Origin of the sequence: Nocardioides massiliensis (assembly GCF_030811215.1) — a bacterium.
In the GTDB taxonomy this organism is placed as follows: Bacteria; Actinomycetota; Actinomycetes; order Propionibacteriales; family Nocardioidaceae; genus Nocardioides_A; species Nocardioides_A massiliensis.
This window is the reverse complement of the sequence record NZ_JAUSQM010000001.1, coordinates 3,910,182-3,967,164: the sequence shown is the minus strand read 5'-3', so window position 1 is coordinate 3,967,164 and position 56,983 is coordinate 3,910,182. Positions and strand designations below refer to the sequence as shown.

The 56,983-nt window shown below is 69.0% G+C and carries 53 protein-coding genes, 1 tRNA gene, 6 pseudogenes, 1 riboswitch and 2 other annotated features (2 of these 63 only partly in view); of the genes and pseudogenes, 38 read left to right on the top strand and 22 right to left on the bottom strand.

What is annotated here, in order from left to right:
* Together J2S59_RS19550 and J2S59_RS19545 are read left to right on the top strand one after the other, a co-directional pair.
* Positions 1–428 carry the 3' portion of a maleylpyruvate isomerase family mycothiol-dependent enzyme gene (locus J2S59_RS19550; RefSeq protein ID WP_068120887.1) on the top strand. It extends 217 nt beyond the left edge of the window, so only the last 428 of its 645 coding nucleotides appear in the window; its start codon lies beyond the left edge, outside the window; it ends in the stop codon at positions 426–428.
* A 152-nt stretch (positions 429–580) separates the two neighbouring features.
* A complete protein-coding gene (locus J2S59_RS19545) occupies positions 581–748 on the top strand; it encodes a hypothetical protein (protein ID WP_306825419.1) in 168 nt (55 codons plus the stop codon).
* Between the two features lie 11 nt (positions 749–759).
* On the opposite strand, the gene J2S59_RS19540 is transcribed toward J2S59_RS19545, so the two are convergent.
* From J2S59_RS19540 to J2S59_RS19530, 3 genes are all read right to left on the bottom strand, one after another.
* A complete protein-coding gene (locus J2S59_RS19540; RefSeq protein WP_068119765.1) occupies positions 760–2,094 on the bottom strand; it encodes an ABC1 kinase family protein in 1,335 nt (444 codons plus the stop codon).
* A complete protein-coding gene (locus tag J2S59_RS19535; RefSeq protein WP_306825418.1) occupies positions 2,091–3,002 on the bottom strand; it encodes a hypothetical protein in 912 nt (303 codons plus the stop codon). The genes J2S59_RS19540 and J2S59_RS19535 overlap by 4 nt, the downstream gene beginning before the upstream one ends.
* Before the next feature lie 156 nt (positions 3,003–3,158).
* The gene (locus J2S59_RS19530) at positions 3,159–3,317 is read right to left on the bottom strand and encodes a DUF5679 domain-containing protein (protein WP_167288890.1); all 159 of its coding nucleotides are present in this window, start codon (positions 3,315–3,317) and stop codon (positions 3,159–3,161) included.
* A gap of 223 nt (positions 3,318–3,540) precedes the next feature.
* Here J2S59_RS19530 and J2S59_RS19525 point away from each other — a divergent pair, with 223 nt between their 5' ends.
* The 3 genes from J2S59_RS19525 to J2S59_RS19515 all read left to right on the top strand — a co-directional run bounded on the left by J2S59_RS19525 (position 3,541) and on the right by J2S59_RS19515 (position 6,321).
* Positions 3,541–4,359: an enoyl-CoA hydratase/isomerase family protein gene (locus tag J2S59_RS19525; RefSeq protein ID WP_068121160.1), complete on the top strand. Its 819-nt coding sequence runs from the start codon at positions 3,541–3,543 to the stop codon at positions 4,357–4,359.
* 339 nt (positions 4,360–4,698) lie between these two features.
* Complete coding sequence (locus J2S59_RS19520; RefSeq protein ID WP_068121163.1) at positions 4,699–5,784, top strand: PHP domain-containing protein; 1,086 nt, start codon at positions 4,699–4,701, stop codon at positions 5,782–5,784.
* A 9-nt stretch (positions 5,785–5,793) separates the two neighbouring features.
* On the top strand, positions 5,794–6,321 hold the full coding sequence (locus tag J2S59_RS19515) for a M48 metallopeptidase family protein (RefSeq protein ID WP_068121167.1): 528 nt from the start codon (positions 5,794–5,796) through the stop codon (positions 6,319–6,321).
* A gap of 98 nt (positions 6,322–6,419) precedes the next feature.
* Here J2S59_RS19515 and J2S59_RS19510 read toward each other — a convergent pair whose 3' ends face one another.
* Together J2S59_RS19510 and J2S59_RS19505 are read right to left on the bottom strand one after the other, a co-directional pair.
* Positions 6,420–6,869 (bottom strand): NUDIX hydrolase, encoded by a 450-nt coding sequence (locus J2S59_RS19510; RefSeq protein ID WP_246360340.1) that lies wholly within the window; start codon positions 6,867–6,869, stop codon positions 6,420–6,422.
* Positions 6,870–6,979: 110 nt separating this feature from the next.
* Positions 6,980–8,308, bottom strand: coding sequence for a zinc-dependent metalloprotease (locus J2S59_RS19505; RefSeq protein WP_306825417.1), 1,329 nt, complete (start codon positions 8,306–8,308; stop codon positions 6,980–6,982).
* A gap of 111 nt (positions 8,309–8,419) precedes the next feature.
* Here J2S59_RS19505 and J2S59_RS19500 point away from each other — a divergent pair, with 111 nt between their 5' ends.
* From J2S59_RS19500 to J2S59_RS19480, 5 genes are all read left to right on the top strand, one after another.
* Positions 8,420–8,689: a hypothetical protein gene (locus J2S59_RS19500; RefSeq protein ID WP_068120895.1), complete on the top strand. Its 270-nt coding sequence runs from the start codon at positions 8,420–8,422 to the stop codon at positions 8,687–8,689.
* Positions 8,690–8,731: 42 nt separating this feature from the next.
* Positions 8,732–9,790 (top strand): YlbL family protein, encoded by a 1,059-nt coding sequence (locus tag J2S59_RS19495; RefSeq protein ID WP_068120893.1) that lies wholly within the window; start codon positions 8,732–8,734, stop codon positions 9,788–9,790.
* Between the two features lie 4 nt (positions 9,791–9,794).
* Positions 9,795–10,337 (top strand): PPA1309 family protein, encoded by a 543-nt coding sequence (locus tag J2S59_RS19490; RefSeq protein WP_068120891.1) that lies wholly within the window; start codon positions 9,795–9,797, stop codon positions 10,335–10,337.
* Between the two features lie 69 nt (positions 10,338–10,406).
* Positions 10,407–13,382 carry a UPF0182 family membrane protein gene (locus J2S59_RS19485; protein WP_306825416.1) on the top strand — a complete coding sequence of 992 codons (2,976 nt, stop codon included), beginning with the start codon at positions 10,407–10,409 and terminating at the stop codon, positions 13,380–13,382.
* Between the two features lie 63 nt (positions 13,383–13,445).
* Positions 13,446–13,522, top strand: a tRNA-Met gene (locus J2S59_RS19480).
* 66 nt (positions 13,523–13,588) lie between these two features.
* Here the strand turns inward: J2S59_RS19480 and J2S59_RS19475 are convergent.
* The 6 genes and pseudogenes from J2S59_RS19475 to J2S59_RS19450 form a co-directional block, all read right to left on the bottom strand.
* Complete coding sequence (locus J2S59_RS19475; protein WP_306825415.1) at positions 13,589–13,717, bottom strand: hypothetical protein; 129 nt, start codon at positions 13,715–13,717, stop codon at positions 13,589–13,591.
* A gap of 95 nt (positions 13,718–13,812) precedes the next feature.
* Positions 13,813–14,130, bottom strand: a pseudogene (locus tag J2S59_RS19470) (transposase); the annotation flags it as partial.
* A 1-nt stretch (position 14,131) separates the two neighbouring features.
* Positions 14,132–15,481 carry an IS30 family transposase gene (locus tag J2S59_RS19465; RefSeq protein WP_438361595.1) on the bottom strand — a complete coding sequence of 450 codons (1,350 nt, stop codon included), beginning with the start codon at positions 15,479–15,481 and terminating at the stop codon, positions 14,132–14,134.
* A 134-nt stretch (positions 15,482–15,615) separates the two neighbouring features.
* Positions 15,616–16,592: pseudogene (locus tag J2S59_RS19460) on the bottom strand (IS3 family transposase); the annotation flags it as partial.
* Positions 16,189–16,323: a sequence feature (AL1L pseudoknot), on the bottom strand. (Overlaps the previous pseudogene by 135 nt.)
* A gap of 552 nt (positions 16,593–17,144) precedes the next feature.
* The gene (locus tag J2S59_RS19455) at positions 17,145–18,026 is read right to left on the bottom strand and encodes a DUF6671 family protein (protein ID WP_068120371.1); all 882 of its coding nucleotides are present in this window, start codon (positions 18,024–18,026) and stop codon (positions 17,145–17,147) included.
* The gene (locus J2S59_RS19450; protein ID WP_181641888.1) at positions 18,016–22,275 is read right to left on the bottom strand and encodes a putative inorganic carbon transporter subunit DabA; all 4,260 of its coding nucleotides are present in this window, start codon (positions 22,273–22,275) and stop codon (positions 18,016–18,018) included. The genes J2S59_RS19455 and J2S59_RS19450 overlap by 11 nt, the downstream gene beginning before the upstream one ends.
* A 77-nt stretch (positions 22,276–22,352) precedes the next feature.
* Between J2S59_RS19450 and J2S59_RS19445 the strand changes: the two genes are divergently transcribed.
* A complete protein-coding gene (locus J2S59_RS19445; protein ID WP_068120375.1) occupies positions 22,353–22,637 on the top strand; it encodes a helix-turn-helix transcriptional regulator in 285 nt (94 codons plus the stop codon).
* Between the two features lie 91 nt (positions 22,638–22,728).
* On the opposite strand, the gene J2S59_RS19440 is transcribed toward J2S59_RS19445, so the two are convergent.
* Positions 22,729–23,967 carry a TerC family protein gene (locus tag J2S59_RS19440; protein WP_068120376.1) on the bottom strand — a complete coding sequence of 413 codons (1,239 nt, stop codon included), beginning with the start codon at positions 23,965–23,967 and terminating at the stop codon, positions 22,729–22,731.
* A gap of 686 nt (positions 23,968–24,653) precedes the next feature.
* Here J2S59_RS19440 and J2S59_RS19435 point away from each other — a divergent pair.
* Entirely contained in the window at positions 24,654–25,682 is a 1,029-nt protein-coding gene (locus tag J2S59_RS19435) for a TerC family protein (protein WP_306825414.1), read from the top strand.
* 71 nt (positions 25,683–25,753) lie between these two features.
* Entirely contained in the window at positions 25,754–26,218 is a 465-nt protein-coding gene (locus J2S59_RS19430) for a hypothetical protein (RefSeq protein WP_306825413.1), read from the top strand.
* Between the two features lie 117 nt (positions 26,219–26,335).
* Here the strand turns inward: J2S59_RS19430 and J2S59_RS19425 are convergent, their stop codons facing one another.
* Positions 26,336–27,784, bottom strand: a complete 1,449-nt coding sequence (locus J2S59_RS19425) for an IS1380 family transposase (protein WP_306824762.1) — start codon at positions 27,782–27,784, stop codon at positions 26,336–26,338.
* A 109-nt stretch (positions 27,785–27,893) separates the two neighbouring features.
* On the opposite strand from J2S59_RS19425, the gene J2S59_RS19420 reads away from it, so the two are divergent.
* On the top strand, positions 27,894–28,556 hold the full coding sequence (locus J2S59_RS19420) for a baeRF3 domain-containing protein (RefSeq protein ID WP_068124219.1): 663 nt from the start codon (positions 27,894–27,896) through the stop codon (positions 28,554–28,556).
* A gap of 436 nt (positions 28,557–28,992) precedes the next feature.
* Here the strand turns inward: J2S59_RS19420 and J2S59_RS19415 are convergent, their stop codons facing one another.
* Positions 28,993–30,483: a putative type IV secretion/conjugal transfer ATPase gene (locus J2S59_RS19415; protein ID WP_306825412.1), complete on the bottom strand. Its 1,491-nt coding sequence runs from the start codon at positions 30,481–30,483 to the stop codon at positions 28,993–28,995.
* Positions 30,480–30,884, bottom strand: a complete 405-nt coding sequence (locus J2S59_RS19410) for a hypothetical protein (protein ID WP_068116323.1) — start codon at positions 30,882–30,884, stop codon at positions 30,480–30,482. Before J2S59_RS19410 ends, J2S59_RS19415 begins: the two co-directional genes overlap by 4 nt.
* A 207-nt stretch (positions 30,885–31,091) precedes the next feature.
* On the opposite strand from J2S59_RS19410, the gene J2S59_RS19405 reads away from it, so the two are divergent.
* On the top strand, positions 31,092–32,471 hold the full coding sequence (locus tag J2S59_RS19405; RefSeq protein WP_370871479.1) for an IS1380 family transposase: 1,380 nt from the start codon (positions 31,092–31,094) through the stop codon (positions 32,469–32,471).
* A 232-nt stretch (positions 32,472–32,703) separates the two neighbouring features.
* On the opposite strand, the gene J2S59_RS19400 is transcribed toward J2S59_RS19405, so the two are convergent.
* Positions 32,704–32,979, bottom strand: coding sequence for a heavy-metal-associated domain-containing protein (locus tag J2S59_RS19400; RefSeq protein ID WP_181642430.1), 276 nt, complete (start codon positions 32,977–32,979; stop codon positions 32,704–32,706).
* A gap of 32 nt (positions 32,980–33,011) precedes the next feature.
* A complete protein-coding gene (locus J2S59_RS19395; protein ID WP_246360520.1) occupies positions 33,012–34,925 on the bottom strand; it encodes a heavy metal translocating P-type ATPase in 1,914 nt (637 codons plus the stop codon).
* A 69-nt stretch (positions 34,926–34,994) separates the two neighbouring features.
* Between J2S59_RS19395 and J2S59_RS19390 the strand changes: the two genes are divergently transcribed.
* The 7 genes and pseudogenes from J2S59_RS19390 (at position 34,995) to J2S59_RS19365 (ending at position 38,786) form a co-directional block, all read left to right on the top strand.
* Positions 34,995–35,471 (top strand): hypothetical protein, encoded by a 477-nt coding sequence (locus J2S59_RS19390; RefSeq protein WP_220138558.1) that lies wholly within the window; start codon positions 34,995–34,997, stop codon positions 35,469–35,471.
* A 32-nt stretch (positions 35,472–35,503) separates the two neighbouring features.
* Positions 35,504–35,647: pseudogene (locus J2S59_RS20425) on the top strand (theronine dehydrogenase); the annotation flags it as partial.
* A gap of 119 nt (positions 35,648–35,766) precedes the next feature.
* Positions 35,767–35,946 carry a hypothetical protein gene (locus tag J2S59_RS19385; RefSeq protein WP_220138557.1) on the top strand — a complete coding sequence of 60 codons (180 nt, stop codon included), beginning with the start codon at positions 35,767–35,769 and terminating at the stop codon, positions 35,944–35,946.
* Positions 35,947–35,955: 9 nt separating this feature from the next.
* Positions 35,956–36,708 (top strand): ZIP family metal transporter, encoded by a 753-nt coding sequence (locus J2S59_RS19380; protein ID WP_068123343.1) that lies wholly within the window; start codon positions 35,956–35,958, stop codon positions 36,706–36,708.
* Between the two features lie 296 nt (positions 36,709–37,004).
* Positions 37,005–37,967: a site-specific integrase gene (locus J2S59_RS19375; protein ID WP_306825411.1), complete on the top strand. Its 963-nt coding sequence runs from the start codon at positions 37,005–37,007 to the stop codon at positions 37,965–37,967.
* Positions 37,968–38,103: 136 nt separating this feature from the next.
* Positions 38,104–38,433, top strand: a complete 330-nt coding sequence (locus J2S59_RS19370) for a DUF433 domain-containing protein (RefSeq protein ID WP_068118592.1) — start codon at positions 38,104–38,106, stop codon at positions 38,431–38,433.
* The gene (locus J2S59_RS19365) at positions 38,430–38,786 is read left to right on the top strand and encodes a DUF5615 family PIN-like protein (protein WP_068118594.1); all 357 of its coding nucleotides are present in this window, start codon (positions 38,430–38,432) and stop codon (positions 38,784–38,786) included. Before J2S59_RS19370 ends, J2S59_RS19365 begins: the two co-directional genes overlap by 4 nt.
* 133 nt (positions 38,787–38,919) lie before the next feature.
* Here J2S59_RS19365 and J2S59_RS19360 read toward each other — a convergent pair whose 3' ends face one another.
* The 4 genes and pseudogenes from J2S59_RS19360 to J2S59_RS19345 all read right to left on the bottom strand — a co-directional run bounded on the left by J2S59_RS19360 (position 38,920) and on the right by J2S59_RS19345 (position 41,574).
* On the bottom strand, positions 38,920–39,561 hold the full coding sequence (locus tag J2S59_RS19360) for a hypothetical protein (RefSeq protein ID WP_068118598.1): 642 nt from the start codon (positions 39,559–39,561) through the stop codon (positions 38,920–38,922).
* Between the two features lie 3 nt (positions 39,562–39,564).
* Entirely contained in the window at positions 39,565–39,882 is a 318-nt protein-coding gene (locus J2S59_RS19355; protein WP_068118601.1) for a hypothetical protein, read from the bottom strand.
* 21 nt (positions 39,883–39,903) lie between these two features.
* Entirely contained in the window at positions 39,904–40,356 is a 453-nt protein-coding gene (locus J2S59_RS19350; protein ID WP_181641660.1) for a hypothetical protein, read from the bottom strand.
* A 329-nt stretch (positions 40,357–40,685) separates the two neighbouring features.
* Positions 40,686–41,574, bottom strand: a pseudogene (locus J2S59_RS19345) (IS5 family transposase).
* A gap of 225 nt (positions 41,575–41,799) precedes the next feature.
* On the opposite strand from J2S59_RS19345, the gene J2S59_RS19340 reads away from it, so the two are divergent.
* The 9 genes and pseudogenes from J2S59_RS19340 to J2S59_RS20420 all read left to right on the top strand — a co-directional run bounded on the left by J2S59_RS19340 (position 41,800) and on the right by J2S59_RS20420 (position 50,862).
* A complete protein-coding gene (locus J2S59_RS19340) occupies positions 41,800–42,402 on the top strand; it encodes a Pycsar system effector family protein (protein ID WP_181642640.1) in 603 nt (200 codons plus the stop codon).
* Positions 42,395–43,123 carry an adenylate/guanylate cyclase domain-containing protein gene (locus J2S59_RS19335; RefSeq protein WP_068124923.1) on the top strand — a complete coding sequence of 243 codons (729 nt, stop codon included), beginning with the start codon at positions 42,395–42,397 and terminating at the stop codon, positions 43,121–43,123. The genes J2S59_RS19340 and J2S59_RS19335 overlap by 8 nt, the downstream gene beginning before the upstream one ends.
* Before the next feature lie 189 nt (positions 43,124–43,312).
* Positions 43,313–44,860 carry an IS21 family transposase gene (gene istA, locus J2S59_RS19330; RefSeq protein ID WP_181642641.1) on the top strand — a complete coding sequence of 516 codons (1,548 nt, stop codon included), beginning with the start codon at positions 43,313–43,315 and terminating at the stop codon, positions 44,858–44,860.
* Entirely contained in the window at positions 44,857–45,636 is a 780-nt protein-coding gene (istB, locus tag J2S59_RS19325; RefSeq protein ID WP_068124920.1) for an IS21-like element helper ATPase IstB, read from the top strand. The genes istA and istB overlap by 4 nt, the downstream gene beginning before the upstream one ends.
* 382 nt (positions 45,637–46,018) lie before the next feature.
* Positions 46,019–46,288: a hypothetical protein gene (locus J2S59_RS19320; protein WP_181642639.1), complete on the top strand. Its 270-nt coding sequence runs from the start codon at positions 46,019–46,021 to the stop codon at positions 46,286–46,288.
* A 504-nt stretch (positions 46,289–46,792) separates the two neighbouring features.
* Positions 46,793–47,869, top strand: a pseudogene (locus tag J2S59_RS19315) (IS1380 family transposase); the annotation flags it as partial.
* A 53-nt stretch (positions 47,870–47,922) separates the two neighbouring features.
* Positions 47,923–49,202 (top strand): IS3 family transposase gene (locus J2S59_RS19310; RefSeq protein WP_306825410.1). Its coding sequence is split into 2 segments (ribosomal slippage): positions 47,923–48,196 and positions 48,196–49,202, totalling 1,281 coding nucleotides; the frame shifts between segments, so codons are not numbered across the junction.
* Positions 48,192–48,326 (top strand) — a sequence feature (AL1L pseudoknot). It overlaps the preceding gene by 135 nt.
* A 612-nt stretch (positions 49,203–49,814) precedes the next feature.
* Positions 49,815–50,408 (top strand): helix-turn-helix domain-containing protein, encoded by a 594-nt coding sequence (locus J2S59_RS19305; protein ID WP_068121915.1) that lies wholly within the window; start codon positions 49,815–49,817, stop codon positions 50,406–50,408.
* Positions 50,409–50,520: 112 nt separating this feature from the next.
* On the top strand, positions 50,521–50,862 hold the full coding sequence (locus tag J2S59_RS20420) for a HEPN domain-containing protein (RefSeq protein WP_368668677.1): 342 nt from the start codon (positions 50,521–50,523) through the stop codon (positions 50,860–50,862).
* A 27-nt stretch (positions 50,863–50,889) separates the two neighbouring features.
* Here the strand turns inward: J2S59_RS20420 and J2S59_RS20415 are convergent.
* Positions 50,890–51,102: pseudogene (locus J2S59_RS20415) on the bottom strand (antitoxin VbhA family protein); the annotation flags it as partial.
* A gap of 535 nt (positions 51,103–51,637) precedes the next feature.
* Positions 51,638–51,747: riboswitch (TPP riboswitch) on the top strand.
* Here J2S59_RS20415 and thiE point away from each other — a divergent pair.
* From thiE to thiC, 7 genes are all read left to right on the top strand, one after another.
* Complete coding sequence (gene thiE / locus J2S59_RS19295; protein WP_068121911.1) at positions 51,743–52,354, top strand: thiamine phosphate synthase; 612 nt, start codon at positions 51,743–51,745, stop codon at positions 52,352–52,354. Its footprint overlaps the riboswitch before it by 5 nt.
* Positions 52,351–53,466 carry a glycine oxidase ThiO gene (gene thiO / locus J2S59_RS19290; RefSeq protein ID WP_181642115.1) on the top strand — a complete coding sequence of 372 codons (1,116 nt, stop codon included), beginning with the start codon at positions 52,351–52,353 and terminating at the stop codon, positions 53,464–53,466. The genes thiE and thiO overlap by 4 nt, the downstream gene beginning before the upstream one ends.
* The gene (gene thiS, locus J2S59_RS19285; protein WP_068121907.1) at positions 53,463–53,651 is read left to right on the top strand and encodes a sulfur carrier protein ThiS; all 189 of its coding nucleotides are present in this window, start codon (positions 53,463–53,465) and stop codon (positions 53,649–53,651) included. The genes thiO and thiS overlap by 4 nt, the downstream gene beginning before the upstream one ends.
* Positions 53,652–53,656: 5 nt before the next feature.
* Complete coding sequence (locus J2S59_RS19280) at positions 53,657–54,415, top strand: thiazole synthase (RefSeq protein WP_068121917.1); 759 nt, start codon at positions 53,657–53,659, stop codon at positions 54,413–54,415.
* Positions 54,412–55,005 (top strand): thiamine phosphate synthase, encoded by a 594-nt coding sequence (locus J2S59_RS19275; protein WP_306825409.1) that lies wholly within the window; start codon positions 54,412–54,414, stop codon positions 55,003–55,005. Before J2S59_RS19280 ends, J2S59_RS19275 begins: the two co-directional genes overlap by 4 nt.
* Entirely contained in the window at positions 55,002–55,796 is a 795-nt protein-coding gene (gene thiD, locus J2S59_RS19270) for a bifunctional hydroxymethylpyrimidine kinase/phosphomethylpyrimidine kinase (protein ID WP_068121418.1), read from the top strand. Before J2S59_RS19275 ends, thiD begins: the two co-directional genes overlap by 4 nt.
* Positions 55,796–56,983 carry the 5' portion of a phosphomethylpyrimidine synthase ThiC gene (thiC, locus tag J2S59_RS19265; RefSeq protein ID WP_068121416.1) on the top strand. Its footprint extends 498 nt past the window's final position, so only the first 1,188 of its 1,686 coding nucleotides appear in the window; the start codon lies at positions 55,796–55,798; its stop codon lies off the right edge, out of view. The genes thiD and thiC overlap by 1 nt, the downstream gene beginning before the upstream one ends.

The window sequence follows — 56,983 nt, the reverse complement described above, 5'->3', positions numbered from 1 at the left end:
GCCCCGCGGTGCACAACGAGCGGCGCCTGCGCGAGCACCTCGGCGCGACCCCGGCCGAGACCCTGCGCCGCTTCGAGGCGGTCGTCCACTCCACCGTGGCACCGACCCGCGACACCGCGGCGTACCTCGGCGAGGTGCTCGTGCACGGGGAGGACATCCGTCACCCGCTGGGCATCGAGGCGGAGCCCGATCTCAATGCGCTGACTGCGGTCGCGCGCTTCTACGCCGCCCGGGACTTCACCGTCTCGAGCCGATCGGCGACCAAGGGGCTCCGGCTGCGCGCGACCGACGGCCCCTTCGCTACCGGTGAGGGACCCGAGGTCGCCGGGACGACGCTCGCACTGGTGATGGCGATGGCGGGGCGACGCGCCTATGTCGAGCAGCTCGAGGGCCCGGGCGTGGCCACGTTGGCCGACCGGATCGGGTGAGGCCGGTGGCGAGGCCGGTGGGGCGTCCGATGGCGGGAGAGGTCTGGGGCCACGGTCGTGAGGTCGCCGCGCGCGGGATCGACTTGCTCCTGGGCGTCAGCGGTCGACCCGTCCACCCCGATCCACTGGCGACTCCGGGCTAGCCTGAAGCGATGGCGAGTTCCACCACCTGCGACTTCTGCGGGACGACGGTGCCCGGTGACCCGCCGCTGACGTGGACCGCCGCCGTCGAGGGCGATCGGCTGCGCCGGTTCTGCGACAGCTGCTCGCGCGAGCACCTGCGCGCGATGGAGGCCAAGCTCGACTCCGACTTCTGGTGAGCCGCGCCGCGCTACTCCTCGGCGAAGCCCGGCAGGTGCGTCTCGAGCAGCTCGCGGAAGGCCAGCGTCGCCTCGAGCTGTGAGAGCACCCCGACCGCGCCGAGCACGGTGCGGTGGATCAGCAGGTACGCCGGGGGCAGGTTGAGCTTGAGCTGCAGGGTGTAGCCGGCCTCGCGCGGGTCGGTGACGCGGTCGAACTGGCTGCGCAGCCAGTCACGGCTGAAGGTGAACTCCTCGTACTTGGTCGGCTCGACGAACGGCGCGAGGTAGTCCTGCAGCGCCTGTGGATCGACCTTGATCGACGGCTTCACGAAGCCCTCGGTGCGCAGCTCGGCGAGAAGTTGGTCGTAGTCGTCGTGGGCGGCGATCCGCAGGAGCTTGCCCATCGCCGGGGGCAGCCCGCCCTCGGGCAGGCGGGCGACCGCGCCGAAGTCGACGATGCCCAGCCCGCCGGGCGTACCGTCCTCGGTCGGGAGGATGCGGAAGTTGCCGGGGTGCGGGTCGGCGTGCAGCATCCCGCTGCGCGCAGGGCCGACGAAGAGGAACCGGGCGTAGAGCTCGCCGTAGTGGTCGCGCGTGGCCTCATCAGCGGTGTCGATCAGCTGCGCCAGCGAGCCGGTCGACTCCATCCACGTGGTGACCAGCACCCGATCGGAGTAGGCCACGACCTCGGGCACGGTGTAGTCGGGGTCGTCGCGAAACGCTTCCGCGAACGCCTGCTGCGCCTCGGCCTCGAGCCGGTAGTCGAGCTCCTCCTCGGCGCGCAGCAGCAGCTCGTCGACGAGCGCCTTCACGTCGAGGCCCGGCACCAGGGTGCCGAAGGTGCGCCCCAGACGGGCCACCTGGCGCAGGTCGGAGGTGAAGGCTTTGTCGGCGCCGGGGTACTGGATCTTGACCGCAACCTCGCGGCCGTCATGCCAGCGCCCGCGGTGGACCTGCCCCAGCGACGCGGACGCCGACGGCGTCTCCTCGAGCTCGACCAGCTGGTCGCGCCAGTCGCCGCCCAGCTCGCGGGTGAGCACGACGTGGACGGCCGCCAGCGACATCGGGGGAGCGGAGTCCTGCAGCTTGGTGAGCTGGGCCCGGTAGGGCCCGACCAGCTCCTCGGGCAGAGCCGCCTCCATCACCGACAGCGCCTGGCCGAACTTCATCGCGCCGCCCTTGAGCTCACCCAGGGTGCGGAAGAGCTGCTCGGCGGTGCGCTGCTGGACCTCGGTCAGGACGGCCTCCGCGGGCGCGCCGCCCAGGCGCCGTCCGAGTCCGACGGCGGTGCGGCCGGCGTACCCCAGGGGCAGACCGGCGAGTCGGGCCGTGCGGACCACTGCCTTGCGCGGGAGGTCACTCACCCTGTCATTGTTGCCGACAGGTCCCAGCCGCAGCCGCAACCGGGATGCCGGGCCCACGCACGGGTGCGCAGGTCGGGGTGCTCAGGCCCCAGCCGCACGGTCGCCGACCAGGTCGAGGGACGCAGTCCGGCGGTCCAGGCGAGCACGTCGCGCACGGCCCAGCCGGCGGCGATCGCGGCCAGCGCCGGGTCGACCGGTTCGGGTACGCCGTCGGGCCGGTCGCACCCGTCGAGGCGGGCGCGCTGCTCGACCAGCAGCGGCCAGCGCGGGTCCTCGTCGCCGTGGTGGGCGTCGACGCAGCGCAGGCAGGCGGTGCGGCCCGGCTCCACGAACGGTCCGACGGTGGCCACCCCCTCGTCCAGGCGTACGGCGAGGTGGGGCACCCCCGCACGTGCCCACGGGTCCAGGCGGGTGCGGGTCGGCTGCCCGACGCCGGCGAGCACGATCAGCCCGGGCGCGGCGTCCTTGCCCTCCTTGCCCTGCTTGCCCTCCTGATCCGTCTGCGGCGGGCAGCCGGCGTCGGTGAGCAGCGCGGTCAACCGTGCGGCCAGGCGGGCGCCCGGCTCGCTGCCGAACGACTCGACCACGATCGGCGGAACCCCACCGGTGCTCGCCTCGCCAGTCAGCAACCGGGCCGCGGCGGCGTACCGATCCCCGCGGGCGAAGGGCGCGTCGGGCAGGGTCACGACCAGCCCGGCCTCCGTCAGTCGACTGCCCAGCGGGTGGGTGGCGAGCAGCTCGCGCAGATCGCCGCGGTTCCAGGCGGTCAGCAGCGCGCGGTGCTCGGGGGTGTCGGGCACGACGACGGCGTGGTCGGGGTCGAGGCCGAGCTGGAGGTGGCCGGCGTCGCGGCGCAGCAGCCGCGCGCCGGGACGCAGCAGCGGCGTACCGGAGACGTGCGTGGCCATGGCGGCAGGCTCGCAGAACGCGGCCGAGTCCGGCGGCGGTCATCCACAGGGCCGTCTGACTGGTCAGCAGGGAAAGCACGAAGACCCCGGAGGAAGCCCGGGGCCTTCGCCTGTTCGTGGTGGTGCTGGGTGATGCGGTGGTGCGGGTGCTGAGGATCAGGCCTTGCCGAGGATCCGGTTGAGGTTGGTGCTGCAGACGGGGCAGACGGCCTTGGCCATCTTGGTGCCCTTGTCGTTGACGCGGACCTCGCCCTCGGCCTCGCGCTTCTCCTTGCACTTCACGCAATAGAACTCGCCGCTCCAGGTCTCCGCCATGACGGCCCTCCTTCTGTTGTGCACCCCGCCGTGGTTGGAGGGGAACTGGTCGTCGCGGCGGGGGCCTTCGGGGAAGCCCCGCCGGGGCCGACCGCACGGCGGCCGACCGATTGGCACACTACGCCAACGATCGCCGTCTGGGTCGTTCTCGCGCGAGATGCGGTTTCGTGTCGAAATCCGCGTCGCGCCGCGGTTTCCGACCCACGCACTAGCCTCACCGACCATGAGTACCCCGACTCCTGCGCACCCGACCGACCTGCCCCACCTGCGCGTCGAGCGCCACGACGACGGGGTCGTCGTCCTCACCCTCGACGACCCCGATCGGCGCAACGCGATGACCACGGCGATGACCGAGTCGTGGGTCGCGGCGGTCGAGTCGCTCGCGGGCGATGCGAGCGTGCGGGTCGCGGTGGTGACCGGCGCGGGCAGTGCCTTCACCTCCGGGGGTGACACCGCGTGGCTGGCCAGCGAGCCGGACGCGACGGTCGACGAGCTGCGCACGCGGATGCTCGGCTTCTATCGCGCGTGGCTGTCGATCACGAAGCTGGAGGTCCCGACCATCGCGGCGGTCAACGGCGCCGCGATCGGCGCCGGGCTCTGCCTGGCCCTGGCCTGCGACATCCGGTACGCCGCTCCGGGCGCCAAGGTGGGGGCGCCGTTCGTGAAGCTCGGCCTGCACCCGGGCATGGCCGGCACCTTCCTACTGCCCGACGCCGTGGGTGCGGCGCAGGCGCGCGAGCTGCTGATCACCGGCCGGGTCGTCGACGCCGACGAGGCCCTGCGCCTGGGCCTGGTCTCGCGGGTGCTCGGCGGCGAGAGCTTCCTCGACGAGGTCCTCGCCATCGCCCGCGATATCGCCGCGACCGCCCCGATCGCGCAGCGGCTCACGACGCTGGCGCTGCGCGGCGGCGGGCACGCCGACCTGGAGACCGCGCTGCAGTGGGAGGCGCTCGCGCAGCCGGTGACGATGGCGACCGACGACCTGCAGGAGGGGATCCGGGCCGTGCGCGAGAAGCGCGCGCCGCGCTTCACCGGGCGCTGACCAGGCGGGAGAAGAAGGAGAGGCCCCCTGCCTGTGACCGGCGCTGGCCTTCCCCTTGCCTACGCCGACCACCGTGACCGGGGGCCTCTTCTGTGCGTGAACGCTAGGGGGAACCGCCGCCGCGGTCAACGCGATCTCACGAACTCATCCGCAGCCTGTGGACAACTGTGTGGACAACTGGGGACGGGGTGTTGAGAACGTGTTCTCGGCCGGGGACGACGCGCCGTACGGGTGTGTACGGTGCTGAGGAAGCCCGCACCGCCGTACCCCCGGTGATGGGGCGCTGACCTGCAGGAACGGTCCACCGCGCGGTGCGGCCCGGGTGTGGAGGAAGAAAAGTTGGCGCGCGAATCCGACAAGTCGCCCGAGCCGGGCACCGGGATCGAGTCGGGCGCGCCGCTCGGGCCGGTCGCCGCGCTGCGCCGGATCGCGTTCCTCCTCGAGCGTCGGCTGGCGGAGACCTACAAGGTCAAGGCGTTCCGCTCGGCGGCCGCGACCCTGCTGCCGCTGGGCGAGGAGGAGGTACGCCGCCGCGCCGAGGCCGGCACGCTGCAGGAGCTGCCCGGCATCGGAGCCTCGACCGCGGGCGTCATCACCGACGCAGTCGCCGGGAAGGTGCCGGCCTACCTCGCCAAGCTCGAGCAAGAGGCCGGCCCGCTCGCCCCGGGCGGGGAGGAGCTGCGCGCGCAGCTGCGCGGCGACCTGCACACCCACTCCGACTGGTCCGACGGCGGCTCGCCGATCGAGGAGATGACGTTCACCGCCGTCGAGCTCGGTCATGAGTACGTCGTCCTCACCGACCACTCGCCGCGGCTCAAGGTCGCCAACGGCCTGTCCGCGGAGCGGCTGACCCGCCAGCTCGAGGTCATCGACGGGATCAACGCCCACCTCGGCGACAGCTTCCGGCTGCTCAAGGGGATCGAGGTCGACATCCTCGACGACGGCGGACTCGACCAGAGCGACGAGATGCTCGCCCGGCTCGACCTGCGGGTCGCCTCGGTGCACTCGAAGCTGCGGATGGAGTCGGCCGCGATGACCCGGCGGATGCTCGCTGCGATCGCCAACCCGTTCACCAACGTGCTGGGCCACTGCACCGGCCGGATGGTCACCGGGCGTCAGGGCCAGCGCAAGACGGGGCGCCCGGAGTCGGAGTTCGACGCCGAGGCCGTCTTCGCCGCCTGCGTCGAGCACGACGTCGCCGTCGAGATCAACTCCCGGCCCGAGCGGCGCGACCCGCCGACCCGGCTGATCGAGCAGGCGCTCGAGGCAGGGTGCCTGTTCTCCATCGACTCCGACGCCCACGCGCCGGGCCAGCTCGACTTCCTCGACCACGGCTGCGCGCGCGCCGCGGAGCTCGGGATCCCGGCCGAACGCATCGTCAACACCTGGCCGATTGACGACCTGCTGGCCTGGGCATCGCGGTAACGTCCCGTCATGGCCCAGCCCGTGGTGGAGGTACGTCGCTCGCGGCGCCGTCGTCGCACCGTGGGCGCCTACCGCGAGGACGGCAAGGTCATCGTGATGATCCCGGCCCGGTTCACCCAGGCCGAGGAGCGCGAGTGGGTGGCCACGATGCTCCAGCGCCTCGAGCGCTCCGAGAAGCGCCGGCGCCCCTCCGACGAGTCGCTCAAGCGGCGCGCGCTCGAGCTCAACACCCGCTACCTCGGCGGGCTCGCCGTCCCCGACACCGTCCGCTGGGCCGACAACCAGAACTCCCGCTGGGGCTCGTGCACCCCCGCCGACCGCTCGATCCGGCTGTCGTCACGGCTCAAGGGGATGCCGGGCTGGGTCGTCGACTACGTGCTGGTCCACGAGCTCGCCCACCTGCTCGAGCCCAACCACACCAGCGAGTTCTGGGCGTGGGTCAACCACTACCCCAAGACCGAGCGGGCGCGGGGCTACCTCGAGGGGGTCTCGGCGGCCGCGGGACTGGGCATCGCCGAGGACGACGTCGAGGACTGAGTCTGGGGGCCGGTGTCGCCGATCGGTGGCACGGGCGTCTTCCGTGCCGCGAATTGCGACATCTCGCACCGTTTCGGCGCGGCAACCCCTGCCAGATGTCACAAAGCGCGGTCGAGAGCGGCGCGGCCAAGTGCAGCCAGCTCGCGCAGCGTGGGCTCCAGGGCCGGCTCGATCGTGGTCAGCTCGTCGATGGGCCACCAGCGCACGTCGAGCGACTCCGCGCTGGTGGCGTGCCGAGCAGCGGCCGGCGCGACGGCGAGGTAGCGGACGTCGAGGTGGGTGACCGTCCCGTCGGGGTGGCAGAAGTCGACGTCGTGGGCGTCGAGCTGCACCGGTCCGGGCAGCAGCCGGAGCTCGGCGATGCCGGACTCCTCCTGCGCCTCCCGCAGCGCCGCGTCGGCCAGCGTGGCGTCGCCGGCCTCGCAGTGCCCGCCGAACTGGAACCACCGGCGCGCCTTCGCGTGCAGCGTCAGCAGCACGTGGTCGCCGGTCTCGTCGACCACCAGCGTCGAGGCGGTGAGATGGGCGGGGAAGCAGACCCGATCCATCGCGTCGTCGTACGCCGTGAGGTGGTCGAGGTAGCGGGTGCGCAGCGCCTGCTGGCGGGCGTCGTCGGGACGCCACGCGGTCAGGGCCGCGGTGGCGTCGGCGTGCAGGCTCAGCGGTCGTCCCCGCTGTCGCCCGCGTCGTCGCCCTGCTCGCCGTCGAGCAGCTTGGCCAGCTCCGCGTCGAACTCCGCGTCGCTGAGCTCGGTCGGGGTCTGCACGCCCTCGCGGAAGCCCAGCGGGTCGTCGAGATCGGCCGCGGTCGGCAGCAGGTCGGGGTGGGTCCAGACCGCGTCACGGGCCTCGATGCCCTGACGGGTGCGCAGCGAGCCCCACAGCGTGGAGGCGTCGCGCAGCCGGCGCGGACGCAGCTCGAGACCGACGAGCGCCCCGAAGGCCTGCTCGGCAGGACCGCCCGAGGCCCGGCGACGGCGCATCGCCTCGTGCAGCTTGCCGGCGTGCGGCATCCGCTCGGCGGTGGCCTGGCCGACGACCTCGTCGACCCAGCCCTCGACCAGCGCGAGCGTGGTCTCCAGGCGGGTGAGCGCGGCCTGCTGCTGCGGGGACTTCTGCGGCTCGAACAGCCCGCCCTCCAGCGCCTCCTGCAGCGCCTGGGGGTTCATCGGGTCGACACCGCGCATCGTCTCCTCGATGCCGGACAGGTCGAGGGAGACACCGCGGCCGTACTCCTCGACCGCGCTGATCAGGTGGCTGCGCAGCCACGGCACGTGGGCGAAGAGCCGCTGGTGGGCGGCCTCGCGCAGCGCGAGATAGAGGCGTACGTCGTCCTCGGTGACGTCGAGGCCCTCGCCGAACGCCGCGATGTTGGTCGGCAGCAGCGCGGCGGCACCCTCGGGGCCGAGAGGGAGGCCGATGTCGGAGGCGCTGAGCACCTCCTGGGCCAGCTGACCGAGCGCCTGGCCGACCTGGGAGCCGAACATGACGCCGCCGGCCTTCGACAGCATGCCGAGCAGCGGCCCGGCCATCGCCTTGGCCTCGGCCGGGAGCGAGTCGGCGAGCGCGGAGCTGACGTGCTGGGCGACCGGCTCGACCAGGACCTTCCACACCGGCAGGGTCTGCTCGACCCACTCGGCGCGGCTCCAGGCGTGGGTGGTGCGGATGCCGCTGGCGAAGTCGGTGGCGTCGTCCAGCCAGTGATCGGCCAGCCGCAGCGCGTCGGCGATCTGGTCGCGCTCGCGGTTGCCGGGGGAGGGGTCGGGCTGCGCGGCCACGGTCTTGCGGGCGGTGTCGCGGCCGAGGTCCCAGTTCACCGGACCGTCGAAGGGCTGCATCATCGCCTGCATCTGACCCATCAGCGCCGACAGGTCGGGCATGCCCGCACCGCCCGCGCCGCCGAACCCGCCGGCCAACCCGCCGAAGAGCTGCTCGAACGGCGTGCCCTTGAAGGGGTTGTCGGGTTCGTTGCCCTCGCTCTCGCTCATGGGGTCCACGGTACTCGCGCCCTGGTCGGTCCCACCCGGGTCGGTTGAGCGAAGTCGAGACCCCGTCGCGCCTCCCACTCCTGGCGGCCCGCTCGCCCTACCCTGAGCGGCGTGGAGATCCTGCTGTGGCTGGTGCCTCCGGTGGTCGTGACCGTGCTGACCGCCGGCTGGGTGTCGTGGGCCGAGCGGCGCGCGGTGAGCACCGACACCCGCTCCGAGGCCGACTACGCGCGGTTCGCCGCGGCCGTGCAGCGTCCGCTCGACCGTGGCCGCCGGCCCCGCGCCACCCGCGCACCCGCTCGCCCCGTGGACCGCAGCACCGGCGTCGCCGTACGCCCCTCCCGGCGGGACGCGCTGCCGCCCACCCGCCGCTCGGCCTGACCGGCCCTCGGGCGTGTTGGCGCGCAATGAGAGGGTGATCCCATGGCCCGCCGTACCGTCTCCGGGATCATTGCGTCCTGCCTGCTGGTGGCGCTCGTGGTCGTCGCGGCGATGCTGCCGGTGCCCTACGTCACCTTCAGCCCCGGTCCGACCGTCGACGTCCTGGCCTCGGTCGACGGCGAGGAGATCGTCGACGTCTCCGGCACCAAGACCTACCGCGACGACGGCGGGCTGCGCCTGACGACCGTGTCGGTGACCGGTCCGACGCAGGAGATCGGGCTCTTCCAGGCGCTCAGCGCGTGGTGGGACCGCGACCGCGCCATCTATCCGCGCGACGCGATCTATCCCGAGGGCCAGACCGACGAGGAGGTACGCCGCCAGTCGAGCGTGCAGATGGTCTCCTCCCAGGACACCGCCGTCGCGGTCGCGCTGCAGGAGCTCGGCTACGACCTCGACCCGACGATCGAGGTCTTCGACGTCGCCGGGGGAGGCGCGGCCGACGGCGTGCTGCAGGTGCGCGACCAGATCGTCAGCGTCGACGGCACCACGATCACCGACACCGCCTCGGTGAGCGAGGCGATCCAGGAGGTGGGGGTCGGCGGCAAGGCGGAGGTCGTCGTACGCCGTGACGGCGAGGAGCAGTCGTTCACGCTGTCGCCGCGCCCGAGCCCCGACGACGAGAGCGTCGCGGTCCTGGGCATCGTCATCGGCCCGGGCTGGGACTTCCCCTTCGACGTCAACGTCCGCATCGACGAGAACATCGGTGGTCCGAGCGCGGGCCTGGTCTTCGCGCTCGCCGTCTACGACACCCTGACCCCCGGCTCGCTGACCGGTGGACGCGACGTCGCCGGCACCGGCACCGTCAACGAGGCCGGCGAGGTCGGCGCGATCGGCGGCATCCAGCAGAAGATCGTGGCCTCCGAGGCGGCCGGCGCCGAGCTCTTCCTCGTCCCGGCCGGCAACTGCGACGCGGCGCTCGGCGCGCCCGTGGAGGAGAAGGACATCCGGCTCGTGCGCGTCGAGACCATGAAGCAGGCCGTGGACGCCCTCGAGGCGTGGGCCGACGACCCCGACGCCGACCTGCCGAGCTGTGAGGACTGATCCGATGGTCGAGCCTGTCGAGACCCACGGGTTGAGCGTGGCGGTGGAGGAGATCGAGGCGCACGTCGCCGGCGACGGCTGGGACCAGCCCGCGCGCCTCTACGCGCTGGCCCGCACCCGCGATCTCATCGTCCGCGAGCCCGGCCTGGCCGACGCCCTGGGACTGGCGGGCGACCCCGACGAGATCGACGACGAGGCGCTGACCCCGGTCGAGCAGGAGCACGTGCCGGTCGACCGGAGCCTGGAGGAGGTCCTCGAGGCCATCACCTGGCCGGCAGAGGTGTTCGGCTGCGCGGTCGTGGTCGAGCGCCTGGTGCTGCCGCCCGAGGCCGACGCCGACATGCCCGACGACCCGGCCGAGGCCGAGACCTACGCCGCCTCGCACCCCGGGCGCGAGGACGTCCGGATGATCGCCGCCGTCGACCGCGACGGCGGGCGCTGGTGCGCGCTGCGGCTGCGCTCCCACGACGAGGACAAGGCCGTCGTCACCGGGCCCGACCTGGTGCCCGCACTGCTGGACCTGCTGAGCACCACCCTGATGGACTGACCCCTGATGGACTGACCTGCACCACCACCGCACGACTGACTGCATGACCCACAAGGAGCACGACACGCCGTGAGTGGCTACTTCGACGGGCCCCCCGCCCCGCCCCGACGCCCTGCCCCGCCCCCGCCGCCGGAGCGGCCGCAACGATCCCGGGCGCTGATCGGGACCCTGGTGGTGCTGGCGGTGGCGTTCGTGCTGCTGAGCAGCTTCACCGGGATCTGGACCGACCGGCTGTGGTTCCGTGACCTCGACTTCGGTGGTGTCTTCACCACGCTGATCTCCACGCGCGTGGTGCTCTTCATCGTCTTCGGGCTGCTGATGTTCGCCGTCGTGGCGGTCAACCTCTGGATCGCCTACCGGCTGCGCCCGACGTTCCGCGCGCACTCGCCGGAGCAGGCGAGCCTCGACCGCTACCGCCAGGTCGTCGAGCCGATCCGGCTGTGGCTGCTGCTCGGCCTGAGCCTGGCGATGGCGATCTTCGCCGGCATCTCCGCGGCGGGTCAGTGGCGCAACTACCTGCTGTGGCGCAACGGCGGCGAGTTCGGCGAGACCGACCCGTACTTCAACCGCGACCTTGGCTTCTTCATGTTCGACCTGCCGTGGCTGCACTACCTGGTCGACTTCGCGATGGCCGCGGCCGTCATCGGCCTGCTCGCCGCCGCGCTCGTGCACTACCTGTACGGCGGGATCCGCCTGCAGGCGTCCAACGACAAGCTCTCCGGCGGCGCACAGGGCCAGCTCTCGGTGCTGGTCGGGCTCTTCATCCTCTTCAAGGCCGTCGACTACTACCTCGACCGCTTCGACCTCACCACCGACACCGGCGGGCTCATCACGGGTCTGACCTACACGTCGGAGAACGCGGTCCTGCCGTCGCGCAACATCTTGATGTTCATCGCGCTGATCTGCGCGATCCTGTTCTTCGCCAACGTCTGGCGCCGCACCTGGATGCTGCCCGGCATCGGCCTGGGTCTGCTCGTGCTGTCGGCGGTGCTGCTCGGCATGGTCTGGCCGGCGATCGTGCAGCAGTTCCAGGTCAACCCGTCCGAGCCCAACCGTGAGCGCCCCTACATCCAGCGCAACATCGAGGCCACGCGCGCGGCGTACAACATCGACAACACCGAGGTCGTCAACTTCGCGGCGACCACGCAGCTCGAGCCCGACCAGGTGCTGGCCGACGCCCAGTCCATCCCGGGCATCCGCCTGCTCGACCCGTCGCTGGTGTCGGACACGTTCACCCAGCTGCAGCAGGTGCGTGGCTACTACGGCGTGCCCGACGTGCTCGACGTCGACCGCTACCAGATCGACGGCGAGGAGCGCGACGTCGTCATCGCGGCGCGCGAGCTCAACCAGGACGGTCTGCCCGCCTCGCAGCGCAACTGGGCCAACGAGCACACCGTCTACACCCACGGGTACGGCGTGATCGCGGCGTTCGGCAACCAGCGCAACGCCGCCAACGAGCAGGTGCCCAACGACGGCGAGCCGGCATGGGCCGAGCAGGACATCCCGCCGCGCGGCGTGCTCAGCGAGCTCGCGGACGACTACGTGCCGCAGATCTACTTCGGTGAGCAGAGCCCGAACTACTCGATCGTCGGCAAGCGCGAGGGTGGCGACGACATCGAGCTCGATATCCCCGAGGGCGAGGACGGCGGCTCGGCGCGTTACAGCAGCTATGACGGTGAGACCGGCGTCAGTGTCGGCAACCTGTTCAACAAGCTGCTCTATGCGATCAAGTTCGGCGAGCCGAACCTCGTGCTGTCGGACCGGGTGCACGGCAACTCCAAGATCCTCTACGACCGCCACCCCAAGGAGCGCGTCGAGAAGGTCGCGCCGTGGCTGACCGCCGACAACGACATCTACCCGGCCGTCGTCGACGGGCGCGTGGTGTGGATCGTCGACGCCTACACGCTCTCGGACCGCTACCCGCTCTCGGAGAAGCGCTCGCTGGAGGAGATGACCGAGGACCAGCTCAACCCGGTCGCGGCGTTCGCCACGCTCCCCACCGACGAGATCAACTACATGCGCAACTCGGTCAAGGCCGTGGTGGACGCGTACGACGGCACGGTCACCCTCTATGAGTGGGACGAGGAGGACCCGCTGCTGCAGGCGTGGTCGAAGGCGTTCGACGGCACGGTGAAGCCGCGCTCGGAGATTCCCGAGTCGCTGCTGAACCACCTGCGCTACCCGGAGGACATGTTCAAGGTGCAGCGTCACCTGCTGCAGCAGTACCACGTCACCGACGCGGCCACCTTCTATGCCGGCACCGACCGGTGGGCGGTGCCGACCGACCCGACGCGCAACGACCTCTACCAGCCGCCGTACCGCCTGTCGGTGTCGCTGCCGGACCAGGAGGAGCCGGTCTTCTCGCTGACGTCGGTGTTCACCCCGGCCAACCGGCAGAACCTCGCCTCGTTCATCGCGGTCGGGGGAGACGCCGCTAAGGACAACTACGGCAAGATCCAGATCCTGCGCCTGCCCGGCAACACGCAGGTCTCGGGTCCGCAGCAGATCGCCAACGAGGTCGCGGCCGACGAGGACATCCAGAACGCGTTGTTCCCGTTCACCCGTGGTGATGCCCAGGCGAGGTACGGCAACCTGTTGACCCTGCCGGTCGGCAACGGTCTGCTCTATGTCCAGCCGGTCTACACCCTGCGTCAGGGCGGGGCCGAGGGCACGTATCCGGTGCTGCGGTTCGTCCTGGCCTCCTTCGGTGGCGAGATCGGGTACGGCACCACGCTCGCCGCCGCGCTCGAGGACGTCCTCGGCGGTGGCGACATCCAGGAGGAGATCGACGGCGAGGAGGCTCCCGAGCTGCCCGAGGCGCCCGAGGACCCGGACGCAGGGGAGGGCGATCAGCCCGACCCGACGCCGGCTCCCGGCACCGGCGGTGTCCCGGACGACGCCGACGTCGCCACCCTCCTGGCCGAGGCCGAGGCGAAGTTCACCGAGGCCCAGCAGGCCTTGGAGGACGGCGACCTCGGTGGCTACCAGGACGCGGTCTCAGAGGCCCGCGCCCTGATCCGGAGGGCGCTGCAGGACGTGGAGTGATCCACCCCACCCACCCCCGATTTGGCAGCGTCGGTGGGCGTCGCGTAATGTGACGTTCACCGACGCGGGGTGGAGCAGCTCGGTAGCTCGCTGGGCTCATAACCCAGAGGTCGCAGGTTCAAATCCTGCCCCCGCTACCAGTGTGATGTCTCAGGACATCGCGGACGGCCGAACCCACGCCATTTGGGTTCGGCCGTCCTTCATTTTCAGCTCGATGTGTTCGGGCGTGGGATCGGTTGGTAGCGCTTGGTGGTGTCGAGGACCAGTTGGCGGAGTAGTTCGCCGGTGGCGGCGTCGATGATGCGGATGTTGAGGTCCTGGACGAGGACGATCACGCGGGTTCGGGCGTGGGTTCGCCCGATGCCGATGGAGTAGAGCCGTCCGCTGTGGCGCAGGGTGATCTTGAAGCGCCCCAGGTTCTCCGCCGCTCCTATACGGGTTGCGGCTCTCGGTTGAGGGCCGCGTAGTGGGCTTGCTCGAACTCCACTGGGGTCATCATCCCAAGAGAGCCATGCAGGCGTCGGTTGTTGTACCAATCGACCCATCCAGCGGTGGCGTACTCGACGTCTCCGATGCTCCGGTAGGGGCCGGCGTGGAAGACCGTTGTGCGGACGCACTCGGTCTTGTACAGCCCGATCACGCACTCCATCAGGGCGTTGTCGTAGGCATCGGCAACAGACCCGATCGAGGGCCGGATCCCTTCCTCGGCGAGGTGCTCAGTGAACGCGATCGATGTGTATTGCTTGGGTTCAACCGGTCGATGCAACACCGGGTTGTTGCAGGGAGCGTAGTTGTTCCTCGAACACCTCAGCAGGTGTCTTCCACCCGAGGATCTTGCGGGGCCGATTGTTGAGCGCGTGAGCGACGGCCTCGAGGTCCTCAGCGGACCAGCGGGACAGGTCCGTGCCCTTGGGGAAGTACTGGCGCAGCAGGCCGTTGGTGTTCTCGTTGGTCGGCCGCTGCCACGGCGAGTGGGGGTCGGCGAAGAACACCTTGGTGCCGGTCTCCAACGCGAACTGCGCGTGACCCGAAAGCTCTTTGCCGCGATCCCAGGTCAGGGTCTTGCGCAGTTGCTCGGGCAGCTTGGTCATTGACGCCGTCAGCGCGGCGTTCATCGCGACGGCGCCGTAGCCACCGAGCGCCGGTCCGTTCTTCACGTACGGCCTCTCACCCCACCCCTCCACCCGCGGCAGGTGCACCAAGAGCGTTGAGCGACTGCTGCGCTCCACGATCGTCCCGATCGCCGACCGACCGGTTCCGATGATCAGGTCGCCTTCCCAGTGACCAGGGACGGCACGGTCCGCGGCTTCGGCTGGACGCTCGCTGAGGACCACGTCAGCGGTCACGTGCCCCTGCGCCTTGTTGCGCGACCTGGCCCGCGGCTGTCGTAGCGCGCGACCGGTGCGCAGACACGTGACCAGCTCGCGCTTGAGCGCACCACGGCCCTCGATGAACAGCGACTGGTAGATCGCCTCGTGGCTGATGCGCATGGACTCATCATCGGGGAAGTCGACCTTCAACCGCTGCGCGATCTGCTCCGGGCTCCACGCCAACGACCAACGCCTGTCGGCCCGGTGCGGCTTGTTCAGCCCCTTCCACGCCGGCGGCGTCGGGCCCGGAACGATCGTGCCGTCGGGCCGGCGGACGTTGCCTGCGAGCCGGTCTCGGACGTACTCCCGCAGCCGCGGGTTCTCGACGAGCTTCGCGGTCTTGGGGCGCTTCGCGGCCTGCTGTGCCTTCCACTGGGCCACGGTGGCCCGGTACTCCTGCTTCCCGCTACGAGTCGCGGCATTGCGGCGCAGCTCCCGCGAGATCGTCCCGGGGTCACGGCCGATCGCGCGGGCGATCTCGCGAACGCCCTTGTCCTGGGCGCGCAGGATGGCGATCTCCTCGCGTTCCTCGAAGCTCAGGTAGCGGCCGGTGGGCTCGGTCAGTGCGATCGGCGGCATGCCGCCAGCGTGGCGAAACCAGCGGGCCCCGACCGGCACTGACACGCCGACCGCCAGGGCCGCCTCTGCCGAGGTGATGCCGGTGGCGATCAGCCGCCAGAACTGCCGTTGCACCACACGGGACGGGTCCGGCCGACCGGGCGAGCGCATCGCCGGGCGCAGCGCCCGGTCAGCACGCCACTGCCGGCGAAGCTCCTCGGGCGCATCGCTGGTCTTCCTGCTCCAGTCCGCGGTCGCCATCCTCGAACACCTCCAAACTCAAGGTGTTGCGACGACTGGTTGATTCCGCCTTGCGACCCGGCGTCGGCGTGACCAATGAGCTCACCGGGCACCACAGGGTGGCCTTCGCGGTCGCGTTGCCACAGTGCCATCCGCAGCGGGACGTCGACCAGCTCGACGGCCTTGGTCGGTGCGACGTTCCAAGCAACGATCTTCTGAGCGAACACGTCGAGGATGAACGCGACATAGACGAACCCCGCCCAGGTGCGGACGTAGGTGAAGTCCATGACCCAGGTCCGGTTCGGTGCGGGGGCGGTGAAGTCCCGATCAAGGAGGTCGCCGGCCCGTTTGCCGTCCTTGGCAGGGATGGTGGTCCGGATGCCCTTGGAGCGTCGGATCCCTTGCAGGGACAGGGATCTCATCGCCCGGTCCACCGCGCCGGGCGACGCGTCGGGGCTGGTGCGCTGGACGAGCGCGGTCATCTTGCGACGCCCGTACAAACCCTCCGGGGTCATCCGCCGTACGCCCTCGTGGTCGACCGTCCAGGCCAGGTCACGGACCAGGTTGGTGACGCTGGCGTCGGTGACCGTGCGGGCGGCAACGGGTCGGTTGGTGCGTGCCCAGTCGCGGTAGGTCCGCGCGGCGATCTGGCAGCCCTGCTCACGCAGGACCCGACAGATCGACTCGACCGCGTGGCCTTCGGTGCGCATCTCGTCGATGAACGCGACGATCAGCGGTTGCGGGGGTCGAGTTCCCCCGCGAAGAAAATTGAGGCCCGTCGGAGGATCTCGTTGTCCTCCTCGAGCCGGCGGACCTTGGCCTTCAGCTCCTTGATCTCAGCCAGCTCCTCGCTGGTCGCGCCCTGGCGCTGCCCGCCGTCGATCTGAGCCTGGACGACCCACCGGCGGACGGTCTCCTTGCCCAGCCCCTCGCGTCGGGCAACGGACTCGGCGGCCGCGGTCAGCGACGGGTACTCCGGCAAGTGCTCCAGCACCTGCCGCACGCACCGCTCCTTGACCGCGGGATCAATCTTCTTCGGCATGCTGCCATCCTCTCGAACTCAAAAGGATGCGGCATCAAACCTGGGGCGCTTCATACTCCCTGACATGACTCCAACCTTCCCAACGAATGGAGTCTCCGGACTTGCCGGGGCGGTTCACCCCGAACCGTCGAAGGGCGGGGGGACGCGGCGCCCCGCGCCGCGTTTACGCAGGTCAGGCAGCGTCCCCCCGAAACTTTGGGGAGATTTCAGAGTCGGTGGCTCGAGTGGTGAAGGAGGAGTCCCGCAAGCGGATCCGCTTCCGGTGCTGACCGACATCCCGTGCGCGACCAAAATAAGACTGAGCTCGTCACCGGTTGCGCATCGACATGCGGGACGGGTCGCGATGTCGATCCCGCACCGGAGCGTGCCGTGCGGGACGAGCTCGGCGCGACCGGCCTGGGCCATCGCCGACGGCAGTTTGGCTCGGGGAACTGTGACTTGTTGATCAGCAGACGCACAGCCGCAGGGCGGGGATCTCGGTTAGGCGCCCCGGTTGAGTGTGATTCCGCGGAATGCGCGCGCGCCGATATCCGAGTGCCTGGGAGAGGGTGCCTAGGGGTTGCATTCTGGGCAGGTACCGGGGTCCGCCCGATCACTTCCTGGGATCGTTTGGACATCGGTGCGGTGACAGGTGGGGCAGGAGTAGATGTGGTGGCGCAGGGTGGCGGTGGGCGTGCCGCACCATGCGCACGGCGCTCCGGGTCGCGACTCGTCGCGTCCGAACCCGAATGACGCGCAGGCGGGGCAGCGGGTCGCCAGTCGGAGCGCGAGGTCTCGGGCGGCGGCGTGGATGAGGTGATGTCGTGGTCCGCAGTGGTGGGCGCGTAGGTCGCTCTCGACGACTGCCCGACCAGCCTCGTCGTGGTCGAAAGCGGTTCGCGCGGCATCCCTGAGGCGTTCGATGCTCGCGATGCCCTTGCTGATGACGGGGCCATCGGTGAAGCCGGTGGCGGGCCGGACGATGAGACGCTGGGCGCCCGAGGCGAGCAGGTCGCGAAACTCGAGGAGGTCATCTTCGGCGGCGATGGTTCGCCTTACGGCCCACGGTGCGCCCCCGGTGGCAGTGCCGATGATGGTGAGGCCGGTCGATGCCTTTGTGAGGGCGACGTGCTCGACTTGCATCGTGATGAACCCGACCTCTGGGTGAGGGAAGAAGGAGCCTTCGGAACCGACGCCTAGGTCGAGTCCGGAGTCTTGGCATGCCCATCGTGCCTTGACGGTGGCTGTGTGACGGGGAGTGCCCGGGCGTGGGGTCTCCCCGGTGAAGGTTCCCAGCGTGTCGGTGTCAACAACTGCGGTCTGCAGGTGGAGTCCTTCGGGGCCGCCGAGAGCGCGGGCGATGGTGGCCGTCTTGTGGTGTTTGGTCGCGACCGCAGCCCGGGCGCCTGACAGCTCGTGTCCATGCGACAGCAAGCGTGGAACCTCATCGGTCATCGGAGCGCACCTCGTCATGACTCGACTGACGACCGGACTCGACGCCGGACTCGACGCCGGTTTGGTTCTCGGGCTGATGCCCGAGCTGGTCATCGGGCTGGTGATTGGGTAGGTGACCGGACTCGCGGCCGGGTTGCTGCTTCGGTGTGCGATTCGGGATGGGCGTGTCGGTTTCGTTGGCGAGCAGAGCCTTGATGTCGACGACGTCGCCGCGGTCGAGGGCGACAAGCCGCATCCAGTCGTGGGTGAGCAGGGTCATGACCGCCGGGCTCTGGCGCAGTGCCGCCGCTAGGAGGGATGGGTCGGCATCGATGATGACGAGGTGTCGCGACGGGACGTGCTGGGGGCGGTTGCTCTGGTCGGGATGGGCGCCGGGGTCACGGGCGAAGAGAGCTTGCCAGGGCAGTCCGGTGCGGAGGTCACCGTGGGCTCCGGAGAGAACTCCAATGTCGCCAAGCACGTTGTGGGTGGTCTTGTCGCCGGCACCGAGGACGGTGGGGGCGACCGAGGAGAACCAGTACTGCGATGCGATCCACTGGCTGACGATGACGGGCGCGTTCAGGATCGCGGTCAGCACGGCCCCGTCGGGGTCGTCCTCGCGGTTGTAGGAGTGGAGGAAAGTGCGACCGGAGAGGTCGATGCCGCGGGTGAGGTGTCGTGGGCCGACGATGATGGCCGCACAGCCCGCCAGACCCCATTCGGGCATCGGTTCGGACCAGTCGCTGGCGCGCGCTTCGAGGCACTTGGCGTCTGCTCCGATGCGTGGTGTGGACCGGCGTCCTTCGGTAGGGAGAGTGGGCCTCCTTTCTGCTGCGCTCAGGCGGCTGGCTGCGGCGAGTGCTGGCTTCATGAGTGCGGCGGCGTTGCCGTCGGCTGGCGAGGAGATCTGAAGGGTGACCTGGTCTGTGGTGGTGTCGTGCAGAGCGGCCAGTACCCGGGTGGTTGCCGGGATGTGGATGCCTCGGTGGTCGAGCTCGGCGCGGACCGCGGGGTCGTTGAGGACGTCGGCCATGGCTTGGGCGTTCAACAGGCCGGGGTTGCCGCCACAGGCGCCGCAGTCGTAGGCGGTTGCGTAGGCGTTGTTCTCGGTGGTGGAGCCGTGTCCGGCCAGGATCAGGACGGGCGCGAAACCGTCTGTCAGTCCGATGGTGCGAAGCATCGCCTCGGCGGCGTCGGCGCGCTCACTGGCGCTGAGGTGCCGGCTGGGGGCGGCCAGGTCGCGCAACACGATGGGACCAGCGCCAGGTCGTCCCGGTAGTGAGCGGTCGAGGACACGTCGCCACGTCCGCGGCGTGAGGTTCGCGGTGAGCGCGGCGGCGAACGCTGCCGCGCCAGAGGCTTCCGCGACCGCGAACGCGAGTCCGGGACGGGCGGCGACGCGGGTCGCGGCAAGGGTCACCGCAGGCAGGATCCCGAGGGATTGGCGGGGTGCGTCGATTTCGATCGTGGGGGCGACGATGACGGGGCACTGGTCGACGGAAGTGCCGTCCAGGAGGTTCACCCGGCCGGTGATCCCGAAGAACCCGGCGAAGCCGAAGGTCTCGTGGGCTCCGGTTGATTCGAGGTGGCGTCGCATCGGCTCGGACCGAACGTCGATGCACCATACGGACTGACTCACCGGGGCGCGCACCGGGCTGGCCGCCTGGCTGTCCACGGGGTTGGTCGCCGGGCTGTCCACGGGGTTGGTCGCCGGGGTGGTCGCCGGGTTGGTCGCCGGGTTGGTCGCCGGGGTGGTCGCCGGACTGGTCGAGGAGACGCGAGTCGAGATCTGGGACTGGCGTTCGGCCAAAGGGTGGCAGAGCAGGTCCTGGGTGCTGCGGTCCAACGCTTGGAGCCAGACCTTCTGCAGTAGCAGGTAGTTCGTCGGTCCTTCGCTCGGATCACTGGGTGTGGTGGGCAGAGTGGGGACTGGTTCGCCGTGCAGCACGGTGAGGGCTAGGCGGAGGGCGACTAGCTCGACGAGCGGGTCCGCGGTGCCGCTGCGCCGGGCACGCCACTGGGCGTGTGCCACCCAGCCCGGCCCTGCTGCGAGGAGGGCGGTGACGACGTCGAACAAGTCCTCGGGGCGGTGTCCGGCGCGGTCGAGGAGATCGCAGATGGCTTGCGCGGGGTCCTCGGGCAGCGAGTCGGCGAAGGTGTGGGCGTCGCGTGAGCCGGTCACTAGGCGGTAGGTCGGGTGGTGGGCCGCGCGCTTCCACAGGCGCCACGGGCCGTGCAGGTCTGCGGTGCGGTCTTCCGCGCGGTGCCAGGCTCGCGCCGACCACAGGTGGGCGTGCGCGAGGGGACGGCTCGCACCTGCACCCGCAACTGGGCCTGCACCAGCGCCTGTGCGTGCAGCCGCATCGAGTGCGGAACGACGTCCCACGAAACCAGTTGCAGGAGCAGTGGCAGTGGCAGCAGTCGATGGGTGTGTGGACTGATCGAGGGCAACGATGTCGCGGGTCAGGCCGACCAGTGCGTCAGCGCCGCGGGTTCCGCCACCGACGCCGTGATCGTCCATCGCTCTGATCAGCGTCTCGTCGGTGATCTTCCCTTGTTCGTACAGGTCGAGGAACCAGGTCAACGAGGGCCTCAACGTGGCACCGTGGAACCTCTCACCCAAGGACAGGGCGGTGTCGAAGGGGAGGATCTCCAACCCCGAGAGTGGGTTGACGGCGACGGTGGCACGCAACGGCCACGCGGGGCCCATGAGCTTGCCGGCCATCTCGACCGTCTTGCGCACCAGCGCCGCATCGGGCGCACTCCTGGGGGTTCCGTGCGATCCGGCCCGGGTCATCGAGAGCCCGCGAACCGGGTGCGAGGCTGCAGATCGACGCGGACGGTGTGAACGACCCAGGATCCGGGTACGCGGGGGCAGTGACGTCGAGGAGACCAGAGTCGCTACCGGGTGGTGGCTGCCCGGGTGCAGCCTGACGGCGCCCCAGGCCAGCAACGCGACAGCGACCACACTCGCGGTCGCCATCGCCGCCCCCCACGAGAGCGTGGGGTGCGAGAGGTCGGTCCGGGCGGTGATCTGCTGGTCCCAGAGCACGGCGCCGAGCAGGTAGCAGGCGATCACGAGGCCGCCGACCGAGGCGACCACCGACCGCAGCGTGGGACCGGTGCGCTCCAACGCCGCTGCCTCCACGCCGACGGAGAGGCCGAGCACCACCGCAGTCCCGACGAGGAGCAGGTGCACCGGAGATGCCGACACGCTGTCCCATCCCCCCAGCCCCGCCACGCTCAGCAGGGTCAGCAGTGCCGCCGTGGGGGTCAGGGCGAGGATGGACATCGCCCCGGCCCGGGACCAGACCAGCGTGCCTCTCGAGGACTCGCGTCGCGCTCGTACCACCGCGCCGCCCGCGCGGAGGAACAACCAGGCCTTCCAAGCGCCGTGACTCATCAGGTGCAACATCGCGGCAGCCGGGGCGCCCAGACCAACCTGCAGGGCCATCCAGCCCATCTGTGCCGAGGTGGAGGCAGCGAGTCGCCCCTTCACGTCCGGTCGTACCCGCTGCTCCAACGAGCACCAGACCACCGTGGTCAGACCAGTGACCGCAAGCACCAGCAGCACCGCCGGTTGGGCGCTCAGCAGGTCCCACTGCAGCACCGCGATCACGCCTGCCCCGTTGACGATCCCGGCGTGCAGGAGCGCCGAGACCGGCGAGGGGGCCTCCGCCGTTTCCGGCAACCACCGGTGGAACGGTGCCAGCGACGAACGGACTGCCCCGGCCAGGACCATCAGCACCGCGACCACCGTCGCCCCGGGCGAGGCCAGCGCCGATGCGGGGTCGCTTCCGTCCAGCGCCAGACCGAAGGCTGCGGCGCCGAGGACCGCCACCCACAGCAGACCGCTCGACAACGCCATGACCCTCTGGACACGCCGGGCTGCCCATTCAGCGTTCGGCGTCCCTGCGTGAGAGACCAGGCACCCCAGCAGCACCCCACTCGTCGTCCACATCACCGCGACGGTGAGCAGGTTCCCGGCCAGCACGAGCGCCAGCAGGGACACCGACACGCCCGCGAACAGGGCTCCGAAGCGTCCCAGCCGCCGCTGCCCGCGCAGGTTGGTCGAGCTGTAGCCGGCCAGCAGCCACGTCAACGCTGCGATGTAGGTGAACAGGATCAGGTTGATCAACCCGAGCTCGAACCGCAACGGCCCCGCGTCCACCGACGGTGTGCCGCCCGCGGACATGCGGTACGCCAGCCCCACCAGACCAACGAGAATCAGGCAAGCCAGCACGGGGCGGAGGATGCGCAAGGACGTCATAGGCAAAACGATACCGGCATTTGACTGCCGGTGTGCTGGGTGTGAGGCACGCCACGCCCGCAAGTTAGGGTGCGTGGGTGACCTCGACGGAGCGTTCCTGGACCTTCTTGAGCAACCACGGTCACGTCCTGGTGCTGGTGGCGCGCGAGCCGGGGGTGTTGTTGAGCGAGCTAAGCCGGCGGGTGGGTATCACCGAGCGTGCCGCGCGGAGCATCCTTCGAGACCTCGAGAGTGCCGGGTATCTGAGCCGCACCCGGGTGGGGCGTCGCAATCGCTACGAGGTGCACCCGGACGGTCCCCTTCGCCACCCGGAGGAGTCGACGGCGATGGTGAGCGACCTCCTCGCCATCTTCCCCCAGTAGGCCAGTCAGCGGACGCCTCGGGTACGGAACAGAGGGGTACGGAACAGACCGAACAGAGAAGTGGGTCAGGGCGGCCTGTCAGGGTCGCCTGTTAGGGGCGGGGTGGCAACAGCGTCGAGGGTCCTACCGGTTCGGCCTCCCCGCGGTCGACGGCCGCGTCATGGCTGGCGCGGGCACGCCGCAGCAAGTTCATCAGGTCTTCCTCGTCGCGGGCTTTCTGCCGGTACTTCGGGCCGAGGGCGGTGATCTGGTCGCGTTCGGAGAGCAGCAGCCGGTAGATGCGTTCCCGCTCGGCAGGGTCGTGGGTGTACTCGGAGTCCAGGTAGGCGCTGGCGTGGCGGCGGGCGTTGGCGATGGCGTTCCGGGCCTTTCCGGCAGGGCTGTAGAGCGAGGCGAGCACGGTGATCAGCAGCACGCCCAGGATCACGCTCAAGGAAACGGCGGTGCTGATCTCGGTGACCTTGATCGGCTCGCCGTCGTTGACGAAGGGCAGGTTGTTCTCGTGCAGGGCGTGCAGGATGAGTTTGACGCCGATGAACGCAAGGATCGCGGAAAGTCCGTACGACAGGTAGATGAGCCGGTCGAGCAGGCCCTCGATGAGGAAGAACAGCTGACGCAGCCCCATCAGCGAGAACGCCACCGCGGTGAAGACCAGGTAGGTGTCCTGGGTCAGGCCGAAGATGGCGGGGATCGAGTCGAGGGCGAAGAGGATGTCGGTGCCCCCGATGGCGACCATGACCAGCAGCATCGGGGTCATCGCGCGCTTGCCGTTGTGGATGGTAAAGAGCTTGTCGCCGTCGTAGTGCTCGGTGGTGTGGATGACCTTGCGTGCGATCCGGATCACGAAGTTGTCGGCCGTGCCCTCGTCGTCGTCGTGATGCGACGTCAACATGTTTCCCGCGGTCAGGATCAGGATCAGCCCGAAGGCGTAGAACACCCACGCGAAGGAGTTGATCAGGGCGGCACCCAGGAAGATGAACCCGGTTCGCGCGATCAGCGCGAACACGATGCCGAACAGCAGCACCTTCTGCTGGTCCTCGCGGGGGACCCGGAAGCTGGTCATGATGATGAGGAACACGAACAGGTTGTCGACCGAGAGCGCCTTCTCGGTGATGTAGCCGGCGAAGTACTCCCCGCCCGGGGTGGGCCCACCGAAGGCCAGGACTCCGAGTCCGAACACGATGGCGATGCCGACGTAGAGCGACGACCAGATCGCGGCCTCCCGCAGTGTGGGCACGTGGGCCTTGCGCACGTGGAAGAAGAAGTCGAAAAGCAGCAGGCCCACGATCCCGGCGATCGTCAGCCCCCACACCACGGGCGAGACGTCCACAGTTCAGGCCCGAATCGACGATCGCCGAGCAACCCGCTCGGCGTCGTGCGCGCCGCCAGGCTCCGGATCAAGGTCGTGCCCGGCTGCGAGCTCAGTGAGCCTGTCCGACCCGCGCCGGATTGGCCGGGCGTTTCCGCGGGGCGCCCACCTGCGAGTTGACGGCGCGATCCGCAGGCCGAGGGCCCCCACCACCAGCACCAGCACTGCGACCTCGTCGAGATCGCCGAACGAGGTCACGAACCAAACGCCTAGCGTGTCATCCATCAGACAGCTCCGTACACCCGGCCGCTGCCGAGCAATCGGAGGTCTTCCCCACCGCACTCACGTGGAGGTGGCCACGACACCGGGCCGAGCACAGTCGGCCGGGATGACGATGTCGTTGTGAACGGGGTACTCCCCTCACTTGAGATGATCGGCGTAGCTGCGGGAACTGTCAACTGGCAGATGTGGGTGCATTCGGCCCCCGCCGGGCGTCCTCGCGCCAGGACGGATTGGGTTCGACCTCTTCGAGCCATCCGCGCGACGCCCTCGTTGTCTGAAGTGAGTCGTTCTGGTTCACTTGTCACTGGAGGGGAGTAGTCCCCGCGAAGTGATCGTCACTACGGCGTCGTCGTTCGACGCTCGGTCACTCGGGTCCGGTCATCGGGCTGATGAGACCTCCAGTCGCTGGACTGGAGGCTGTTGTCGTGGATGTTCCCCTGTGGTTGTGGTTCGCGGTACTCGGTGCGGTACTCGTCATGCTGCTGATCGACCTGGTCGCGCACCGTCACGCTCATGTGATCGGTGTGCGCGAAGCCGCCGCCTGGACGGTCGTGTGGGTGCTGTGCGGCGTCGGGTTCGGCGGATACGTCTGGTGGGAGTACGGCTCCGAATTCGGGCAGCAGTACTACGCCGGCTACCTGATCGAGAAGTCACTCGCGGTCGACAACGTCTTCGTGTGGGCGATCATCTTCAGCTACTTCGCCGTCCCGCGCGAGTTCCAGCACCGAGTGCTCTTCCTTGGCGTCCTCGGAGCACTCATCTTTCGCGGCGCGTTCATCGCCGCCGGGTCGGTGCTGATCTCCAGCTTCGCCTGGATCCTCTACCTCTTCGCCGCGTTCCTGCTCTACACCGGCTGGCGGATGATCCGGCAACGCAACGAGCACCTCGACCCCGAGCAGTCCCGCGCGCTGCGCCTGTTCCGCCGCTGGGTCCCGATGACGGACGCCTACCACGGCCAGAAGTTCCTGATCCGCAAGAACGGAGTCCTGCTCGCCACACCGCTGCTCGCGGTCCTGGTCCTGGTCGAGGTCACCGACATCGTGTTCGCCGTCGACTCGATCCCCGCGATCTTCGCCGTCACCGACGAGGCCTTCCTCGTCTTCACCGCCAACGCCTTCGCCATCCTCGGCCTGCGAGCGATGTACTTCCTGCTCGCCGACCTGATCCATCGCTTCGCCTACCTCAAGCTCGGCCTCGCCCTGGTGCTCATCTGGGTCGGGATCAAGATGCTCCTCAAGATCGACCTGTACTACATCCCCACCACGATCTCGTTGGCGGTGGTCACGTTCATCCTCGGCGTCTCGGTCATCGCGAGTCTGATCGCGACCCGCGGCCAGGCACGCCGCGAAGCTCCGGCTCCGGAGAACCCGCCGTTCCGGACCGCCACCGAGGAGGAGGTTGCCGCGACGACCTCGGTCTGGAGGCGACCTTCCACTGCCGCCTCGAAACGGTGAGCCCACCCTCCCCCATCCTCCCCACCCTCCAGTCCTTCGAGCCGCCTCCTCACGAACAAGGGAGCCCCACCATGACCAGACTGACCACCCCGCCTCATGCGGTAAGCGCCAACAAGGTGCTGGTGCTGCAGTCGATGACCAGCTACCCCAGCGTCTCCCTGCTCATGCCGACCCGACCCGGTCGACTCGACGGAGAAGGGACCGCCCGGCTTCACGACCTGCGCGACTCCGTGGCACGGCGCCTGAGGCGCGAGGAAGTGTCCGGTGCCGACCGGGTGCTGGCCGAACTCGACCAGCTCATCGCGCTGGCCGGGGGGCTGGTCCTGGACCACGCCCTCGCGCTGTACGTCAATGAGCACCATGCCCAGGTACTGCTGCTGCCGGTGGGCGTCCGGGAGCGGGCGGTGGTGGACCCAACCTTCGCCACCCGCGACCTGGTCCGCGCCCTGCACCGCACCCCTCGGCATGTGGTGCTGGCTCTGTCCGCTCACGAGGCGCGGCTCTTCGCCCGGATCCACCGATGGCCATGGCGCTGAGCGCCTGATCCGGTTCGTCTGGTCATGAGGAGCCGCGGGCATGTCGATGTGCCGGACCTCGTTGTCCGGTGTCGTCCACTTGGTCCTCGGTTCGCGCAGCGGCGGGCTGCTGGGTGGTCAGGCTGCGAGGCTTGGCGGCGGGTCGTTGACTCGGTCGAACAGTGCCGTCCAGGCGCTCTCCCAGGGCCAGGCATGGGGCAGGTGCAGGGTGATCCGGCGTGCTGAGGTCGCGACCCTTGCCGGCACGATGATCAGCTTGCGACGGAGCGTGGCGGTGGTGGCCTTCGCCAACTCCCGATCGGTCAGGCTCGCGGCGGCTCGGGTGAGGTTGAACGCGATGACGGCGAGCACCAGCCAGGCGGCGTTCGCGGTGAACACCCCCGACGGCAGGTGTGCCAGCGCGGCGCCTTTGAGGTCAGCATGGACTTGTTCGATGACCGCGTGATGGCGGTGCATCTTGTCGGCGGCGACGGTGTCCAGCACGTCGGCGTCGGTGGTGGTGAAGAAGGCGTGGAAGCGCCAGGTGTCGAACAAGGTGTCCTGGCCGGCTGCCTTGTTCTTCTCGGCGTTGAAGTCCGGGATGCGACGGACTACGAGCCGGCCCGGGACGTGGTCGGACTTCTTCTGCGCAGCGAACGCGGTGAAGTCGATCTCGGCGACCTCGGCTCGCGAGATCCAGCGGCCACTCGGCTCGTCGAAGATGGCGTCGGTGTATTCGATGGTGGTCCACGCATCGTCGGCGATCGCTTCGATCGCCGCCTTGATGCGTTTGTCCATCCGCACCGTCACCGACACCGCGGCCCCACCAGCGATCGCGGCGTGGACTGGTCTGCGACCGTAGAACGCCGAGTCCATCCGCACCAGGATCGGCCGGTTCTTCCCGAGCAGCCGTCGGGCGGTTCGCACCGCGTCGCCGACCAGACGCTTCGCGCCGCGTGGTGACCCGGTCGAACCCTTGCGCAGACGCTGGGCCACGACCACCGGGGCCCCACCGGGGACGGTGAGGGTGGCAAGCAGCGCGTTGAGCCCACGGACCCCGGAATAGCCGAACCCTGCGCCCTGCTTGGCATAGCCATGGACCTCGATGATCGTGTCGTCGACATCGACCAACGCGTACCCGCGATCCACCTCGAGGTCGGTGTCGGTGTCGCTGGCTGCGGGGTCTGCCGATGCGCCGAGCAAACCGGTGAGGCCGCCCAGTGCGATCAGGAACCGCGAAGCGATCGCGTCGAGCTGGCGGACGTGCCCGAAGGTGAACGCCCGAAGGAACGAACCCAACGTCGAGGGCGCATACGCCCGGGTGAACAGCCGCCCCATTCCGCCATGACGCAGCAGCGCCATGTCATCGATGCTGTCCGCGCCGGCGACCATCCCGCCGACCAGCGAGGTGACCTTCAACCCAGCGTTCGCGCCTTTGTCCGTCGGCACGCTCAGGTGCTCATCTGCCAGGTCACGCAGGCCGGCGGACTCGGCCAACGCGAGCGCCGGCACCAGGCCTGCGGCCGACACGAGATTCGGGTCATCGAAGACCGCCGACGTCGATCGAAGCGTGTGAGAGAGTTTCACCTCAGAGATGCCCTTGCTCTTGGTGTGAATCGTTGCCTCAAGAACTCCGATTCTCCCGCCCAGCAAGGGCATTCTCGTTCTACGCCACGCTCACCGCCCAAGTTCATCGGTGGATCCGGGCTTCGACCACCAGCTCGGCACCCTGGGTCGCGCGGACACCACGAAGTTCCCCATGCACGCCCGCACCGACAAGCAGCGCACCGACACAGAACGCACCGAGCCCGCCCACGGATTCCTCAAGCGCGTCGACCAGGCCCTGGGCGCCCATCTCCGAGTCCACCCGGCCCCGGTCGTGGTCATCGCGGCCGAGCCCACCCTGAGCCGCTTCTTGCAGATGTCGGCCAACCTGGGTCGACTGGCCGGGCGAGTCACCGGCAACCACGTCACCACACCACTGCTGGAGATCGAAGGCCTCGTGGCTCCCCACATCGAGCAGTATCTAGCCTCCCGGCAGGACGAGGCCCTGGTCCTGCTCGAGCGCCGACTAGGGCAGGACAGGGCGGTGGTCGGCCTCGAATCGGTGTGGCTCGCGTCCCGTTGGGAACGACCCGAGATGCTCGCCGTCGAGGACGACTTCTTCTTCCCCGCCCGGATCTCACCCGACGGCGACTCCCTCGACGCAGCCGACGACGTCGAACATCCCGACGTCATCGACGACGTCATCGACGAACTCATCGAGCAGGTACTCGCCCGCGGAGCCTGGGTCGCCCTCGTCGAGCCAGGCACCATCCCCGACGGCCAACGCGTCGCACTCACCACCCGGCAGAGATAGATGTGTGCGTTCCCGCATGCGAAGGGCTCAGTTCTGCAGTGCAGTCGTGGCAGGCGGCAGCCTCACGTGCCAACTGTGAGCCGGCAGATCACACGCGGAGGATGAGGACGAGGTGGTGATGCACCCAGATCAGCTCGACATCGATGACGACACGGCGCGTAAGCTGATCGCTCGCCAAGTTCCCGATGTCCGACAGTGCGAAGTGACGCGCCTGCCCGGGGGCGGAACCCACAACGGTGAAGCCCCAAGCCAGTCCCCTCGTCGCTCCTCAAGCGTCCCGGATAGCCCGTCCGGAGAGGTTCTCGGTGACGGCCCCCTATCCGGAGCGCGACACGCTTCTCACCGCGAACTCCCAGAACCTGAGCGTCCGCAACAGGCTCGAGGACGTTGCGTATGCTCAGGTTCGTCGCAGAACCGTCAAAATTCGCGCGAACTTCTAAAGAGCCGTGTTCATCCGGCCCGTTGTGTCGAACAATTCGAGCTCGGCCGGATGCAGCTGATGCTGAACGACGAACGAGCGGTGCTTGATCCGCCACAACCCCTGACCGGTGCCAAGCGTCGGCAACAGTGACTGCTCCGTGCCGGTAAGCCCGAGCGCCGTCGCGGTCGAGCCGAGCTGATCCGACTCCTGCCGGTAGACAATACGCGTCTCCGCGTTCGCGAGCAGCGACGAGGCGAGCGCGCGCATCGCGCTGCCCTGGTCGCCGACGTTGTCGAGGTCGGAAAGCTTGTGGAAGATCAGCATGTTCGCGATCCCGTAGTGACGGGCGAGGCGCCAGTGGGCGTCCATCCGGCGCAGCAGCGCGGGATGGGACATCAGGCGCCACGCTTCGTCATACACGACCCACCGTTGTCCGCCTGCCGGGTCGAGGAGGGCAGACTCCATCCATGCCGAGGCGCAGGTCATCAGGACCGAGATCAGGGTGGCGTTCTCGGTGACTCGGGACAGGTCGAGGGAGACCATCGGCAGCGTCGGGTCGAAGCGCACGGTGCTGGGGCCGTCGAACAGACCGGCCAGGTCGCCTGCGACGAGCCTTCGCAGGGCGTGCCCGACGAGACGCCCATCCTCCGCGAGTCGACCATCCGTGTCAGTCGAGCGATCCGGTGCGAGCAACCGGTCGACGACCATCGGAAGTACCGGCACATCAGCCGAACTGACCGCGTCAGTGAGCGCAACGTCGATCGCGGTGTGCTCCAGCGGACTCAGCCGACGATCGAGGACGGTCTCGGCCAGAGCTCCCAGCAGGTCGCGACGTCGAGCCGTGACCTGGGCCTGCCACTGGGCGTCGTCGACCGACTCGGGGCGGTGGCCCTCGTCGAGCGGATTGAGGCGGTTGGCCATCCCATGGCCGAGCGCGATCGCTCGCCCTCCGACCGCTTCGGCGACCGTGGTGTGCTCGCCCTTCGGGTCACCGGGGACGTACACGCGTCGCCCGAACGGGATCGATCGCGTGTAGAGGCTCTTCGCCAGCGCCGACTTTCCGGATCCCACGATCCCGGCGAGTACGAGATTGGGCGCGGTGATCAGGCCACGGGCGTAGAGAACCCACGGGTCGTAGACGAACGAGCTGCCGCTGTAGAGATCCTGGCCGACGAACACTCCGTCGCTGCCCAGGCCTCCCTCGGCCAGGAACGGGTAAGCGCCCGCCAGCGTCGCCGACGTGTCCTGGTGACGCGGGATGCGCAGCCGCCCAGGCGTCCGAAGCGCAGCCGGACCGCGGTCGCCGGACTTCGGCAATACGACCGTTGCTTTCCGCTCCGCCGTGATCGCCTCGGACCTCGTGCGGGCCTCCGCCCGCCGGGTGTCGCGGTCCTCGGTCATCCTGGACTTCGCTGCCGCGCGCCGCAGCCGGCGGTCGCGCCTGCGCTCACGGCGGGGAGAGACGAGTACCACGCTGTGGAGCCGGCCGTCCTGCCAGCCGCTCACAAGCCGATCCTGTGATCCGCGATCGGGGCGGTCGACCGAGACTGGTCAGGGAACTCGCGGTGGTATGCGAGGATCGCCTCGGCCTCATGGGCGTGATCGATGGTCTCGCCGACCTGCCGGAGCATCTCGGCAGCACGGTGGAGTTCCCATGACACCCGGTACGCCGCCGAGCGTGCTCCGGCCGAATCCTCCGGCGCCCAACCAGTCTTTCGGGAAGGGCCGTCGTGGAACGACGCCAACTGGTGAAGCGACTGGCTCATTGACGCGGCGGCCCGCGAGAGGGACCCGAGCGTCGAATAGATGTCGTTCGGATCGTGGATGGACCGCGTGGCGTGCGCGAGACCACGTAGTGCCTGCTGTGCTTCCTCGGCGTCGACGGCCGGGTTCTCGAACGTGGGCATAGGAGTCTCCTTCTCGATCTCGTCGAGAAGGAGGTGTACATCGACGTCCGGGTTTGAGATTCCGTTGCGGCTCCGGCGTCCGCCTCAGCCCTGATCCACCGATGGGTGGAGAGTTGAGCGTGGCGTAGAACGAGAATGCCCTTGCTGGGCGAGAGAATCGGAGTTACCACACACACGATTCCGGGCCGAGCAAGGGACACCTCGTAAGTGAAAGCCTCTCACACGATCAGGCCCGTCTTCGATGATCCGAACTTGGTGTCGGCCGCAGGTCTGGTTCCGGCGCTTCGGTTGGCCGAGTCGGCCGGCCTGCACGATCTCCTCGCGCAGCGACTGACGGTGCCTTCGCCGAATGCGGCGACGAAGGCGACCAGCGTGGTGGGCGGGATGCTCGCGGGCGCAGACAGCATCGATGACCTGGACCTACTCCGGCACGGCGGGATGGGTCGGCTGTTCGGCGGGGTGCGGGCACCCTCCACGCTGGGCACGTTCCTACGTTCCTTCACCCACGGGCACGTGCAGCAGCTCGACGCGGTCGGTGGCCGGCTCCTGGCCGGCCTCGCCGACCGGGTTCCAGGACTGGTCGCTGGCGGCGATGCCGCTGAGGAGACCGCGTTCATCGATGTCGATGACACGATCCGCGAGGTCCACGGCTATGCCAAGCAAGGCGCCGCCTACGGCTACTCCCGGGTGCGGGGGCTGAACATCCAGCTCGCCACGGTCTCCACGCCGTTGAGCGCGCCCGTGATCGCTCGGGCACGGCTACGCAAGGGCAACACCGCGTCCGCAGCGGGTGCCGGCCGGCTGCTGGCCCAGGCCATCGGCACCGCCCGTGCATCGGGCGTGAAGGGCCCGATCCTGTGCCGGGCCGACTCGGCCTACTACGGATGGGCCTTCGTCGGGACCGCGATCCGCGCGAAGACCTGGTTCTCCGTGACCGCCCGGATGACCCCCAGCGTGAGCGCCGCAATCACCGGCATCGACCAAGAAGCATGGACACCGATCAAGTATCCGAACGCGATCTGGGAGGAGACAGAGCAGCGCTGGATCTCCGACGCGGAGGTCGCCGAGGTGGCCTTCGTGGCGTTCACCGGCCGCCGCAAGGCCGAGCACGTGGCCTGCCGGCTGGTTGTGCGCCGGGTCAAGCGGCTCCAGGCCCTCGCCGGCGACGGCACCGAACAAGGTGAGCTGTTCGCCAGCTACCGGCACCACGCGTTCATCACCAACTCCACCCTCGACATCGTTGAGGCAGACCAGGCTCACCGTGACCACGCGATCGTCGAGCAGGTCATCGCCGAACTCAAGGACGGCGCCCTGGCGCACCTGCCGTCGGGGAAGTACGCGGCGAACGCCGCGTGGGTCGCGCTCGCAGTGATCGCGTTCAACATCGCCCGTGCCACCGCCGTCGCCGCCAACATGGCCAAGGTCCGATGGGCGACCCTGCGCAAGCGGATCATCAACATCCCCGCCCGGATCGCGGCCACCGGCCGCCGACTCATCCTGCACCTCCCGATCCGATGGCCCTGGGCAGAGCAGTGGGACACCCTCCACGCGCTCGCGACCGGACCACCAACACCCGCCACGACGTGACCATCCAGCCCAGCACGGGCGCAACCGAGGACCCTGAAGTGGAAGAACCGGCGTAGACCGGCAGGTCCCGCACGCCCACGACGCCGCGATACCCGCCAGCGCCGAGAACGACCACTACAGAAACAACGTCGGTGGATCAGGGGTCAAACGAACGCTGGCGACCGGACCGGTGAGGTCCGGTCGCCAGCGTCTTATTTACACCGCGGGGCCGTGATCGGGACGGGTGGCCGGCTCAGCTCAGCCCGTAGCCGGCGGCGCCGACAGCGGCGGCGATGGCGTCGCGCGGGACCGCGCTGGTGGCGTGCACAGTGAGCGTTGAGGAAGCCACATCGACCTCGGCGCGGTCGATGCCGTCCACCTTGGCTACCGCCTCGGTGACCTTGCCGGCGCACCCTCCGCAGGTCACGCCGGTGAGGATGAACTCCTCGGACCAGGTCTGAGGCGCGTCAGGCGTGGTGAGGTCGATGGTCTGCGTTCCGGCGGTGGAGCAGTTGCAGGAGGTGCACATGGTGCGTCCTTTCGGTGGGTTCGACCCGAGGGTCAGGCGTTGCTGGGCTGGTTGGTGGGTGCGAGACGCGCGGGCGCCAGGTCCAGGCGGCGCAGGAGCTGTGCGTTGAGCGCGACGACCACGGTCGAGGCGGACATCAGGACCGCTCCCACCGACATGGGCAGCACGAACCCGATGGGCGCCAGAACGCCGGCCGCGAGAGGGACCGCGGCGAGGTTGTAGCCCGCGCCCCACGCCAGGTTCTGGATGCTCTTGCGGTAGGTCGCCTTGGACAGCTCGATGATAGACAGCACCGCGCGGGGGTCGTCGGAGGCCAGGATGATCCCGGCCGACCCGATCGCCACGTCCGTGCCGGCACCAATCGCGATTCCGACATCGGCCTGGGCGAGAGCCGGGGCATCGTTGACGCCGTCGCCGACCATCGCGACCGCACGGCCCTCCTGTTGCAGTTGGGCGACCTTGGAGGCCTTGTCCTCAGGACGTACGCCGGCGTACACCCGGTCGATCCCGAGTTCGGCAGCAACGGTGTTGGCCACCGCCTCGGCGTCGCCGGTGATCATGACGACCTCGATGCCTCGCTCGTGCAGCGCGTTGATCGCGGCGCGCGACTCCTCACGGATCTCATCAGCCAGGCTCAGCCCGCCGACGACGACGCCGTCGACCACCACGTGCAGGATGATCGCGCCGTGCTCTCGCCATTCGTCCGCGACGGGCAGCTCGGTGACGCCCTCGCGGGTCAAAAGAGCGGGACCGCCGACGTGCACGGTCTGTCCGTCCACGACCGCCGTGACGCCCTCAGCGGGGTGCGAGGAGAAGTCACTGGACGAAGGCAGAACCAGCCCCTTCTTCTCCGCCGCGCGGACGATGGCTCGGGCCAACGGGTGCTCGGAGTCCGCTTCGGCGGCCGCTGCCAAGCGCAATACCTCATCAGCGTCCAGGGTGGCGTCCGTGGACAGTTCGATGGCGGTGACGGTCGGCTGACCCTTGGTCAGGGTGCCGGTCTTGTCGAACAGGACGGAGTCGACGGTCCGCATGGACTCCATCGCGAGGCGGTCCTTGACCAGCACGCCGGCCCGGGCCGCCCGCTCGGTCGAGATCGAGATGACCAGCGGGATCGCCAAGCCGAGTGCGTGGGGGCAGGCGATGACCAACACGGTGATGGTGCGGACGAGGCCGTCCTCGGGCAGCCCGATGAGTGACCAGACGACGAAAGTCACCAAAGCAGAAGCCAGGGCGAACCAGAACAGCCACCCTGCCGCCTGGTCGGCCAAACGCTGGGCACGCGAGGACGATGCCTGTGCATCCGCGACGAGCTTCTGGATCCCAGCCAGCGCGGTCTGGTCACCTACGGCGGTGACTTCGACCCGCAGGCCCGAGTCGGTGGCGATCGTGCCGGCCACGACAGTGGCGCCGGTCTCACGGCGTACAGGAAGGGACTCGCCGGTGATCATCGACTCATCCATCGAGGCCGAGCCGCTGACCACGCGTCCGTCGGCAGCCACGCTCCCGCCGGGACGGACCACGATGACATCGCCCACGCGCAGATCGGTGGGGGAGACCACGACGATCTCGTCGCCCTCGACCCTCTCGGCCTCATCGGGCAGAAGCGTTGCCAGCGAGTCCAAGGCTGAGGTCGTACGCACCAGTGAGCGCATCTCGATCCAGTGACCCAGGAGCATGATCACCACGAGCAGCGCGAGTTCCCACCAGAAGTCGAGGTGGTGGGGAAGCAGGTCGAGCGTGGCGCCCCACGAAGCGACGAAGGCCACCGTGATGGCAAGGGCGACCAGCAGCATCATGCCGGGCTGGCGCGAACGGATCTCGGAGACCGCGCCTGTCAGGAATGGACGACCGAACCAGAAGTAGAGGACGGTGCCGAGGATCGGCGGCACCCACGACACGCCGGCGATGTCGGGCACCTGGTAGCCGACCAGGTCGGCAAACATCTGCGAAAGCACGACTGTCGGAATGGCCAGGACGAGTGATCCCCAGAACAACCGGCGGAACATGCCGACGTGGTCGCCATGGCCCGCGTGACCGCTGTGACCCGCGTGATCACCGTGGCCGTCGTGATTCACGGGGACTGGGTGATCCGCGTGGTCGGCGTGGCCCGCGTGATCGGCGTGGTCAACGTCGCCGTGTCCGTGGTGGTCCTGATGATCGGGGGTGCTCATCGTGATGGCCTTCCGTCGACGTGTTTCGTTTTCACCATCTCCAACGATACCCCCTGGGGGTATGTTCCCGATGCTGGAGGATCGCACGGGCGCAGCGGTGAGTCAGGAGTCTGCCGCGACGGCGCCGGCCTCGCCGCGCAGGATCGCCGGGATGTCATCGAAGCCCTCGACAACACCTCCAGCGCATCTCCCTCGACATTCTCGTGGCGGACTTCAAGGGTGGAAAAAGTCCCGAGGCCATCCACGACGACTACGGGACGGTCTCGCTGGCCGACGTCTATTCGATCGCGGCTAGGACGAAGTGGCTCGCAGCCGTGACTTCCTGAACCACTTGGGGTACGTCGGAAGGCGTGCGTGCCCTCACCGTGAAGCCCCGCGAGTCGGGGTCGGTCCGTGTCGAGGACGTGCCGGACCCCAGTCCCGGCGAGGGGGAGCTCCTCGTCCGCGGGCTCGCGGTCGGCGTCTGCGGCACCGACAACGAGATCGTGAGCGGAGAGTACGGCTTGGCGCCGCCCGGCAGTGAGCGCCTGGTGCTTGGCCACGAGACCCTGGCCGCGTCAAGCGAGCTCCGGAGGGCAGCGGTTTCCAGTCCGGCGACCTCGTCGCGGGCGTCGTGCGACGTCCCGACCCCGAGCCCTGCGGGGCCTGCGCTCATGGTGAGTGGGACATATGCCGCAACGGCGGCTACACCGAGCGCGGCATCGAGGAGCTGCACGGCTTCGCCAGTGAGCTGTGGACGATCCCGACGCTGAGCAGTGAGTCCGCCAGCAGCTCGCGCGACACCTGTCGGTAGGAGATCGGTGTGCCTGTGTGGCTCGAAGCGGGACTGTGGGGCCTGCTCGCCGGTGGGGCGCTGGTGCTGGGTGCTGCCATCGCCTGGCTGGTCAGGGTGCCGCGGTGGCTCATCGCCTCGGTGATGGCCTTCGGCGCCGGGGTGCTCATCTCCGCGCTGGCCTTTGACCTCCTCGACGAGGCGGTGACCACGGGTGGGCTGCCCCCGACGGTGATTGGCTTCCTCATCGGGGCCGTCGCCTACGTCGCAGCGAACGTCGTACTCGCCCGACTCGGTGCCAGGCACCGCAAGCGCTCCGGCGAGCAGCAGGTCTCCGAGCAAGAGCAGGCCGGCAGCGGCACGGCGATCGCCGTGGGCGCCCTGCTCGACGGTGTCCCGGAGTCGGTCGTGCTGGGTCTCTCGCTCCTCGGGGGCGAGGGCGTCGGCTTCGCCGTCCTGACAGCGATCATCATCTCCAACCTGCCCGAGGGGCTTTCGAGCACCGCCGGCATGAAGCAAAGTGGCCGCAGCGCGCGCTACGTGTTCGGCGTGTGGACCGGGATCGCCGTCGCCAGCGGGGTAGCCGGTGCCCTGGGCTGCCTACTGCTGGTCGGCGCCCCGGTCGAAGTGGTCGCCCTAATCACGGCCGTCGCCGCAGGAGCCATCCTGGCGATGGTCGCCGACACGATGATCCCCGAGGCCTTCGAGCGGACACACCTCTACGCAGGCCTGCTCACGACCGTCGGCTTCCTGACCTCCTTCGTCATCTCCCGTGTCGGCTGACGGAGGCCAGACCACCCTGGCCTCGCAACACAGTCTTCGAGAGGCTCCTCCGTTGGCGCATCACAGGCGTGTCCACACGTGCCGGGGCGGCGCTGGCCGACGCGTTGGAGCGCATCGCCACGAGGCCAGGCCCCCGGGATGGCGTTAGCCAGGGAAGGAGAAGAACCCGATGTGCCCGTAGCAGAGGGTGATTGACAGGAAGGTCAGCCTTATTGACCAACGCCGTGACCGGTCGCGTCATCGCGGCCCAACCGGAGCCCCGCCGTTGGTGGCCACGTCGCCGGTACGACAGGGCGATGAACACGCTCCTGCTCGCCGCCCTGCCGGCTGCCGCCCGACCCGCCATGGCGTCGACCACCGACGACCCTGACCTGACGCGCGCCGGGCTCACGCCCGTGGATGCCGCGCGCATCGGCGAGGCCCTGGCCGCCGCCCGCACCGACGGCACCCGCCGTGGGTACGACGTCGTTTGGGGCCAATGGCACCGCTGGTGCACAACCCGTGGGGTCGCCGCCGTGCCCGCGGACCCGCTCACCGTGTGCGCCTACCTGACCGAACGCGCCGAAGCCGGACGCGCCACCGCCACCCTCGACATGGCCTGCACCGTCATCCGGCACGTCCACCGCACCCTCGGAGTCCCCGACCCGATCGCTTCCGAAGCCGTCCGCCAAGTCCGCCGCGGCCTGCGCCGCACCCACGGTGCCGCACCCCGACGGCTCGCTCGTCCACTCTCGGTCGAAGACATCCGGCAGATCGTGGCCGGCATCGACCGCATCACCCCACACGGCATCCGCGACGCCGCGATCATCCTGCTCGGCTACGCCTCCGCCATGCGCCGCGCCGAGCTCGTCGCCCTCGACCTCGCCGACGTCGAACCCAAGCCCGCCGGACTCCTGCTCCACATCCGGCAAGCCAAGACCGACCAGGACGGCCACGGCCAACAGGTCGCCGTCGCCGACGGCCAGCACCCGGTCACCGACCCCGTCGCAGCGCTCAACGCCTGGCGGGAACTGCGCGGCGAGACCCCCGGCGCCCTGTTCACCCGGATCTGGGGAAGCGCCATCAGCTCCGATCGTCTCTCGGGCGCCACGTCCCCGCCCGGATGCTCCGCGCCCGCGCAGAAGCCGCCGGCCTCGACGGCACCCGGATCACCGCCCACTCCCTTCGCGCCGGACACGCCACCACCGCCGCCCTCGCCGGCGTCCCCCTCAACCGGATCGCCGCCCAGACCCGACACAAAGACCTCAGCGTCCTCGTGAACCGCTACATCCGGCCGCTCGAAGCGCTCGAGAACACGTCCAGCAGGGACCTCGGCCTATGAAGCTGGCGTACGTGCCAATCGGCCCCGGGGACGTCGGCAGCAACAGGTATCCTCAACCGAGAAGGAGGTGCACCATGACTGCTGCCGCGATCGAGCCCGAGCCGGTACCGCTGGTCCGTGACCCTGCCGGCCGCCTGATGGTGCCCGGTAGTCGCATCTCCCTCGACATTCTCGTGGCGGACTTCAAGGGTGGAAAAACTCCCGAAGCCATCCATGACGACTACGAGACGGTCTCGCTGGCCGACGTCTACTCGATCTTCGCCTACTACCTGCGCCACCGTGCCGAGGTCGAGGACTACCTCGCCGAGCAGGAGAGGGAAGGTGCCGAGATTCAGGCCCGCATCGAAGCTGCGTACCCGCCCGATGGTCTGCGTGCAAAACTGCTAACACGCATCGAGTCGTGACTCCACGGCTCCTCGCCGACGAACACATCGACCCCGTGCTGGTGCTGGGTTTGCAACGACGCGTACCCGGCCTAGACATCGTCCGCGTTCAGGATGTCGGACTTCGAACCGCAGACGATCCAGCGATCCTGGAGTGGGCGGCCGCCGAGGACCGGATCCTCGTGACCAGAGACATCAAGACGGTTCCGACGTACGCCTTCAACCGGGTCAGCGCGAAGCAACCAATGCCCGGGGTCTTCGTGCTGCGTTCGACCGTCTCGATGGCGACTGCGATCGACGAGCTGTCCTTCATCGTCGGGGCCAGCGACGCCAACGAGTGGGTCGACCGGGTGGTCTATCTCCCGCTCCGCTAGAACTGTCAGTCAGGGGCTCGGGTGCGTCGTATGCGGCGGTTAGACGCACCTCGGAAAGGAGCGAACGCCGGCCGCCAGATCCGGGTGCGCGTGCCTGCGTCCGGTGCGCCAGCTTCGCCCTGAGCCGGGTGCGTCAGGGCAGGGGGCGACGCCACTCGCGGCGTTCGCCGTCCGGAGTGTCGCGCCAGGACACGATCAGCTCCGGCGTCCCGGCCTGCATCGAGCCGATCGCCAGGAACTCGATGGCCTCGCCCATCTGGATAGATTGTGGGCCGATGGGACCCCCGAAGCGGATGGCTTTATCGGCGCTGAGTTCGACGTCGTACGCCGTGGCGCGACCAAGGTTCTTGAGCATGTGCCGGCGGCCCTGGAGTCGGTCGACCGTCCAGTGCACGACAGGCTCCGGTGGACCGCCGGCCGGCGGGATCCCAGCCCAGGGTCCACTGCCTCCGCGGATCTCGAACCCACCAGGTTCGCCCGGGCCCGGTCGGGAGCTCCACTGGCGCTGGTCGCGCTTCTCAGCGCGGGACATGTACTCGGCCCACTGATCTGCCATCCGCTCCACTGCGGCCGTGGATCGACTTTCGAGCTCGAGGGACCTTTCGGCGGCTTCGGCGGAGCGCTCGGCGGCGTCGGCTGACCTCTTCGCGGCGGCGTCGGCGTCTTTGGCGTCCCGTTTGGCGCGATGGCCGGTGATCTCGCTGCGTACAGCGATGACGACAGACAGGGCGAGTGCGCTGGCAGCGATGAGGTTCGCGACGTTTCCCGGCTCCACGGCTCAGGTGTCTTCGGAGTCGAGGAACTCGCGTGCGGCGACGAGCACGGTTTCCTGCCTGACGCCAGCATGCAGCTCGAGCTGGCGGACGAGCCAGGTGATCAAGACCGCGGTCGGCCCGAGCACGTACGACATGTCCAGATGGGTCGCCTCGGTCTCGTCGTTGACCGTGAGGCTGACGGCTTCGATCTCGTTGAATCGGCGCGCCGCGAGGGGGACAGCGGAGCCGCTGCCGGGGCTGTCGCCGAGGCCTGGATCGGATACAGAGACCATGTCTACAAGAACGTGGGCGGCCTGGCGGCCGAGTTCCGGCATCGTCATCGCGTTGGATTCTCCGATCGGTCAGGTGAGGCCGGTCTGCTGGCGGATGAGCGCGGCGGTGACGTCGGCAAGCACGCTGGCGGGCACGCCGCGGAGGAGTCGGCCGGCGCGCTTGAGAGCGCTCGCGTCTTCCTCGTCCTGGACTTTGTCTCCGGCCTTTGTGAGGAGTTCCACGAGTGCGTCGGCGGCTTGTTCCTCGTCGGGCCATAGTCCTGTGGCGCGTCGGCCGCGCTCTGTGAGGCCGGTGATGAAAAAGCCCAGGACACCGCCGAGCGAGTCGAGTGCCTCTCCCGTCGTGTACGTGCCGTGTAGGGCCTGTAGCGCTGCGATGATGTCGTCTTCGTCGAACCCGACGTTGGCCGCGATGTCGTCGGAGCTGACTGGCATCTCGCCAGCGTCGAGGAGTCGTGCGGCCTCGAGCAGCACCGGGAAGTCGCGGCTGTGCCAGCGGTCGGGGAGTCGATTCTGCGTCACGCGAACGACGCTAGGACTTAGCTGCGCCACGGCGATGGACGCGCGCCGTTGAGTTGGCCGCCGGCGATTCGCGGCGGCAAAATCCAGGTCGCGGCTTGCTCATCCGTGGGGCACCTGCGTGCATCCTTCGTTCCGGCGTTGCCACTGGCGACGCGTCGCCTGACACGTACGCCATGGTGAGCAACGGGGCAAGGCCAAAGGACATCTGAAGAGCCGTGCCGGCAAGCGCGGTTCCGCAAGCAGATGCGCCGAAGCCGAAGAAGGCGAGCAAGCCCAACAGGCCCCAAGAACTGAGTCTGCGGCCAAATGAGTCCGCCGCTCCGTTAGGCCTAGGGCATGTCTGACAAATGTCGGGTCCAGGCGATCACGGCGTTGAGGACAGCGGCTGCGCGGTAGGTGATGGCGAGCTTGTCGTAGCGGGTGGCGAGTCCGCGCCACTGCTTGAGGTGGCAGAAGCGGCGCTCGACGACGTTGCGTCCCTTGTAGATCTCGGCGTCGAAAGCCGGCGGTCGTCCGCCGCGCGATCCTCGCCGTCGGCGGTGTCCTTGTTGGTCGGAAGGCTCAGGGATGGCTGCGCGGATGCCGCGCTGGCGCAGATGAGTGCGGATCGCGCGTGAGGAGTAGGCCTTGTCCGCGCGCACGAGGTCGGGTCTGGTTCGTGCTCGCCCGACCGGCTGCGCGACGCGCAGGTGCGCCATCAACGGCCCGAACATCGGCGAATCGCCCGCCTGCCCGGGACTGAGCAGCACCACCATCGGTAGGCCGTGGCCCTCGACCAGGGAGTGGATCTTGGTCGACAACCCGCCGCGGGAACGCCCGATCGCGTGGTCAGGCGGCTCCGCGAGCCGATCGGGTGTATTCGTGTAACTCGATCCAGCCCCCTGTGAGGCGCGTGGTGTTCGTCGCGTGCTGGTGAGCACGCGCGATCGTGGAGTCCACCGACAGCGACCAATCGACCAGCCCGGCAGCATCGGCCGCAGCGGTCAACCGGTCCAGCACGGTGTCCCACGTGCCGTCCTCGGCCATCCGTCGATGCCAGGTCCACAACGTCTGCCATGGCCCGTACACCTCGGGCGAATCGCGCCAGGCGATCCCGGTTCGGTAGCGGTAGATGATGCCCTCCACGACCTGGCGCGCATCAGCAAACGGGCGACCCTGGCGCCCCGTCGGCTTCGGAAGCAGGTCCTCGATCAACGACCACTGGGCATCGGAGAGCATCTGGAAACGCGACACGACCCGAACGTTCCCAGACCTACCGCCCAATCTTTGTCAGACACGCCCTAGGTCGCCCTCAGGCAGCGGTACGACGTAGCCCACAATACTTGGCACCAATGTTTCATCGACCTGTCGTTGAGACAAGCGGGGCTCTCAAAGTTGCAAGTGCGATGGAGGGGCTCGTTGAGGAACTCCCTGTCTGTCGGCTGTCCCTGAGAGACTTCGTGCATGTCCCGAACCCGACGGCTTCGACACCGTTACCGTGCGAGCGCCCCGGTCACCGAAGTTGAGGAAGACGCGAGCGCGCCAGTCGATGCGGCGGAAGCGTGGAAGGCCGTCGGGTTAGTAAATGAATGGGTTCGTCACGCCGAGACGAAGGCGGCAGCCGCGCTCGCCACCGCCGGCGTGATCGGCGGCGTGCTGTTCAGCTTAGTCAAGGACCAGACCGTGTTCAGCCTGACGATCAAGATCTTTGGCCCTGCTTCGGGCGCTCTCGCGTTCGCCGCCGGCATCGCGGCAGTGGTGGCGCTGTGGCCTCGCCTCAGGGCGACTGAACCGCCAACGAGCCTCCTCTACTTCGACCACATCGCCCGCAAGTACCCGCGGAACAATCAGGGCGCCGAGTACGTGGCCGCCCTCAAAGGCCTGGTCGCAGACCCGGATGGACTTCTTGAGCAGCTCGGACAACAAGTCTGGGCCAACGCTCGGGTCGCTCGCCGCAAGTTCCGCTGGGCAGGGTGGGCGATGGTCGCCCTGATCGGCTCAGCCATGGCCTTGTCCGTTGTCAGCGTTCGGCTGGCTCTGCTCTCGATGGGAATATGGGATGGATAGCAACCACAGGGAGTACAAGCACGTCGATTCCTTCGCCAGGATCGATGAAATCCTCGAGCAGCCGAGCACGAACTTCGAGGAGAAAAAATCCCTGCCCGACCGTGACACGCTGACCTACACAAACGGGTTTTACGCGTACTGCTCGGCGCTCTTCGTCGACATCCGGGATTCGTCTGAGCTACCTAGCATCTACAACAGGCCAGCCCTAGCAAAGCTGTACCGAGCCTTCATCTCCGAGATGGTCTCGATCATGAACGGGAATTCGACGGCACGCGAGATCAACATCGTCGGAGACTGCGTCTGGGGCGTTTTCAACACCCCGAGCAAACCCGACATCGACGCGGTCTTCTCGATGGCAGCCCAAGCGAACTCCCTCATGAAGGTTCTGAACTACAAGCTCCTGAAGAAGAACTATCAGACCCCGATCAGGGTCGGCATCGGCATGTCCTACGGCCGGGCTCTGATGATCAAGGCGGGCGCCAGCGGCAGCGGCATCGCGGACGTCGTCTACATGGGAGACGTCGTCAACCAAGCGAGCAAGTTGGCCGCTGCGGCCGGCGGGGCGAAGGTCGGTGCCCCCTTGGCGATGGACGGGGTCTTTCGCCAGAACCTCAATGAATCGAACACGAAACTGACCACCTACAACACGACACACACCCTCTACACGGCCAACGCTGTCAACATCGCGATGAACGACTGGTACGAGGCGAACTGCACGTAGCACGTCCACACTCAGAGCCTGGTGTCCGTGGCCATGAAAAAGTCCCCACTGGTGGCCAGGTAGTGGTCCCCGTTGGTGGCCAGATTGAAGTCCCCACTCTTCGCGTCGTGTCGTAGCCGACGGTGAGGTCCCTGCGTGGTGACGGTGGTGGTGCCAACCAAGTCACCGAGCACCACGCAGGGGTCTCCATTGAAGAACGCGCAGGAACGAATGGACGTGATTGCCGCCTACCGAGACGTAGGCACTTATCGGGGAGCCGCGGAGATCTGCGGCACGACCCACAAGACGGTGAAGCGGATCGTCACCGCACACGAGCTGCTCAGCAAGGGTGCTCATCGGCCACCGCGGGCGCCGCGGGCGAAGAACTACGACGAGGTCGCCGACCTGGTCGCCGAGGCCGTGGCCAAGACCGTCGGCAAGATCAGCGCCAAGCGGCTGCTGCCGGCCGCGCGAGCGGCTGGCTATAAGGGCTCTGATCGCAACTTCCGGCGGCTGGTCGCGACCGCGAAGCGCCAATGGCGACTCGGTCAGGCCCGCGCGGGTGGGCGTCGTCCGGCGGTGTGGTCGCCTGGTGAGGTGCTGGCGATCGACTGGGGCGAGGAGATCCTCGCGGGCCGCAAGGTCCACGTGTTCTGCGCGGTGCTCGCCTGGTCGCGGTTCCGGTTCGTCCGCTTCGCTGCCGATGAGCAGCAGGCGACCACGCTGGCGATGCTGGCAGAGTGCTTCGAGGTCCTCGGCGGGGTCCCGAAGGTCGTGCTCGCCGACCGCATGGGTTGCTTGAAGGGCGGCGTGGTCGCGAACGTCGTCGTCCCCGCGCCGGACTATGTCCGGTTCGCCACCCACTACCGGTTCCGTCCCGACTTCTGCCACGCCGCGGACCCGGAGTCCAAGGGGATCGTGGAGAACCTGGTCGGCTATGCCAAGGACGACCTTCTGGTCCCCCTCGAGCTCGACGACGACCCGTGGGCCGAGGGTCTGGCTGGGTTGAACACCCGCGCGAAGGCGTGGTCCGAGGAGGTCAACCGACGCCGTCACAGCGAGATCCAGGCGGTCCCGGTCGAGCGGCTCGACACCGAGCGAGAGGTGCTCGGCGAGCTGCCGTCGCTGCGGTTGGAGGTTGGCCCCAAGCCGATCACGAGAAAGGTCGACAAACTGTCGTGCATCCGGTTCGCCTCGGCCCGCTACTCGGTGCCGAACCGTCTGATCGGCACCACGGTGACCGTGCTGGTTGACGACCGCGATCGGGTGTTGCGGGTGATCGAGCCGGTGACCGGCGAAGTCCATGCCGAACACCAACTGGTCGCGCCGGGCGAGACCAGCATCGTCGATGCCCACTACGACCGGCCACGTCCTGCCACCCCGCGCCGTGGTGCTCGACCCCGCACGGCAGCGGAGCGGGAGTTCCTCGCTCTGGGCCCGGTCGCCGAGGAGTTCCTGACTGGTGCGGCAGCAGCTGGGGTGACCAAGCTCGGCAGCGAGATCGCCGAGATCCTCACCCTGGGCGCCGCGCATGGCACCGGTCCGCTGCTCACGGCACTGCAACGGGCGGTGGCGTTCGGGCGATGGCGCGCTGCGGACGTCCGGTCGATCCTGGCCACCAACGGACACGCACCCCGACCGACTGCCGCGGGACAGGCACTGGTGATGACGCTGCCCACCGTCCCGACCAGGTCACTGGAGGCCTACCGCATCGGCTCCGGCACCAGTCCCGATTCCGAGGGTGGTGAGGGAGCATGACCGCGACGTCCCCGCCGCCGCTGCCGGCGGATCTGAACGAGGGTCTGAAGCGGTTGAAGATGGCCGCGATGCGCCGGCTGGCACCCGAGCTGCTCCTCACCGCCAAGACCCAACGCTGGAACCCTGAGGAGTTCCTCCGCACCCTCGTCGAGGCCGAAATCGCCTCGCGCGATGAGTCCAACCGACGAGCCCGGACGCGCCAAGCAGGGTTCCCCGTGACCAAGACACTCGAGGAGTTCGACGTCGCCGCCTCATCGATCCCCACAGCGACGTTCGACTACCTGGCCAGCCTGGAGTGGATCCGCGCGGCCGAGAACGTGTGCATGATCGGCCCGGCCGGCACCGGGAAGTCCCACACCCTGATCGCGCTCGGCATCGCCGCGGTCGAGGCAGGGCACCGAGTCCGATACTTCACCGCCGCCGAGCTCGTCGAGACCCTCTACCGAGGGCTGGCCGACAACTCCGTCGGAAAGGTCATCGAGGCCGTGCTGCGCAACGACCTCATCGTCGTCGACGAGCTCGGATTCGCCCCGCTGGACGACACCGGCGCCCAACTGTTGTTCCGGTTCGTCGCGGCCGCCTACGAACGCCGCTCGCTCGGAATCGCATCCCACTGGCCATTCGAGTCCTGGGGCCGGTTCCTGCCCGAGCACACCACCGCGGTCAGCATGCTCGACCGGCTCCTGCACCACTGCCACACCGTCGTCACCGACGGCGACTCCTACCGCATGAGACAAGCCCGAACGAACGGAGGAACCCAACTCAAGACCCACTGAACCTCAGCGAAGAGTGGGGACTTTCAGTTGGCCACCAGCGGGGACCACAACTTGGCCATTGACACCTGGCCAGAATGCTGAGCCGCATTCGTGCGTCTGAGCATGTTCTCGTGGTGAGAGAGAGGCCCCTTGGCTCTCGAAGCCCGTTTCAAGGCGCATCAATGGGTCGCTGCAGAGCGTGTCGATCTCGCTAGGTATGAACCGAAGTCTCTGAAGATCGGCCGCACCCGCGACGCGGCGGTAAGACGCTCGTCCGTCGCAACCCCGGTCTCACACTGCACCCCGTACTTGGCCGCTACGACCCCGTCGCGACCGGGCACTGGCCAACTGATGCGACGGACGCCGCTTGCCTAGCGTTCGCGAGCTGTTAGATCCTGCGAACATGACCGGTCCTGGGGTACTTCTCACCCGTGACGCTTCGGCGGTCTATGAGGCGATCTGGGAGGAGGCGCGACCCATAGGTGGTCACGGCGTGACCCTCTGGTTCCCGATCTCAAACTGCCTGAGCAGGATGCGGCGGCTCTCGCGGAGCCAGGCAGATCGACGCACCCAGGTGATCAAGTTGGAGCTCAGACAGCAGGGCCTGATCGCTCAAGTCGAGCACGGTTCGGCGCTCGTCACGGTGATCGGCACTGATCCGCAGAGCTGGTAGCAAAGACCAAGCCGGGAGTGCGCAGGCGAGTCTTCGCGGCGGTATGCCGCAGCCGAACGGTCAAGCTATGAACTAGTGATCTCCGGCGGGTGAGCAGCGAGCTTCTCCTTGAAGTCCAGGAGGTGGACGCCCCTGATGACGATTGGCTCGCCGGCGCCAAACCAGCCGAGAAGAGTCGCCTTGGCCGAGTGTTCGGCCGTAGCAACGCCGCGTCGCCACCCGGACTGAGCTTCGCGATCGTCTCTGTGCGACGCCACTCGGCAGGGATGCGGGCGTCGGGATCATTTGGATCCCCGTGCCCCATGATCATTCGCGGGTCAGGATTCGTCGGGTGAACCGGTTGCTCCTTGATCATGTCGACGGATCTCTGCAGGCCGGCCTGAGCCCTGATCCACCGGCTGCGGTGGGGTCTGTGAGCGTGGCGTAGAACGAGGTGCCCTCCTGAGCAGGGAAGATGTCGATTGCGACGTCGTCACCCAACCGCTCACGAGAGGCACCTCGTAAGTGAAACCTTCTCACACGATCCGACCTGTGTTCGATGACCCGAATCTGGTGTCGGCCGCAGGTCTGGTACCGGCGCTGCGGCTGGCCGGATCTGCCGGCTTCTACGACCTCCTCGAGGGCCTGACGGTGGCCTCGCCCAACGCCTCGGCGAAGACCGCCGCGGTCGTCGGCGGGATGCTCGCCGGTGCGGACTCCATCGATGACCTCGACCTGCTGCGCCACGGCGGGATGGATCGGTTGTTCGCCGGGGTTCGGGCGCCCTCGACGCTGGGCACGTTCCTGCGTTCCTTCACCCACGGCCATGTCCAGCAGCTCGACAAGATCGGCGGCGGACTGCTGTCCGGGCTTGCCGCGCGGGTGCCTGGACTGCTGGCCGGTGGCGGCGCGGAGGGGATCGCGTTCCTCGATGTCGATGACACCGTGCGTGAGGTCCACGGCTATGCCAAGCAGGGGGCCGCGTTCGGCTACACCGGCGCCAGGGGGCTGAACGTCCAGCTCGCCACGATCTCGACTCCGACCGCTGCGCCGGTGATCGCGCGTGCCCGGCTCCGTAAGGGCAACACTGCCTCCGCCACGGGTTGCGGCCGGTTGCTGGCACAGGCGATCACCACCGCCCGGGCTGCTGGCGTGACCGGGCGGATCTTGGCTCGCGCGGACTCGGCCTACTACGGCTGGGCGTTCGTCGGGACCGCGCTGCGCCACCAAGCCTGGTTCTCGGTCACCGCCCGGATGACCCCGTCGGTGACCGCGGCGATCGCCAGCATCGACCCGGGCGAGTGGACCGCGATCGCCTACCCGAACGCGGTCTTCGACGAGGTCGAGCAACGCTGGGTCAGCGACGCCGAGGTCGCTGAAGTGCCGTTCACTGCGTTCACCGGCCGACGCAAGGCCGAGCACGTGTCGTGTCGTCTGGTCGTGCGCCGCGTCAAGCGAGTCCAGCCACTGGCATCTGACGGCAGCGAACAGGGCGAGCTGTTCGCCACCTACCGCCACCACGCCTTCATCACCAACAGCACCCTGTCCACGATCGAGGCCGATCAGCGTCACCGCGACCACGCCCTGGTCGAGCAGGTCATCTGAAGCGCCCCAGGTTTGATGCCGCATCCTTTTGAGTTCGAGAGGATGGCAGCATGCCGAAGAAGATCGATCCCGCGGTCAAGGAGCGGTGCGTGCGGCAGGTGCTGGAGCACTTGCCGGAGTACCCGTCGCTGACCGCGGCCGCCGAGTCCGTTGCCCGACGCGAGGGGCTGGGCAAGGAGACCGTCCGCCGGTGGGTCGTCCAGGCTCAGGTCGACGGCGGGCAGCGCCAGGGCGCGACCAGCGAGGAGCTGGCTGAGATCAAGGAGCTGAAGGCCAAGGTCCGCCGGCTCGAGGAGGACAACGAGATCCTCCGACGGGCCTCAATTTTCTTCGCGGGGGAACTCGACCCCCGCAACCGCTGATCGTCGCGTTCATCGACGAGATGCGCACCGAAGGCCACGCGGTCGAGTCGATCTGTCGGGTCCTGCGTGAGCAGGGCTGCCAGATCGCCGCGCGGACCTACCGCGACTGGGCACGCACCAACCGACCCGTTGCCGCCCGCACGGTCACCGACGCCAGCGTCACCAACCTGGTCCGTGACCTGGCCTGGACGGTCGACCACGAGGGCGTACGGCGGATGACCCCGGAGGGTTTGTACGGGCGTCGCAAGATGACCGCGCTCGTCCAGCGCACCAGCCCCGACGCGTCGCCCGGCGCGGTGGACCGGGCGATGAGATCCCTGTCCCTGCAAGGGATCCGACGCTCCAAGGGCATCCGGACCACCATCCCTGCCAAGGACGGCAAACGGGCCGGCGACCTCCTTGATCGGGACTTCACCGCCCCCGCACCGAACCGGACCTGGGTCATGGACTTCACCTACGTCCGCACCTGGGCGGGGTTCGTCTATGTCGCGTTCATCCTCGACGTGTTCGCTCAGAAGATCGTTGCTTGGAACGTCGCACCGACCAAGGCCGTCGAGCTGGTCGACGTCCCGCTGCGGATGGCACTGTGGCAACGCGACCGCGAAGGCCACCCTGTGGTGCCCGGTGAGCTCATTGGTCACGCCGACGCCGGGTCGCAATACACATCGATCGCGTTCACTGAGCACCTCGCCGAGGAAGGGATCCGGCCCTCGATCGGGTCTGTTGCCGATGCCTACGACAACGCCCTGATGGAGTGCGTGATCGGGCTGTACAAGACCGAGTGCGTCCGCACAACGGTCTTCCACGCCGGCCCCTACCGGAGCATCGGAGACGTCGAGTACGCCACCGCTGGATGGGTCGATTGGTACAACAACCGACGCCTGCATGGCTCTCTTGGGATGATGACCCCAGTGGAGTTCGAGCAAGCCCACTACGCGGCCCTCAACCGAGAGCCGCAACCCGTATAGGAGCGGCGGAGAACCTGGGGCGCTTCAAGAAACTCGTCCAGGCCTTGCGCCCCCTGCAGGACATCACGATCAGCCTGGCCGGCCAGACCATCGACGCCCGGCCCCAGATCCCCGCAGACGTTCAAGAACTCCTCGACCGTGTGGCCCACTAAATCTGTGCAACTCAGGATCGAAAAGTCATCGGAAACGTTCGGCAGGCGTTCCAAGGTGTTCCGATAGACTTGGGGCCGTCCATTGGAGAACCTCCAGATCAACCCGAGGTTTCCCGAAGGGATCCGAAGTTTGAGGTAGCGGGATCAGGCCTCCGATCTTGTCCAGAGGTCGCAGGTTCAAATCCTGCCCCCGCTACGAAGAAAGTCCAGGTCAGCCTATGGTTGACCTGGTCTTTTGCTTTGGGGGCGAGATGCGATCGCATCGTTTACCCATCACATCGACGGGCGCGGAGCGTCGCCCAGCGGGGCCGCAGCGCCGTTGGTTCCGGTCATTTTCGGGCTCGCTCGGCCATGAAGGTGAACTTCGCGTTCGTCCGGGACGATGAGTGAGGTCCCGGCGGGCGGCAGAGTGAAGAAGGTAGCCTTGACGCTACCTATAACCGGGAGATATATTCCAGTTATGCGTAGCGATGGGCCAGCGCTGATGCCGGTGTTTCGATCGCGGCATCAGGCCGAGCTGTTGATGTGGGTGCTGCTGCATCCTGAGCAGGAGTACGGCGTGACCGAGATGGCCGCGCGGCTTGGGGTGCCGCTCTCCACCCTGCACCGCGAGGTGATCCGTCTCGATGAGGCCGGCCTCCTCCGGAGCCGCACCCAGGGGCGGAACCGGCTGATTCGCGCCAACGTCGACCACCCGGCGGCGAAGGCACTGGCCCAACTCCTGGAGATCACCTTCGGTCCTCGGGCCGTGATTGCCGAGGAGTTCGCGATCAAGGGAGCCGAGCAGGTTGTGATCTTCGGCTCCTGGGCTGCCCGGTACGACGGTCAGGCAGGTCCGCCACCGCACGACATCGACGTGCTCGTCGTGGGCAAGGTCGACCGCGCCGACCTCTACGACGCGGCTGACCGTGCGAACGCCCGGCTGGGGATCGAGGTCAATCCGGTCGTGCGCACGGCGAAGCAGTGGGCTGATCCTGAGGACGCACTCGTCGCCCAGGTCAAGGAGTCCGCGCACGTCACCGTCCTCGACTCGCGTGAGCCGGTGAACCCCTGATGGCCCGCTGGACGCGCGGCGAGTCCGACGTCGAAGCGCTGCTCGAGGCGGGCGAACTGCAGAAGCTGACTGGGCCGCTGCCAACGGCGAGCGGCTCCTTGAGAAGGCGACGGTGACTCTGACGACAGCGCGGTCAGCCGTCGACTCCGACCCTGACTCCGCTCTCGTCCTGGCCTACGACGCCGCGCGTCAGGCATTGACCGCCCTGCTCGCTCATCAAGGGCTGCGGCCGACGACGAAGGGTGGGCACTACGCCGTCGAGCGCGCTGCTCGAGCGCAGTTCGGTCCTGGCTTCCGGCAGTTCGGCGCGCTCCGTCGTCGGCGCAACGAGCTCGAGTATCCCGAGCGCCCGAGTGACGACGCCACGCAGGATGAGGCTGCGGAAGCCGTCGATAACGCGGAAGCGATCATCACCGCGTCGCAAGGCATTCTCGATCAGCTCGGCTTGTTCTGACCAGACCAGGCGATAGCGAGCCCGCACCCGCCCGCCCAGTTGCCGTTCGTCGATCTCGCCGCGCACGAATGCTTCCTGGTCGGCGCGGGTGGCGTCGCTGCTGCGGGAGCCCTCCAACTCGGATGACCGCCGAGCATCCTCGACGGACCGCCTGCACCGCTCGATATCGATCGAGTGGTCGCTGTCGAGCGCGAGCGAGTGTGCGAGGTTCCACGCGAACTCGGGATCGTTCAGCGTCACGTGCGCAAAGAGCACCGCGTCGCTCGGGCTCGCGGCGAGGGTCGCCACCACCTCGTCGCGATATTCGGGCCACGCTTTGCTGGCGGCCTTGTGCAGCCGCGCCGCCGATGTCGAAGACGGCCACTTGCGGAACACCGAGAGCCGGGCCTCCAGCGCCTGGGCGGGTCGGTGGGCCTCGAGCAGGCCGCACCAAGTAGTCCGCGGCCTTGCGGGACTGGTGGCCGCGGTCGAATTCCATCGCTTGCTTCGCCCAGTCGATGGCCAGATCGATCTCGCCGATCTCCTCGAACGCCTCCGCCGTGTCCTGGAGCCATGCCGCGACCTCCGGTTCTTGGCATGGGTGCGGATGATCGCCTCCGGTGGCACGATCCAGGTCCGGCGATCATCGTCATCGGCGACGTTGCTGGGCTCTGACCTGCTCGGCCCACTGGTTGTCCTCACCGCGGGTCGGCCTGGTTGTCAAGCAAAAGGCAGGGACGGCTATGCCGTCCGGCTGACCTCCTTCCGAGAGAGCTTGCACGGCTGCTACGGTCGTTGCATTCCACACGGGAGCCCGAGGCATCGGGCTGAGATGGGGCTGGAGCCGCTCCGACCGTCGAACCTGATCCGGGTAATGCCGGCGAAGGAAGTGAGGAGCGACGTGCTACCCCGCATTCACTGCATCACCGACTTGCCGTCGTACGACAACGGAGCGCTCAGCCTGCTAGAGGCGGTCGTCCGTGAGGGCGTCGACGCCGTCCAGGTGCGTGCGAAGTCGGTGTCCGACCGCGAGGTGGTGGCGTTCACCCGCGCCCTCGTGGACCGCCTTGCCGGTACCCCGGCGGCGGTGATCGTGAACGACCGCGTCGACATCGCACTCGTTGCCGGAGCGCAAGGCGTCCATCTCGGCCGTGATGACCTCGCGGTCGCCGAGGCCAGACGCCTGGCACCGGAGGGCTTCCTCGTCGGCGGCACCTGCCGGAACGCAGACCAGGCCCGTGAGGCGAAGGCGCAGGGCGCCGACTACGTCGGTGTGGGGCCTGTTTACCCCACGACCACGAAGAGTGGTCTCCCCGACCCGATCGGGTTGGACGTGCTGCGTGATGCGGCTCGAGTCCTGCCGGCGATCGCGATCTCTGGCATCAACGCCGAGCGCGCACCCGAGGTGATGGCGGCCGGGGCGTACGGGATCGCGGTGGCCTCGGCCATCTGCCGATCCCCTCAGCCCGGACTGTCCGCGAGGGAACTCGTCGGCGCCGTCGCGGTCGCATGAGGGTAGCGGTGGTCGGGGCCGGCATCGTCGGCCTGGCTTGCGCGGAGGAGCTGGTCCGCGCGGGGCACGATGTCCGGGTGTTCGACCCCGATCCGGGCGCCGGCGCGACCCGGGCGGCGGCCGGGATGCTCGCGCCCGCCGGCGAGGCGTGGCACGGGGAGACGGAGTTGCTCAGGCTCGGCGTCGCCTCGGCGCGCCTGTGGCCGTCGTACGCCGCGCGCCTGCACGCCGCCGCCGGTCTCGACGTCGACCTTCGCACCGCGGGCACGCTGCTGGCGGGGCAGGACCACGACGACCTGCTGCACGTCCGTCGCACGCTGGCTGTGCTCGAGGCCGAGGGCGTCGCCTTCCGCGAGCTCGACCGGCGCGAGGCCCGCGCCGAGGAGCCGACGCTGTCGCGGGTCGCCGGCGCGGCCCTCCTTCCCGAGGACCACCACGTCAACCCGCGCCTGGTCGCGGAGGCCCTCCTGCGCCTCGTGGGCGCCCACCTGGTTCGGGCCCGGGCGGAGGTGACGCCGTCGGGCGTGGCCACCGCCGACGGCCGGAGCTTCCCCTCCGACGCGGTCGTGGTCGCCACTGGTGCCGAGGCGCGCGAGCTGGTCCCGGCCGTCCGTCCTGTCAGGGGGGAGACGATCCGGCTGCGCGCCGCCGACCCGCCCACGCGCGTGCTCCGGGCCCGGGTCCACGGCGAGAAGGTCTACGTGGTGCCGCGCGCCGGCGGAGAGGTAGTCGTCGGCGCGAGCGAGGAGGAGCACGACACCGTGCCGGTCGCGAGCCTCGGCACGATCGTGCGCCTGCTGCACGCCGCCCGCACGCTCGTTCCCGGGCTGGAGACAGCGGGCGTCGTCGACATCACCGCCCGGAACCGCCCCGGCACGCCGGACAACGGGCCGTTGCTGGGGACCGTCGACAGCCCGGGACCCTTCCGTCTGGTCCTGGCGGTCGGCCACTACCGCGGCGGCGTCCTGCTGGCACCGCTGAGCGCCCAGATCGTCCGGATCCTGGTCGAGAACGGCAACGCCATGGGCGTGGCGCGGCCCTTCGCGCCGGGCCGGTTCGACGCGTACCAGCTCGTCAACAGCCCTGCGGTCAGAAGGGTCTTCTCCTCATGAGAATCAACCTCAACGGTGAGCCGCGCTCCGTGGAGCCGGGTTCCACCCTGCGGGACCTGGTCCCCGCGGAACGCGGCGTGGCGATTGCCCTCAACGGCGTCGTCGTCCCCGCGGGGTCGTGGCAGAGCACGCCGGTGTCGGAGAACGACGCGGTCGAGGTCGTCACCGCGCACCAGGGCGGGTGAGCCGCATGCGGATCGCAGGGGTCGACCTCTCCAGCCGGCTGTGGATCGGGACCGGCGGGCTGACGAACATCCAGGCCGTGTCCGAGGTCGTCGACGCCGCCGCCCCGGGCCTGGTCACGGTGTCGATCCGTCGCACCTCCGACACCGGCAGCGGCGGACTGCTCGACACACTCCGGGCCAAGGGCGTGCGTATCCTGCCCAACACCGCCGGGTGCCACAGCGCTCGCGAGGCCGTTCTCACGGCCCAGCTCGCGCGCGAGGCCCTCGAGACCGACTGGGTCAAGCTTGAGGTGATCGGCGACGACACCAGCCTGCTGCCCGACGTGGTCGAGCTGCTCGACGCGGCCGAGACGCTGGTCGGGCAGGGCTTCCGCGTGCTGCCCTACACCACCGCCGACCCCGTCGTCGCGCGGCGCCTGGCCGACGCCGGCTGCGTGGCGGTCATGCCCCTGGGCTCGCCGATCGGCTCCGGTCGCGGCATCGACGACCCCCGGGCGATCGAGGCCGTGCGCGCCGCGGTCGCGCTCCCGGTCGTGCTCGACGCTGGCATCGGCACCGCGAGCGACGCCGCGCTCGCGATGGAGCTGGGCTGCGACGCGGTGCTGGCGGCGACCGCGATCACCCGCGCGGACCGTCCGGTGCAGATGGCGGCCGGCCTCCGCGCGGCGGTCGAGGCCGGCGAGCTGGCCCGCGGTGCAGGCCGCGTCCCGCGCCTGACCGCCGCCCGCGCCTCGAGCCCGATGGCCGGACGGGTGGGGACGTGACGGGGGTCGACCTGCCGCGGCTGCTGCTCCTCACCGACCGTCACCAGGTCCCTGCCGGGCGCGACCTGGTCGGCACCGTCGCCGACTGCGCCTCCGCCGGGCTGGAGGTCGTCGTGCTCCGCGAGCTCGACCTGCCCGAGCAGGAGCGGCAGGAGATCGCCCGCGCGCTCGGCTCCGCCGGCGTCACGGTGATCCTCGCCCGCACCTGGCTGCCCGGCGCGGCGGCGGTGCACCTCGCGGCCGCCCAGAGCCGGCACGACGCCGACGCGGCGCCCTTCCACGGCCGGTCGTGCCACAACGACGAGGAGGTAGGCTGCGCGGTCGCCGGCGGCGCGTCGTACCTGACGATCTCGCCGGTCGCCGCCTCCGCCTCGAAGCCGGGCTACGGCCCCGCTGTCGGGGAGGACGGCGTACGACGCGCCGTCGCGCTCGCCGGCGACGTACCGGTCTTCGCCCTCGGCGGGGTCGAGGTGGAGAACGCCGCCTCGATGCGTGCTGCCGGCGCTCACGGCGTCGCGGTCATGGGGGCCGTCATGCGCGCCCCGGACCCGGCCGGCGTTGTGGCTCGCGTCATGGAGGAGGTCCGGTGAACCCCCTTGTCGCCCTCACCGTGGCGGGCACCGACTCCGGCGGCGCTGCGGGCGTCGCCGCCGACCTGGCGACGTTCGCGGCGCTCGGCGCACACGGGACGTGCGCCGTCACTGCCGTCACCGCGCAGGACACCACCGGCGTGCGCGCCGTGGTCCAGCTCTCCGCCGACCACGTGCAGGCTCAGGTCGACGCGGTGCTCAACGACCTCCCGGTCGCGGTCGCCAAGGCCGGCATGCTCGGCGCCGTCGCCGTCGCCGGGGTGGTCGCGGACCTGCCTCCCGGACTGCCGCTCGTCGTGGATCCCGTCCTGCGCACCTCGAGCGGTGCGGTGCTGGCTGACGACGCCCTCGTCACGGCCTACCGCGACCACGTACTCCCGCGCTGCACCGTGGTCACCCCCAACCTCGCCGAGGCGCGCCGCCTTGCCGGCGCCGGCTCGGAGGAGCCGCCAGTGGACGTGGCGCTGGCCCTTCATGCGCTCGGCCCCGCAGTGGTGCTCACCGGCGGCGACCCCGAGGCCGACTGGTGCCGCGACCTCGTGGTCGACGACCGGGGCCGCGCGCACGTCCTCGAGCACGCCGGCGTACCGACCACCAACGACCACGGCACCGGCTGCACGTTCTCGGCCGCCCTCGCCGTGCACCTCGCCCGGGGAGAGCCGCTCCCCACGGCGACGCGGGCAGCCCAAGCCTTCGTCGCGGCCGCGCTGCGCCGCAGCGCGGGCTGGCGGCTGGGCCGCGGTCGCGGCCTCGTCGCCCACACGTTCGTCCCACCCACCCAGGAGGTCTGATGCACATCCACCCCAGCCACAGCACTGTCCACCGCACCGGATCGCGCGCCGACATCCGCGTCCCCTTCACCCGGGTCGCGCTCACCAACGGCGAGACGTTCGACCGGTACGCCACGGCGGGACCCGGCAGCGACCCCGAGGTTGGCCTGCCGCCCCTGCGCGCCGACTGGATCGCCGAGCGCGGCGACACCGAGGAGTACGTCGGCCGGGAGACCCAGCTGCTCGACAACGGCAAGGCCGCGATCCGCCGCGGCGAGGCGCGCGACCAGTGGCGCGGCACGCGGCCCCGGCCGCGCCGCGGCACCGGCACGGTCACCCAGATGCACTACGCCCGGCAGGGCGTGGTGACCCCGGAGATGGAGTACGTCGCGATCCGCGAGAACTGCGACGTCGAGCTGGTCCGCGCGGAGGTCGCGGCCGGGCGCGCGATCATCCCCGCCAACCTCAACCACCCCGAGGCCGAGCCGATGATCATCGGCAAGCGGTTCCTGGTAAAGGTGAATGCGAACATCGGCAACAGCGCGGTCACCTCCAGCATCGCCGAGGAGGTCGACAAGCTCACCTGGGCGGTCACCTGGGGCGCCGACACCGTGATGGACCTGTCCACCGGCGACGACATCCACACCACCCGCGAGTGGATCATCCGCAACTCGCCGGTCCCGATCGGCACCGTGCCGATCTACCAGGCGCTGGAGAAGGTCGACGGTGACGCGAGCAAGCTCACCTGGGAGGTCTTCCGCGACACCGTCATCGAGCAGTGCGAGCAGGGCGTCGACTACATGACCATCCACGCCGGCGTGCTGCTGCGCTACGTGCCGCTCACCGCGCAGCGCATCACCGGGATCGTCTCCCGCGGCGGGTCGATCATGGCCGGCTGGTGCCTGGCCCACCACGAGGAGAACTTCCTCTACACCCACTTCGACGAGCTGTGCGAGATCTTCGCCAGGTACGACGTGTCCTTCTCGCTCGGCGACGGCCTGCGCCCCGGCTGCACGGCCGACGCCAACGACGAGGCGCAGTTCTCCGAGCTGCGCACCCTCGCGGAGCTGACCCAGCGGGCCTGGGAGCACGACGTCCAGGTGATGGTCGAGGGGCCTGGTCACGTGCCGCTCAACCTCGTCGAGGAGAACGTGGTGCTGCAGCAGGACTGGTGCCACGGCGCGCCGTTCTACACCCTCGGCCCGCTT

Coding starts and splice junctions, on each gene's coding strand:
- J2S59_RS19545 (WP_306825419.1), top strand. CDS start 581: ATGGCGAGTTCCACCACCTGCGACTTCTGCGGGACGACGGTGCCCGGT.
- J2S59_RS19535 (WP_306825418.1), bottom strand. CDS start 3,002: ATGGCCACGCACGTCTCCGGTACGCCGCTGCTGCGTCCCGGCGCGCGG.
- J2S59_RS19530 (WP_167288890.1), bottom strand. CDS start 3,317: ATGGCGGAGACCTGGAGCGGCGAGTTCTATTGCGTGAAGTGCAAGGAG.
- J2S59_RS19525 (WP_068121160.1), top strand. CDS start 3,541: ATGAGTACCCCGACTCCTGCGCACCCGACCGACCTGCCCCACCTGCGC.
- J2S59_RS19515 (WP_068121167.1), top strand. CDS start 5,794: ATGGCCCAGCCCGTGGTGGAGGTACGTCGCTCGCGGCGCCGTCGTCGC.
- J2S59_RS19510 (WP_246360340.1), bottom strand. CDS start 6,869: ATGGATCGGGTCTGCTTCCCCGCCCATCTCACCGCCTCGACGCTGGTG.
- J2S59_RS19505 (WP_306825417.1), bottom strand. CDS start 8,308: ATGAGCGAGAGCGAGGGCAACGAACCCGACAACCCCTTCAAGGGCACG.
- J2S59_RS19495 (WP_068120893.1), top strand. CDS start 8,732: ATGGCCCGCCGTACCGTCTCCGGGATCATTGCGTCCTGCCTGCTGGTG.
- J2S59_RS19490 (WP_068120891.1), top strand. CDS start 9,795: ATGGTCGAGCCTGTCGAGACCCACGGGTTGAGCGTGGCGGTGGAGGAG.
- J2S59_RS19465 (WP_438361595.1), bottom strand. CDS start 15,481: ATGCGCTCGCCCGGTCGGCCGGACCCGTCCCGTGTGGTGCAACGGCAG.
- J2S59_RS19455 (WP_068120371.1), bottom strand. CDS start 18,026: ATGACCGATGAGGTTCCACGCTTGCTGTCGCATGGACACGAGCTGTCA.
- J2S59_RS19450 (WP_181641888.1), bottom strand. CDS start 22,275: ATGACGTCCTTGCGCATCCTCCGCCCCGTGCTGGCTTGCCTGATTCTC.
- J2S59_RS19430 (WP_306825413.1), top strand. CDS start 25,754: ATGACCAGACTGACCACCCCGCCTCATGCGGTAAGCGCCAACAAGGTG.
- J2S59_RS19410 (WP_068116323.1), bottom strand. CDS start 30,884: ATGCCCACGTTCGAGAACCCGGCCGTCGACGCCGAGGAAGCACAGCAG.
- J2S59_RS19400 (WP_181642430.1), bottom strand. CDS start 32,979: ATGTGCACCTCCTGCAACTGCTCCACCGCCGGAACGCAGACCATCGAC.
- J2S59_RS19395 (WP_246360520.1), bottom strand. CDS start 34,925: ATGTTTGCCGACCTGGTCGGCTACCAGGTGCCCGACATCGCCGGCGTG.
- J2S59_RS19375 (WP_306825411.1), top strand. CDS start 37,005: ATGAACACGCTCCTGCTCGCCGCCCTGCCGGCTGCCGCCCGACCCGCC.
- J2S59_RS19370 (WP_068118592.1), top strand. CDS start 38,104: ATGACTGCTGCCGCGATCGAGCCCGAGCCGGTACCGCTGGTCCGTGAC.
- J2S59_RS19355 (WP_068118601.1), bottom strand. CDS start 39,882: ATGACGATGCCGGAACTCGGCCGCCAGGCCGCCCACGTTCTTGTAGAC.
- J2S59_RS19340 (WP_181642640.1), top strand. CDS start 41,800: ATGTCCCGAACCCGACGGCTTCGACACCGTTACCGTGCGAGCGCCCCG.
- J2S59_RS19335 (WP_068124923.1), top strand. CDS start 42,395: ATGGATAGCAACCACAGGGAGTACAAGCACGTCGATTCCTTCGCCAGG.
- istB (WP_068124920.1), top strand. CDS start 44,857: ATGACCGCGACGTCCCCGCCGCCGCTGCCGGCGGATCTGAACGAGGGT.
- J2S59_RS19320 (WP_181642639.1), top strand. CDS start 46,019: ATGACCGGTCCTGGGGTACTTCTCACCCGTGACGCTTCGGCGGTCTAT.
- J2S59_RS19305 (WP_068121915.1), top strand. CDS start 49,815: ATGCGTAGCGATGGGCCAGCGCTGATGCCGGTGTTTCGATCGCGGCAT.
- thiO (WP_181642115.1), top strand. CDS start 52,351: ATGAGGGTAGCGGTGGTCGGGGCCGGCATCGTCGGCCTGGCTTGCGCG.
- thiS (WP_068121907.1), top strand. CDS start 53,463: ATGAGAATCAACCTCAACGGTGAGCCGCGCTCCGTGGAGCCGGGTTCC.
- J2S59_RS19280 (WP_068121917.1), top strand. CDS start 53,657: ATGCGGATCGCAGGGGTCGACCTCTCCAGCCGGCTGTGGATCGGGACC.